Source organism: Colwellia psychrerythraea (assembly GCF_000764225.1).
GTDB lineage: Bacteria > Pseudomonadota > Gammaproteobacteria > Enterobacterales > Alteromonadaceae > Colwellia > Colwellia psychrerythraea_D.
In genome coordinates, this window is sequence record NZ_JQED01000031.1 from 57672 (window position 1) to 108376 (window position 50705).

Annotated in this window: 42 protein-coding genes, 1 tRNA gene and 2 pseudogenes (1 of these 45 only partly in view); 11 read left to right on the top strand and 34 right to left on the bottom strand. The window is 37.8% G+C overall.

Annotated features, from left to right (window positions below):
* The 3 genes from ND2E_RS09075 to ND2E_RS09065 all read left to right on the top strand — a co-directional run.
* Positions 1 to 573 carry the end of a GMC family oxidoreductase gene (locus ND2E_RS09075; protein ID WP_033094241.1) on the top strand. The gene continues 1047 nt to the left of window position 1, outside the view, so the window shows 573 of its 1620 coding nt (coding positions 1048-1620); its start codon lies beyond the left edge, outside the window; its stop codon occupies positions 571 to 573.
* 14 nt (positions 574 to 587) lie between these two features.
* Positions 588 to 857 carry a DUF1145 domain-containing protein gene (locus ND2E_RS09070; RefSeq protein ID WP_033094242.1) on the top strand — a complete coding sequence of 90 codons (270 nt, stop codon included), beginning with the start codon at positions 588 to 590 and terminating at the stop codon, positions 855 to 857.
* A 244-nt stretch (positions 858 to 1101) separates the two neighbouring features.
* The gene (locus tag ND2E_RS09065) at positions 1102 to 2229 is read left to right on the top strand and encodes a TDT family transporter (protein WP_033094243.1); all 1128 of its coding nucleotides are present in this window, start codon (positions 1102 to 1104) and stop codon (positions 2227 to 2229) included.
* A gap of 105 nt (positions 2230 to 2334) precedes the next feature.
* Here the strand turns inward: ND2E_RS09065 and ND2E_RS09060 are convergent, their stop codons facing one another.
* Positions 2335 to 3138: a phytanoyl-CoA dioxygenase family protein gene (locus ND2E_RS09060; protein WP_033094244.1), complete on the bottom strand. Its 804-nt coding sequence runs from the start codon at positions 3136 to 3138 to the stop codon at positions 2335 to 2337.
* Between the two features lie 283 nt (positions 3139 to 3421).
* Positions 3422 to 3664: a hypothetical protein gene (locus ND2E_RS09055; RefSeq protein ID WP_033094245.1), complete on the bottom strand. Its 243-nt coding sequence runs from the start codon at positions 3662 to 3664 to the stop codon at positions 3422 to 3424.
* A 335-nt stretch (positions 3665 to 3999) separates the two neighbouring features.
* Between ND2E_RS09055 and ND2E_RS09050 the strand changes: the two genes are divergently transcribed.
* Positions 4000 to 4383 carry a c-type cytochrome gene (locus ND2E_RS09050; protein ID WP_033094246.1) on the top strand — a complete coding sequence of 128 codons (384 nt, stop codon included), beginning with the start codon at positions 4000 to 4002 and terminating at the stop codon, positions 4381 to 4383.
* An 855-nt stretch (positions 4384 to 5238) separates the two neighbouring features.
* Here the strand turns inward: ND2E_RS09050 and ND2E_RS09045 are convergent.
* Positions 5239 to 5733 (bottom strand): C40 family peptidase, encoded by a 495-nt coding sequence (locus ND2E_RS09045; protein ID WP_033094247.1) that lies wholly within the window; start codon positions 5731 to 5733, stop codon positions 5239 to 5241.
* Between the two features lie 118 nt (positions 5734 to 5851).
* Between ND2E_RS09045 and ND2E_RS22425 the strand changes: the two genes are divergently transcribed.
* A complete protein-coding gene (locus ND2E_RS22425) occupies positions 5852 to 6208 on the top strand; it encodes a helix-turn-helix domain-containing protein (protein ID WP_052056607.1) in 357 nt (118 codons plus the stop codon).
* A gap of 20 nt (positions 6209 to 6228) precedes the next feature.
* Here ND2E_RS22425 and thyX read toward each other — a convergent pair whose 3' ends face one another.
* From thyX to rlmE, 21 genes and pseudogenes are all read right to left on the bottom strand, one after another.
* Positions 6229 to 6993, bottom strand: coding sequence for an FAD-dependent thymidylate synthase (thyX, locus tag ND2E_RS09040; RefSeq protein WP_033094248.1), 765 nt, complete (start codon positions 6991 to 6993; stop codon positions 6229 to 6231).
* Between the two features lie 4 nt (positions 6994 to 6997).
* Positions 6998 to 7819, bottom strand: coding sequence for a dCTP deaminase domain-containing protein (locus tag ND2E_RS09035; protein ID WP_033094249.1), 822 nt, complete (start codon positions 7817 to 7819; stop codon positions 6998 to 7000).
* A gap of 35 nt (positions 7820 to 7854) precedes the next feature.
* Positions 7855 to 10977: a DEAD/DEAH box helicase gene (locus tag ND2E_RS09030; RefSeq protein ID WP_033094250.1), complete on the bottom strand. Its 3123-nt coding sequence runs from the start codon at positions 10975 to 10977 to the stop codon at positions 7855 to 7857.
* The gene (locus tag ND2E_RS09025) at positions 10967 to 11800 is read right to left on the bottom strand and encodes a Hachiman antiphage defense system protein HamA (protein WP_033094251.1); all 834 of its coding nucleotides are present in this window, start codon (positions 11798 to 11800) and stop codon (positions 10967 to 10969) included. The genes ND2E_RS09030 and ND2E_RS09025 overlap by 11 nt, the downstream gene beginning before the upstream one ends.
* Before the next feature lie 129 nt (positions 11801 to 11929).
* Entirely contained in the window at positions 11930 to 12763 is an 834-nt protein-coding gene (locus ND2E_RS09020; RefSeq protein WP_033094252.1) for a hypothetical protein, read from the bottom strand.
* Between the two features lie 3 nt (positions 12764 to 12766).
* The gene (locus ND2E_RS09015; RefSeq protein ID WP_033094253.1) at positions 12767 to 13315 is read right to left on the bottom strand and encodes a hypothetical protein; all 549 of its coding nucleotides are present in this window, start codon (positions 13313 to 13315) and stop codon (positions 12767 to 12769) included.
* Positions 13316 to 13361: 46 nt separating this feature from the next.
* Positions 13362 to 17204, bottom strand: coding sequence for a type I restriction endonuclease subunit R, EcoR124 family (locus ND2E_RS09010; RefSeq protein ID WP_033094254.1), 3843 nt, complete (start codon positions 17202 to 17204; stop codon positions 13362 to 13364).
* A gap of 19 nt (positions 17205 to 17223) precedes the next feature.
* The gene (locus ND2E_RS09005; RefSeq protein WP_033094255.1) at positions 17224 to 18369 is read right to left on the bottom strand and encodes a restriction endonuclease subunit S; all 1146 of its coding nucleotides are present in this window, start codon (positions 18367 to 18369) and stop codon (positions 17224 to 17226) included.
* Position 18370: 1 nt separating this feature from the next.
* Entirely contained in the window at positions 18371 to 20989 is a 2619-nt protein-coding gene (locus ND2E_RS09000) for a type I restriction-modification system subunit M (RefSeq protein WP_033094256.1), read from the bottom strand.
* A 77-nt stretch (positions 20990 to 21066) separates the two neighbouring features.
* Entirely contained in the window at positions 21067 to 21960 is an 894-nt protein-coding gene (locus ND2E_RS08995) for a restriction endonuclease (protein WP_033094257.1), read from the bottom strand.
* A complete protein-coding gene (gene mads1 / locus ND2E_RS08990; protein WP_033094258.1) occupies positions 21960 to 22142 on the bottom strand; it encodes a methylation-associated defense system helix-turn-helix domain-containing protein MAD1 in 183 nt (60 codons plus the stop codon). Before mads1 ends, ND2E_RS08995 begins: the two co-directional genes overlap by 1 nt.
* Positions 22143 to 22250: 108 nt before the next feature.
* Entirely contained in the window at positions 22251 to 22811 is a 561-nt protein-coding gene (locus tag ND2E_RS08985; RefSeq protein WP_033094259.1) for a tyrosine-type recombinase/integrase, read from the bottom strand.
* A 306-nt stretch (positions 22812 to 23117) separates the two neighbouring features.
* Positions 23118 to 23198 (bottom strand): annotated as a pseudogene (locus ND2E_RS23610) (hypothetical protein); the annotation flags it as partial.
* Between the two features lie 261 nt (positions 23199 to 23459).
* On the bottom strand, positions 23460 to 23714 hold the full coding sequence (locus tag ND2E_RS08980; protein ID WP_033094260.1) for a JAB domain-containing protein: 255 nt from the start codon (positions 23712 to 23714) through the stop codon (positions 23460 to 23462).
* 305 nt (positions 23715 to 24019) lie between these two features.
* A tRNA-Leu gene (locus ND2E_RS08975) sits at positions 24020 to 24104 on the bottom strand.
* A 53-nt stretch (positions 24105 to 24157) separates the two neighbouring features.
* Positions 24158 to 24562: a preprotein translocase subunit SecG gene (secG, locus tag ND2E_RS08970; RefSeq protein ID WP_033094261.1), complete on the bottom strand. Its 405-nt coding sequence runs from the start codon at positions 24560 to 24562 to the stop codon at positions 24158 to 24160.
* A gap of 2 nt (positions 24563 to 24564) precedes the next feature.
* Positions 24565 to 25335, bottom strand: a complete 771-nt coding sequence (tpiA, locus tag ND2E_RS08965; RefSeq protein WP_033094262.1) for a triose-phosphate isomerase — start codon at positions 25333 to 25335, stop codon at positions 24565 to 24567.
* A 253-nt stretch (positions 25336 to 25588) separates the two neighbouring features.
* Positions 25589 to 26926, bottom strand: a complete 1338-nt coding sequence (glmM, locus tag ND2E_RS08960) for a phosphoglucosamine mutase (RefSeq protein WP_033094263.1) — start codon at positions 26924 to 26926, stop codon at positions 25589 to 25591.
* 126 nt (positions 26927 to 27052) lie between these two features.
* Entirely contained in the window at positions 27053 to 27910 is an 858-nt protein-coding gene (folP, locus tag ND2E_RS08955; RefSeq protein ID WP_033094264.1) for a dihydropteroate synthase, read from the bottom strand.
* 103 nt (positions 27911 to 28013) lie between these two features.
* Entirely contained in the window at positions 28014 to 29996 is a 1983-nt protein-coding gene (gene ftsH, locus ND2E_RS08950) for an ATP-dependent zinc metalloprotease FtsH (RefSeq protein ID WP_150113753.1), read from the bottom strand.
* A 166-nt stretch (positions 29997 to 30162) separates the two neighbouring features.
* Positions 30163 to 30792 carry a 23S rRNA (uridine(2552)-2'-O)-methyltransferase RlmE gene (gene rlmE, locus ND2E_RS08945; protein WP_033094266.1) on the bottom strand — a complete coding sequence of 210 codons (630 nt, stop codon included), beginning with the start codon at positions 30790 to 30792 and terminating at the stop codon, positions 30163 to 30165.
* Positions 30793 to 31009: 217 nt separating this feature from the next.
* On the opposite strand from rlmE, the gene yhbY reads away from it, so the two are divergent.
* Positions 31010 to 31306, top strand: coding sequence for a ribosome assembly RNA-binding protein YhbY (gene yhbY / locus ND2E_RS08940; RefSeq protein ID WP_033094267.1), 297 nt, complete (start codon positions 31010 to 31012; stop codon positions 31304 to 31306).
* A 70-nt stretch (positions 31307 to 31376) separates the two neighbouring features.
* Here the strand turns inward: yhbY and ND2E_RS08935 are convergent, their stop codons facing one another.
* The 9 genes from ND2E_RS08935 to putP form a co-directional block, all read right to left on the bottom strand.
* Positions 31377 to 31589 carry a hypothetical protein gene (locus ND2E_RS08935; RefSeq protein ID WP_033094268.1) on the bottom strand — a complete coding sequence of 71 codons (213 nt, stop codon included), beginning with the start codon at positions 31587 to 31589 and terminating at the stop codon, positions 31377 to 31379.
* A 22-nt stretch (positions 31590 to 31611) separates the two neighbouring features.
* Positions 31612 to 32457 (bottom strand): SPFH domain-containing protein, encoded by an 846-nt coding sequence (locus ND2E_RS08930; protein WP_033094269.1) that lies wholly within the window; start codon positions 32455 to 32457, stop codon positions 31612 to 31614.
* A 264-nt stretch (positions 32458 to 32721) separates the two neighbouring features.
* Complete coding sequence (gene greA, locus ND2E_RS08925; RefSeq protein ID WP_033094270.1) at positions 32722 to 33198, bottom strand: transcription elongation factor GreA; 477 nt, start codon at positions 33196 to 33198, stop codon at positions 32722 to 32724.
* A gap of 121 nt (positions 33199 to 33319) precedes the next feature.
* Positions 33320 to 36535 carry a carbamoyl-phosphate synthase large subunit gene (carB, locus tag ND2E_RS08920; protein ID WP_033094271.1) on the bottom strand — a complete coding sequence of 1072 codons (3216 nt, stop codon included), beginning with the start codon at positions 36533 to 36535 and terminating at the stop codon, positions 33320 to 33322.
* Between the two features lie 30 nt (positions 36536 to 36565).
* Positions 36566 to 37717, bottom strand: coding sequence for a glutamine-hydrolyzing carbamoyl-phosphate synthase small subunit (gene carA, locus ND2E_RS08915; protein WP_033094272.1), 1152 nt, complete (start codon positions 37715 to 37717; stop codon positions 36566 to 36568).
* Positions 37718 to 38008: 291 nt separating this feature from the next.
* Positions 38009 to 38815: a 4-hydroxy-tetrahydrodipicolinate reductase gene (dapB, locus tag ND2E_RS08910; protein ID WP_033094273.1), complete on the bottom strand. Its 807-nt coding sequence runs from the start codon at positions 38813 to 38815 to the stop codon at positions 38009 to 38011.
* Between the two features lie 90 nt (positions 38816 to 38905).
* On the bottom strand, positions 38906 to 39325 hold the full coding sequence (locus ND2E_RS08905) for a hypothetical protein (protein ID WP_033094274.1): 420 nt from the start codon (positions 39323 to 39325) through the stop codon (positions 38906 to 38908).
* 126 nt (positions 39326 to 39451) lie between these two features.
* On the bottom strand, positions 39452 to 40069 hold the full coding sequence (locus ND2E_RS08900) for an FKBP-type peptidyl-prolyl cis-trans isomerase (RefSeq protein WP_150113754.1): 618 nt from the start codon (positions 40067 to 40069) through the stop codon (positions 39452 to 39454).
* A 243-nt stretch (positions 40070 to 40312) separates the two neighbouring features.
* Entirely contained in the window at positions 40313 to 41800 is a 1488-nt protein-coding gene (gene putP / locus ND2E_RS08895) for a sodium/proline symporter PutP (protein WP_033094290.1), read from the bottom strand.
* Positions 41801 to 42049: 249 nt separating this feature from the next.
* Between putP and ND2E_RS08890 the strand changes: the two genes are divergently transcribed.
* Both ND2E_RS08890 and ND2E_RS08885 read left to right on the top strand, forming a co-directional pair.
* Complete coding sequence (locus ND2E_RS08890; RefSeq protein WP_033094276.1) at positions 42050 to 43270, top strand: EAL and HDOD domain-containing protein; 1221 nt, start codon at positions 42050 to 42052, stop codon at positions 43268 to 43270.
* A 154-nt stretch (positions 43271 to 43424) separates the two neighbouring features.
* Entirely contained in the window at positions 43425 to 44756 is a 1332-nt protein-coding gene (locus ND2E_RS08885; protein WP_033094277.1) for a Na+/H+ antiporter NhaC family protein, read from the top strand.
* Positions 44757 to 44827: 71 nt separating this feature from the next.
* On the opposite strand, the pseudogene ND2E_RS22185 reads toward ND2E_RS08885, so the two are convergent.
* Positions 44828 to 45706: pseudogene (locus tag ND2E_RS22185) on the bottom strand (helix-hairpin-helix domain-containing protein); the annotation flags it as partial.
* Between the two features lie 113 nt (positions 45707 to 45819).
* On the opposite strand from ND2E_RS22185, the gene ND2E_RS08875 reads away from it, so the two are divergent.
* From ND2E_RS08875 to ND2E_RS08865, 3 genes are read left to right on the top strand one after another with little or no spacing between them, the layout of a single operon-like run.
* On the top strand, positions 45820 to 47982 hold the full coding sequence (locus ND2E_RS08875) for a hypothetical protein (protein ID WP_052056609.1): 2163 nt from the start codon (positions 45820 to 45822) through the stop codon (positions 47980 to 47982).
* Between the two features lies 1 nt (position 47983).
* Positions 47984 to 49972: a site-specific integrase gene (locus ND2E_RS08870; RefSeq protein WP_033094278.1), complete on the top strand. Its 1989-nt coding sequence runs from the start codon at positions 47984 to 47986 to the stop codon at positions 49970 to 49972.
* 2 nt (positions 49973 to 49974) lie between these two features.
* Positions 49975 to 50499, top strand: coding sequence for a hypothetical protein (locus ND2E_RS08865; RefSeq protein ID WP_033094279.1), 525 nt, complete (start codon positions 49975 to 49977; stop codon positions 50497 to 50499).
* Positions 50500 to 50705: the final 206 nt, after the last annotated feature.

Here is a 50705-nt window from a genome sequence, read left to right on the forward strand (position 1 = left end):
ATTAAGTCTACTGACAATGAAAACAGACCTGATATCCAGTTACATATGTTGCCGTTGTTATATGACGATAATGGCAGAGATTTACGACTGTTAACACAACATGGCTTTTCCTGTCATGTCTGCGTACTACGCCCTGAAAGTACCGGCACAGTATCGCTAAAATCAGCGAACTATCAAGATGCACCCGAAATAGATTTTAACTTGTTTTCTGATAAAGATGGCAAAGACAAAGCAGTCTTAATTAATGGCATGCGCCAGCTACGCAAAATATTAACTGCGCCAGCCTTAGCACAACATTATGACAACGAACTTCATCCGGGTAATGCTTTTGAAACTGATGAGCAAATCTTTGCTAAAGCGCAAGAGCGTATAGGCACAGTTTTTCATCCCGTAGGCACGTGCAAAATGGGCAGTGATGCCATGGCTGTCGTTGATAATCAGCTTAAAGTGCACGGCATTGATAAATTACGAGTAGTAGACGCGTCAATTATGCCAACACTTATCAGTGGCAATACCAACGCACCAACCATGGCTATTGCCGAAAAAGTAGCAGACATGATGCTGACACATTAATTAAGGACAAAAACATGTTTAATTTGATAATACACAGTACTAAAGCATTACTTGCAGGTTTATGGATACTGGCGATACTAGGTTTGATATCGATATCACCATTACCCACAGAATATCAATTTTACCTTCTAGTCTTAGCTGGCATTGTACTTTTGGTGCACTTACTTGAGTTTGTTGCGATGAAAGGCAAAGTAAAAAATAAAAGTAATATTGAGATTAGTTTTGTACAAACCATGCTTTGGGGCTTTGGCCATTGGCTGCCTTTATTAAAAAATAAGTACTAAGAAATAAGAGCTAAGAAATAAGTACTAAAAAATAAATATTCGAACTATTTGAATGATAAGACCACATTTTGGAAACTGAATGTGGTTTTTTTATGGCGTTGATATTACTATTCATGAAAACATAATACTTGTAATCTGTTACGATAATAATGAAAGAAATCAAGATGTTTACAAGTAAGACCTTAGTCATCAGTTCAACACGTTTATCCATCGATAAATGCTTTGAACAAGCAAGGAGAGTAACGTGACGGCGATTGTAGAAAGTAAAGAGCCTGAATTAAATACAGAAATAGGCCCAAACTGGTTTGCATCCGTCATGGGCACCGGCATTATTGCCAACGCAGCCGTAGGTTTGCCTATTGTGGGTCGACACCTAGGCCAAGTTGGACTGGTTATCTGGGTTATTGCCTCTGTCATGTTAATGATAATGTTGCTGCTCAAGACACTGCAAACCATTACTAAGCCTCACATTATCAAACGCCAATTTAATGATCCTGTTATGGCGCAATTTTTTGGTGCGCCGCCTATGGCACTATTAACCATTGCCGGTGGCACTTTATTATTTGGCCAGCACTTTTTTACACAAGAAATACAAATGGTTATTGCTTGGTCTCTATGGATAACAGGCACCCTTGTAGGAATAATGACAGCCGTGATTATTCCTTATCGACTTTTTACCCATCATGAAGTACGTGGAGATGCCGCTTTTGGCGGCTGGCTTATGCCTGTTGTTCCGCCTATGGTATCAGCAGCAATTGGCGCGATGTTTATTCCTCACCTTCAAGAGTCTTTATTACAACAAACCATGCTTTATGCATGTTATGCCATGTTCGGTACGAGTTTGATGGCAGCAATGATTATTCTCACTTTAATCTGGGGCCGTTTAGTACACTCAGGTACATCAGGAGGCGCACGTGTCCCCACCTTGTGGTTAGTGTTAGGGCCACTAGGACAATCAATCACCGCAGCCGGTGCACTAGGCGCAGTGGCCTTAGCTGTTGTAGAGCAACCGATAGCTGGCAGCCTCAATACTATGGCTATTTTGTATGGCGTGCCCGTGTGGGGGTTTGCCTTTTATTGGTCAATTTTAGCGAGTTTTCTAACCTTACGAGCACTACGTAGAAAAATGCCCTTTGCCCTCACCTGGTGGGCATTTACCTTCCCTGTTGGCACCTGTGTAACCGGCACAAGCCAACTCGCCCAGCATACTGAGTTGCCCGCCTTTGAATGGGCCGCGGTTATCTTATTTGCAGGATTATTGTGTGCTTGGGTTATAGCTGCGTGGGGAACAATTAAAGGGCTTAAAAGCGGGCATATAATGAAAAATCCTGTAAGCGCACCTGTTGTCATCGCGAAGAAAGGGCCAAAATAATAAGCAGTATTACTAAAGCCTTAAAAGATTAGCCTGAAACTTGCGTGAAACAAGAGCACTTTAGCACTCTAGCACTCTACAGAGGTGTAAAGTGCTCGGGTTGTCTCAATACTCATTAACTAGCGAATTAACTTTCTTTTTTAAATCAATGGTATTGATAAACAACCTTGGATCAACAATTTCATCTAGCATAGAGGTCTCAGGTAAACAGTCATCATCAACGTAATCGACATAGTCACCCTCTGAGTCAAAAATTAACATATCCAACGCTAAACGATCTAATCCGTAAAGACCACGGTGGATCATATCAGCCGAAAACACTAATAAATCACCTGCCGCTAACTGTATTTTTTTCCCTGTAGAAAGGCTTTCACTACTGACTCTGCCCTTCTCTTCTTGTCGGACAGCAAATTCCTCATCATTATCCCAGCGTTTGTGCGTGCCTGGCACTAGCTCCATGCCAAGTTCATCAAATAAAGGAATTCTAAAATGTACGACTTGAGTTTCCTCAATGACTCGTTTTTGATCTTCAATATCATAATCATACTGACAATCTCTGTGCCAAAAATCTTTTTGAAGAGGATTCACCGGATTAAAAAACAACTGAGTATTCATAAAAGCGGGATCAGCTGCCATGACAGAATCGACGATAGCCATTATTTTTTTTGAACTGATAAAGTTAAACAACGTCAACCGTTCGTCATACGTTAAGTATTGACTCCCAGTGATTAAAGAAGAGTTAAACGCTTCCTCTTGGTAGAAGGCTTCGTTATCTTTTTTCCATGCATCATGGAATTTTAAGATGACTTCTCTAAGCGCTGAAATCTCAGTCTCGGTAAAATAATCTCTAATAACAAAGTAACCTTGTTCATGATAACTGCTATATAACTGACTTCTATCTTCAACCATTTACGCCTACTGCCTCCACGAAAACATTTGTATAAGAGCAACACATACTGAACCGCGAATTTTAATGGTAAAAGTATCCAATGACCATCAGTCTTTCAAAAAAAGTATTAAAGGAGAATATAAACGAAGGGATAGATTACGGGGATGATAACTAAAGGTTATGACAATATCTTTAGTTAGTTTCAAGCTGACAAGTTATTTAGGGATCATCACATGATTTTTTGAATGGTCAAAAAATCATGTGATGTAACTCACTAGATTTATTATCTAGGGGTTATTATCACTAATTAGTGACGTCATCCCGTATTTTTCGAGCGAATTCATCAGCATGTTCTTTACTGTATTGACGCTCAGCCTCGGTATTACATATTTTTTTACTAATACGCGTACCTGTTACCTTAACGTTTTTACATTCATAACCAGATGCTTTTTGTGCCGCGGTAAGTTGACTATCATCACCCTGTTTATCAGTGCTACTACAAGCAAATAGAAGAGTTGATAATGCAACTAATAGAATATTTTTCATTTAAAGATCCCTTTAAGTTAAAGATTTTTATGGTTATTTCACAACCAGACCGGCAAACATTAATCATTATCACTTAGATTGTCAACTTTCTCTTTTAACTTCTTCACTGCAAGTGAACCTACTGGCTAATAGGGAAAGATAGTTAGATATAACACCAAATTAATCTGCCTTTAACTTGCCAGCTGCAAACTTGCCTCCTCCGCAAGATAACGACTTAATAACGAGGCAAACTCATACTTTATAAGTACGCTTATTTCATCCTTTTGGTCTACATCTGCAATGAAAGATTAATAATACAATATCAGTGAATCTTTCAGTTATAAAAAGGGAATAAAATGAAAAGTAAAATATTAGGTATGTCAATTTTAGCAGCGACTATCTCTTTTACTTCTTTAGCGGAAGCTAGCAATGAAGTGATGATGCAAGCAGCAGGGCAAGAGATTTTTAAAAAGTGTAGTGCCTGTCACTCAACCGATACCAGCAAGAACACCTTTGGTCCGAGTTTAGTTGGTGTTATAAACCGTAAAGCAGCCTCACTGCCACGTTTTGCCTATTCTGACGCGTTGAAGAAATCTGGATTAACGTGGACAGAAGCCAATCTTCGTCGATGGATTGCAGGTAATGATATTTTAGTGCCAGGTACGCGTATGCGCCATGTTCAAATTACCGACTTAGCAGAGCAGAACTATTTATTGGCATATCTCAAGTCTTTAAAGTAATGGGTAGTGTTTTTATCACGATGAAAAAAGAGCTTTGAAGTTTACTTTACAGGCTCTTTTTTAATAATAGATGTTTCATTTTCAAATCCAGTTCCTGACGAACGAATCAAGATAAATCAAATTAATAAGCCTATTCAATGTAGTTATAGCTTCTTTTTCCATAATCCATGGCGTTTTAGCCTTAGTTAAGTGAAAATTTTGAATAAAGTTAAAATTCCTCAGAATATAAATGGCATTATATATTATAGATACCATGCTATTCCCCCTCTGACAGCGTTGCCCCCAATGAGTCGCTATAAGGTTGCTTTAAACGCAAAAAGGCCGACACATTAAGTATCGGCCTTTTATAATAATTTAATCTAGTGGTGCGGATAGAGAGACTCGAAATACAAAGTTAACAAGTTGTAAAGTATGCAATTTTAAAAATCACTGATTCTATCTTGCATCTATCTAACTCAACGCTTGCCGTTGAATTGTTAGCCAAAATTACAGATTAAGAACAAACCATTATTTTATTTAATTGATATTAACGATTACGTCAAAGACTTGAGCTAGTACGTAAAACATGCTTAAAGAAGCTATTAAAATTTTCCAACAAATTTCACAATAAATTTTATCACTAAAGCCTCAACTGGCACGATTATGAGCTTCAGCACATATATAACTGATTAATATGAATTTAATACAATTAAAACCAAGCATGATGCACTCCGTGATGCACACACCTTTAACGATTGGATTTTCAACGACTTACGGGTAAACACAAGAATAATCAACACCTTGTATCATAACCACCTAGAATTATGAAACTTTGGTATTTTCAGCAAAACCTCACCAAACTCGTTACTCATTTTATTACGAAGACAACTGGTTTTGTTTCTCTAAATAAAGCCCTACCCCTCCAAATACTAACGCTGCGATTATTAGGGTTGTTGCATTACGATTCGCAGCTTTACATGCAACTACGGCCGTTCCAACCAGTGATACGGTTAACGATGTTTTTAATTGTTCGCTTGTTGGGAGACCAGTAAGAACCTCATTCACCAAATGCTCACAATTGTTAAATACGCTATATTTCAAATCAGTAAATAATCTATTCTGAATTCTCTCTACAATCTCTTCTGTAGCACTAAAGCATCCTTTTATCACGAGGCGCTCTCCATCTGAAAACTCTTCAATAGTACTTAGATGAGTATTCCTTTCTGGATTCGTATGCAAAACCAATTGTTCACCCTGCTCGAAATTAAGCATTAATCCTGCATGAGCTACTAAACCAGACACTTTCTTTCTATACACTTTTGTCACTGATACTAATACACGCTCAGCAAACATATTCTCATTCAACAACATTTCTGTTATCCTTATATCATACAAAAATTTACATATATTCTAAATACGAATATACAACTTAAAACGGATGCTATCCTTATATTGGATAGTTGTCAATTATTGATTTTGAGAATTTGTTATGAATCAACAAATAACGTACAACGCATTAGTTGGATTTGAACTAGAAAGCATTAGAAAAGAATTAGGAATGGAGCAATCAGAGATCTCGGAAATCACAGGTATATCTCAACCTGTTTTATCTAGATTAGAGAAAGGAAAGGCAATGATCACTATCGATCAATTGTTTGTCGTTTGTGCGGCATTAGGTGTTAAACCTGAAGATATAATATCGAAAGCTTCACAGGGTGTAGAAGCATTTAGTACAGAGGACGCTGTTAACGTTACAACGACAAAGGAAGCCAATACATCTGGCGCTGTATTAACTGGTGCTGCTATTGGAGCTTTATTGACGTTGTTTTTAACAAAAGGGAAATAAATAACAGTAAAAATGCGTTTTTATGATCCTTTAGCGACTGCTTCCTCCCCGTCTGATAGAGTTACATTTTTAAAGTCAAAAAATACTGCTGGTGCTTCCTTAGTTAGTAAATCAAATAGAGTTACACAGAAACTCCTCATTTCCATATCACCTTGAGTACTTCCACGTAATTTAAGAAAGTGCCTAAGTGCTCTAGCATTCGCAGTCATAACTAATGATGTTGCGGTTCCACTTGGCAATATTTGCCTAGCTATACTATTTATAAGGCGGTTCTTTTCTTTTTTACTTTCAAATTCACCGGAATCTAGTTCATCATCAAGAGTTTCAACTATTTCAGTATAACTATCACGAATCAACCTTTGGACTTTATCCCAGGCTTGTGATGTTTTGGGAAGATTATCAAAATCTATAGGCGAATGAACTTCAAAATCACTATGATCTACATATTGCTGTGATAACTGGCTATATGAAAAGCCAATTCTGTGTCTAACTAGTTGATGTGTAAACGATCTCGTTACATTTGATATTTCAAAAGTCCAATTAACATGTTCCAGTACGCTTTCATGTCCTTGTTCTATCAAGTTCTTTATATACTCTTGGTTTGTTCTTGGTGATTGCTTGTTACCAAAGGACATATAGCAAATACGTCCGGAGAACTCAATTAGCTCTTCTGGATTGGTTGAATCCTTAGTTCTTTTCCAAGTTGTATTTTCATCGTCTAAAAAACGTTCTATTGCTAGCCAATCAATATTAGGTCTTGCGATAATAGAAATGCGAGGTTTCATTTTATTATTTCTTTACCTTATCTTTTAATTTGTTTTTTTCTTGAGTTAATTTATCAACTTTCTCTGTAAGCTCTTTTACTTTTTCTTCTAACTCTATAGATGAAAGTTTTTGTTCAATTTTCTTATCAAAAGCATCTAATTTTGAATTAAAGCTACTGTAATTAAAACCTGCTGCAATCAAAGCTACTGCTATAGTAGTAAGCATACTCCACCGAGGAATCTGTTTATTAACAGCGATTTTTGCAGCATTACTTGCCCTTTCACCTACATTAAGAAAATCAGTATTCAAACTAGATAAAAGTTCTGCATTAACCCCTTGTAGACCATTGGTTGTAGATATACTAGGATTACGATCTCGAAAACATTTCTTAGGAGCTTCATTTAGCTTGAAGAAAAGCATAGTATGAATTACATCTCTTGCCTTTAAAGAGTATGCATTCTTTCCCATATTTACCAACGTAAAACGAATAGTACCGTCGTAACCAGGATCAATATGACCCAAGTTAGTAATTAAAACGGCAACATTTGATACACTGGTAGGAGGAAAGCCAAATGAACCAACATCTTCAGGTAAATGTAAAATTTCAGCAGTTTCAACTATAGCTGTTTCGCCTGGGGCTAATGTATGATTTTTTGTTAACGGGTTTTCAACTCCACCTAGCTCTTCAGGGGATTTTCCTGGGACATAAATTTTTCCTATGGAAACGTCAAATGAAGATGGTTGAATTGGCGATTTACTTCCATCTTCATCTGAAGTCATATCTGAAACATTCTCTATCGCATTGGTAGCAATGAGAGCTTTAATATCTTCGTCTCTTAAAAACATTTTAATTCTCTATTAAATTCATTTATTAACACTAACTAATTAACTTGTATACTTGAAAAATACGTTGGCATTTCAGACATAATACTAGATACTAATTCGCTGTTTTTATCTAATATGTTACCTTCAAAATTACTAATATCGGCACCTGATTCATGGAAAGATTTTGATATTAACTTACATATTTCTCGGTCTACATAACCCTTTGAGTGCAACCAGAGTTCAAAGTTAGCTGATAAACCAAGCTTTAAACTATTTTGCAAATGTTTAAGGTCTTCTTCTAATTCTTCGTTATCATATTTACCATTACACAAGTCAGCTAATGCACCTACTATTAACATAGCATCGTAGCCTAGCGTGTTATCAGTATATTTAACTATCTGATCCATTGTAACTTTGCGAGATTGCGTACCCGCTTGGTACCTTACTTTATTCGTACCCATAAAATTAAATATTTCGCTATAACTTGCCCCTGATATCCATAAACACGACGATTCTAAAACCACCTCTAAAGGACTTAATTTTTCAAAAAGTTCATTTCTACACACATCTAACAGCAGTGGCCAAATGTATTTAAATAATTCAAATATATCTTCTTGAGCACACAAAGATTCATAGTTTTCTTCCAACCATTCCTCAATGAAGATTAAATCTTCTATACCCAATAGTGCTTTGCCATAAAAAGAGAGTTTCCCTGGCTCAATATTTATTACCGATTGATAAATTAATTCAAAAGCCTCAATGAGTAAGAGCTTTTCTTTTTCAGAGCACAAATGATGAGCCAACGTTCCTTGGGCCAAATCTAAAAATACAGTTTCATTATTATCGTTTGATGCATCTTTCAGAAAAGACATCATATAGCTCTCAAGGGCATTAATTGTCTTTTGTTTACTATTCAAGTCAAATAATAAATCTTTTAAATCTTGCCCCGTCACCCCATTTTTTCTAGCTGCTTTTAAGCACAGCTTTCTATACTTAGTAGGATTTTTTATAAATTTAATTGCTTTCAACTGTTGATTACCAACTATAATTGGTTCAATCAGTAGCTTTAAACTACTTACGCAGTCCTCTGAATTGGAAGGGTCTAATAGAGCTCTTACTTCTTGCCACCTTTTTTCACCAGCCCATGTAAGTCGTTCATCGTATAGCTTTGTATTGGCAAAAATAACGCTACCTTCGGTGTGATAGCCAGATCTTCCAGCACGACCTATAAGGTTATGAAAATCCCTAGTTGATATTTTATTTATACCTTGGGCTGTATTTGAAATAATTAAATATTTAATTGGAAGGTTTACACCTTGAGCTAATGTTGAGGTACAAACAACAAGTGAAGCTTTATTGTTCTCCATTGACCATTCAGCTGAAACTCTGAGTCCATTTGGAATATTGGACCCATGAGGTAAAATACCTAAATCAATGGCTTTAGGGAAAATACTATTGTCTTCAAAATGCATTCGACTCAAGTTTGCAATCTTTGATAACTCTTGTTCATCACTTTTAACTATAGGAGGTGGCATATCTAGCCCCCTTGAATAGTAATCTACTAACGTTTTACAGATAGATGTGATTATAGCTTTTGTTCCACAAAATATAGCTGTAGGTGATTGTTGAGCCAACTTTATCCCTAGATAAGCTGATACCGCGGAATTATCGCCTCTTTTAGGAAATATTCGTTCAACTGTTTCCAATGTTCCTTGAGTCCCTAAATTTACCTGATTTATTATTCGAGGAACGAAGAACTCTCTTTCTCCAACGAATTCTTTGTCTATATACTGCAGTTGTCCCGATGAACTGGCAAATGCTGTTGACCTAATTGTTGGCAAACAGTGAGTACCTTTAACTTCTGTTCCATTTTCTCCATACAACCAGTCACCTATAGTTTCAGCGTTAGACATAACAGCCGAGATAAGTATTAGCTGAGAATCATCTGGAATATTAACCTTTAAGGATGCTAGTAATAATTCATATGTAACACCTCTAGAGCCCGAATCAAACTGGTGACCTTCATCGAAAATTAATAAACCTATATTAGAGGCTAATTCTGGTTCATGACGCAGTAAGTAAACGAGTTTCTCAGGTGTGGATACAATAACTGAATCGCTAACATTGTCATCATCCTCTATATTCAGCAGGTCGTTAATCATTGCTAAATCATTAGGGTTTAATTGTGGGACATCTTGTAGTTCATTGATTTTGATATTTTCATTTGAAAATGACTTTTTAAATGAGTCAGCTATTTCCCTACACAATGCTCTGAATGGAGCAACAACAACAGCTAAGTTACTTCTTTTTGATAAAAAAGAACTGCGTATAATTAATTCTGTTGATTTTGTTTTACCTGCACTGGTTGGCATCTGAACAACAGCTGATTTTCCTTCAAAAATCCCTTTCTCGCCCAACAAACGTTGAGCAGGCCAAAATTCTTTAATGAAACTGTCTTTTGCTAGTGCAGCCTTCCAAAGGTCAACTGTTAAGCCAGTATATTTTGGAAGACAAATTAACGATGAATATTCTAACTTTCTCTTAGCTATAGCAGCCAAAATATCAACAAGTAGCAGTTCACGATCATTCCCCCCCTCGTATACAGCTTTCCTTAATTTTCTTATTGCATCATCAAGTTGGGCAAATGGGACTTCTTGTTTGAAGCACTTAGTGATACTCGATGTAAAATATTCTAACTCTCCTTCAAAGTCACAATTACCTGCAACATACCAGATTTGCTCTAAATCTCCTTTTAGCAGCCAAATTAATACTCCTTCGATATAGGAAGGTGTGAGTTCATCAATATCGTAATCTACATCTTTTATTAAAACTAAAGAACTACCTGGCATATCAGCTAAGTAATAAGAGGCTGAACCTAACAGGTTTAAATAATTAGATAATGAGCTTTCTAATCTTGAATTGTTCAAAGAATCAAAATATTGGCTTACATCTATCAGTTGACTTTTTAAAGCAAGATATTCTTCATCATTGTCATCTTGCGCTAAATGAGAAGCCTCTATAGCGGATAAATCGCCGAGTATCCCAATAGTTAATAATAGTAACTTTTGAGGCTCAATAGCTAAGTTAATATGATGTTCTTCCTCTACACCAAATTCATACATTTTTGCTTTAGATTTTGTAATAGACAGATATATTTTTGAGCTATGTTCAAGCTTCATCAGCAGCCCTCTGATATAAAAAATGAACTAAATCCATTAAAGCATCACCTTTAATAACCAATAAACTCAAAGCAGAGTTATTAACATGTCCTGTAGTATCAGTTTTATTCAATTCTGCATCAGAGTACATTGTATTAGTTAAAACAGATGCCGCCCCGTATTTTTCTTTGTATGGGCGATCTCCAATATTTTGAAAACGCTGCACTTTAGGTACATCTTGTTGAAGTCCTTTTAATTTTAATCGTTGCTTTATTGCATTAAGAGACTCTGCAATTCTAAAGCGATCTTTATTTGAGTCATTTACTGCTATTTGTAATCGATTTGAAGGTTTATTCCCAGTTAGTGACCCTTTAACTTCATAAATCATTAACTCATCATTCTTAGGTTTACCATCATCCGAAAACTTGAAACCAATAACATCAGAACCATTTTCAGATAAGTTTGGGTTCACTTTAAATTCATAACGAGTCCTTGGAACCCAGTAATTTAAATTAAACTCTAGAAAGTCAGATACAAGTATCTCTGTGAAATCTCCTGATCTAGTAGCAGGACCGGTCTTCTCATGGGGCGCAGTAACCTTTTGAACAGGGAGTTTTGTTTTTAGTAAGTACTCCTTTCTAGACAGTCCAGTACCATCTCTTAAGTCATCAATTTCATTATCATCACAATAATGGTTTCTGAAATGTTTTGCCCAAGCAGACAAAGCAGCTTCATCTGCCATATCTGGATTGAAAGTATAAATAGGAGCTTGTTTACCACAAGCTGTAGTTATTATATCACCTGTATCTTCTAGCCATTTCAGGTGTTGATTTGTCCATGGCATACTACACCTCCCTTAATAATGTTCTTCAATATAGTCATATGCTTTTATGAAAAATTCTTTGTCTTTACTAAAATAGAAATTGAACTAATGTATTTATCAATTCTTTTGAAAGCTCATACTGTATCTAAACTAGTCCATCGCTTGAACTGAATTAGCTAAGCGTTTCTCGTGACCTAATGGCGTTGTATAAAACCGCTGCTCTATGCCATATAGCAGGTACTTAAGTTCATCATCAGTCGTTACCTCAAACTTACTATTATCCTTATCAAACTTAAGCTTTTGCTCACAATAACTGTGGATATAAGAACACATTTGGTCTCTATCTTCAGCTGGCATAGCTGCAAGCGTATCCATGGCTAATGCAACTCTTTTACGATTTGGTTTTGATACTTTTTCGATACTAAAATCACCTGAAAGCTCGATAAAATCTTCTTCAAGAAAGGTTTCTACTTCTTCATTAGTAGCTTCTTTGTAAAGTACATCGATACCTTTAAAAATACTAGATATCGTTGCTAAGCTCTTAAAGACTAACTTATCGGTGTTTTTAAAATAAACAGCATCCGGAAATGCATTTACAACAAGTCGCTTGTCACTATTTTCTAACGTAGCAGCTTCACCAAATGCAATCATCTTCTTACTAACAAACAGAGAGGGAGTGATTTTCTGAAAATAAAAGTCATCTCCCTGGATGGCATATAGTTGAGCTATATCTTTAAACTTTGTTTTAAGTAAATCATCGTAGTCTTTAGAATCGAAATCTTTTTTTAGTATTTCAAGACAATAGTGTTGTTCACTAAATTGTTCTATTTTAAACCAGGAATCTTCATCCAAATTATGATCTGGAACGTACTCGACACAAGCATCATCCGTGATAATTAACTCATCAAACAATTTTTGATCAGATAACAATTTAAATATTGTCTTTTTGCTATGTCCTTTTACTTTGGTCAGTACTTGATCCATGAACTATCCTCGCTCTATAAATGTATAATTATTGATTCTATAAGCTTTATTTATCACTATTTCACTTGGTGTTTTATAGCGCTCTCGGCTTATCAGAAAGATTGTTGCTCCGCTTTTCGTTTTGATGTTATAAAACTCAAAACCAAATAACAGAAACAGTGGGTTGAAGTAGAGTGCTTGCGAGAGGAAAGTAAAAACAAACAAGACACCATATATAAAAATCAGAGTTTCCCAGTTGCCTATACTTAATGCTACAAAGAAGTAACCTAAGTAGCTTGGAAGAAAGCTATTATTAGCATGTTCTATAGCAACGACCTCACCTGTCTTAAATCCATCCTTGCCAAGAAATTTACTTAAAAATATACTTAGCCCTGTTAAAATAATGGGAGTGAGAAGATAAAGGGCATAAGAAACTGCATTCGGCAGTTCAACTAAATAAGTGCACTTATCAAAGAAAAATCCAACCGTATAACCTTTTTGTACAACAAAAATTATCAGCAACAAAGACGTTGCTGTTATAGTTAACAATAATCGGTATGCAAAGTTTGTCATACAGCCACGCCTTATATGCTTGTAGGTTAAGTGAAACAGTGAAAGCTTAATGCTCTGTTTGTTTCCATTTTTCCAATAATTTTTCGTTAACCCTAAAATCAACCACATTTGGGGACTGATCTATTTGTTGTTTTTCTGCAACTATATCTTCGACAAGCTTTTGCTTTTCTTTGTTTTTTTCTTTTCTTTTAGCAATTAACTTTTTGGGGATAGTAATAAACGCTGCGCTTAACGCTTTTTTACTCAAATCATAACCACCTGCTATAACAACGGTTTCGATAACTGGTTTATAACTTTCGTCACCAACAAATTGCACTAAATAGGCAATAAATTCATTATATATACTGCCTTCGCTAGTCTCTTTTAAAGCCCAAACAATGCCACTTTGGCCATCTTGGTATAAAGGGATGTCTAATTCTTTGGTTATTTGTTCAAGTTCAATTAAAGCAATGATAGTAGTATCCAATACGCTATTTGAAACAATGCCTAGTTCTCTCAGTTCGGCATAATAGCCACTGCTCATTAATGAAGCTGGGTTATCTTCATATGGTAAGTTAGTTTTTAAAATAACCGCTCCAATTTCTTCAGCATTTTCAAGCTTTGAAATTTGAGATGCCCGGTATAACTTCTGATCACCAAGCACTATAGGAGACGGAGTTGTCGCCTGAGTTTCATCAACCAACTCTGCTGATGTATCACTCGATAATTCATCAGACTGTTCAAGAATGAATTGTTGTAGGAATTTATCTATACGGACGTTTAGCTTAAATAAAGATATTGTGGTGCCGTCTTTCTCTTCAAAATAAACTTTAGCTTTTGCTTTATCTACACTATTTTTAAGCGCATTGAATCGCCCAAAGTCAGCTATGTTTTTCTCGTTAATATCGCTTTTAATTAACTCTATAAGCAACTCTTTATCAAGCCCAAGTACTTCCACAACAGCGTTAATTCGAGCATTTTCCGCATTGTCTTGGTAATCATTAATATAGTCTCTAAAGCTTTTTTCTTCAGATAACTGCGCATCACCACGCTGTAAATCATGTAAAAACAATTTAGCGTATTTTTGCTCGCTTTGAGTAAGTGATGAAAATGATTTATGCAACTCGTTAAGTGTAAGTTCAGTAGAGGCTTTATCGTAACCTTGGTCTAATTCTTTTAAATATTTATCAAAGCGACTATTCATGTAGTCGGCATCAATTTTACCCGTATAAAACTCGGTCAAATAGCCACTAATATCAAAGGCAACTTCAGCTCCACCAGTGCTAACATTTTCTGCTTTACTTGCTAACTCTTTGTAACGTTGTACAAGGCTAATGTATGTTTGCTCATTTAGTGCAAGCGTTACCTCGCGTTCATTATTTTCACCACATGGATATGTCAGCTTATCCCAGCGCAAACCTTGCACCTTTGCCGACTCTAAGTGTTGGTTAAATGTTTTGAATAATTTGGCAAATTTAGCACAAGCTGCTGTGTCTTCAGGTAATTGTTCGAAGTTTTCAATACCAGTACTTTCAAACAGCTCAGCAATGTCAGCCGATAAATCATTCATGGCTTCAAGATTGCTTTCTATACGGTCTACAAATAAACCAATAGGTCGGTCACCAGAATAGAGTTTTACCGCATCATTTATGTGCTGTTCCATAGTGTGTGGGTAGCGGTAATAACGAATAATACCATGTGGTTTATCGGGACCAAATAAGCGGTTGGTACGTGAAAATGCTTGGATAATATTTTGGTATTCCATTACCTTGTCCAAATACAAGGTATTGAGCCACTTGGAGTCAAAACCGGTTAGCATTTGGTTGACTACTATCAGTAAATCCAATTGCTGAGCAGGCTCAGTATGAATACGTTCGTAAGGCTTTTTATGCGCAAGACGTGCGGCTAAATCCTTTTTAAAGGCTGCATGGCGAGCAAAGTCAAACGTCTTCCCGTAACGTTCATTATAGTCAGCCATTATTTCGTCTAGGCCATCTCCTTTAAACGTTGGGCTGCGGTCGTTTCCACCATCATTATCAATATTAGGGTCAAATAAAGCTGATACTTTCAGCTCGGGCTTCGCTACCTTTAGCCTACGGTAGTAATCAATAGCCTCACTAATACTGTTAGTTGCTAAAATCGCGTGAAACTTACTACCTTGGCTAAGCACATCCCATTCATTCAAAATATCCGTTACCACTTTTTCTTGGTGGGCATCAGTTAAATATTGGCTTTTAGGCACATCGTCTTCAATGCCTTTGTGGTACTTTCCCATGGCATCTTTGTGGCCTGCCATAGGCACGTCGTTCATAAAGTGGTTAAACTTTTTCTTTTTCGCAGGTTCAGCCATCGCTTCGGCTACAGAATCGGCTTTAGCTTGGGCTAAGGCAACCTCTTTTCTTAAATCGCTGTCTTTAAAGGTAGGTACTTTATAAGGGTCAAAACCTAATACATTACCGTCCCGAATTCCATCAGCAATGCTATAACGATGCAGCTCGTCACCAAAAACATCTGCGGTAGTGTTTTTATTGACTTGGTTTTCATCATGTATGGGTGTGCCAGTAAAGCCAAAAAATAAAGCGTTAGGAAATGTCTTTTTAATCCTAATTAACATACCTTCGTTATCTTCTTTACCCGCACTCATGGTAGAGCGATGCGCTTCATCAATAATGAATACAATGCGTTTTGAACGCATTATTTCAAGATCTGCCGAGTTAATAACTGTGCCCTCATCATCAACGGCGTCAGAAATGTTACTTACTTTTTGAATCGAGCTAACAATTAAGGTGTCAGATGGTTTAGAGCTTTTTAGTTTAGTCACTAATACATCGGTATTTTCAGTAGCTTGCACCTCTTCACCATCACCAGCAAAGTTGCGATACTCTTCTAGCGACTGGGTACCTAGCTCAATTCTGTCCATTAAAAACAGAACTTTATCAGCGTCTTTAGACTGTGCAATGAGTTGGGCTGATTTAAAGCTGGTCATGGTTTTTCCTGAACCCGTGGTATGCCATACAAAACCGCCTAATCGGTCACTATTAGAGCCTATTTGCTTCCATTTTGTTTTAGCCACTTTATCGGAGATAGCTTTGGCGGCTGCTATTTGGTAACTGCGCATTACCTTTAGCACACCATCAGTATCATCGGCCACGGTATAAAAGCCTATTAATTCATGTGCCATAGGAATCGACAACAGATCAGATGTAACATCTTTCCAGTTGTTTTTGGGCTCGTTCATAAAATCAGCCCAGTTAAATTGATAATCAGGGTTAAACTTACCGTCTAGTCCCGGGTTAGCAAAGTATTTGGCTTCGTTTGGTTCCATCGCCACAAACACTTGAATAAGTGAAAACAGACCGCTAAAAATGCCTTCTTTGCTGTATTTTTCAATTTGATTTACCGCTTGGCTTACCGGCACACCGCTACGCTTAAGCTCAACATGAATCACCGGCATACCGTTAATCAATAACAATACATCGCCACGCCTGTCGTTACGAAGTGGACTACCACGTTCAAACTTAGGTTGCTGCACTATTTGATAGCGGCTTTGGCCTGCTGCTATTTCTTGGCGGTCATATATTTTTAAGCTGACTTCTTTACCTAAGTGGTCAGGATCGGCAGGGTTATCACGTTTAATAGCGACCGTTTTACCATTAATTAAACCATTGAGCTTGAGCGGCGTTTTCAGCTCTTTTATTTGCTCAATAATTTTCTGCATTTCGCTCATCGTCAGCGGTACATCATTTAAACGGTCACGTTGGCGATTATTTTCAAATAAAATGCTCGCCCAGTTTTGCAGTAAATCAGCCTCGGTCTTATTTTTTAGAACAGGATACTCACCCCAGCCCTTTTGCCTAAGAATTTCAATAAAAGCCTGTTCAAATTGTGCTTCGGTTTTAAACGTGATCATGTTTTTTTACTGCTCCCTGCTAAACAAACATTTTTTTCAAGCAGGCCTGCTTGACGTTATTCAGTTTGGTGATTTGTTGTTGGTGGCGACTAATAATATTGTCGAGTTTGTAGAAATAATCCCCGACTTTTTCTTGTTCCGCTTTTGTTGGAACCTTTATTGGCATACCTTCAAACATCGGAAGCCTTAAAGATTTTACTGTAGAACCAACAGCCTGATCGGAAAAATGTTTTCTAAAAAGGTGAATGTAATAAAACAGATATTTACCATCGCAATCATCAAACTCCATAATTGCATATGTACGCTGATGTAAATCAAATTTTCCAACAAAATACTTTGGTATGAAGTCAGATCCTTCACCAGCCACAATCACCGCTTCACAATCAAAGAGAAAAATATTGCTAGTTCTGATATCTTCTGACCGATCAAAAAAAGTATACTCTCCATCACGCCCAGAATCTTCTCTATTGGAACTACCCGTCTTTATTTTTGCAACGTTCCCTAAATTCTTTTCCACCCACTCTCCACTAAAGCCTTTAAAACGAATTTCCGGAATCGTTTCGCCTTGTTTAGGGAACATTTTTTCCAGCATCGCTTTTTTAATGTTGCTGAGCTTGTCATGCTTTTGTTGATGTTGGTTAATTAGGCTGTCGAGCTTTTGGAAGGTGTTGCCTATTTGAGTTTGTTCTTCTTTGGAAGGCTTCTGAATTTTTGTCCCTAGGATAGTTCGGTTATATAGGTGCTTAATTGTGCTTCCTTCTATCCCTTCCCATTCCACGATAGAATAAAATTGTTTTAAAAATGAATTTACAATAGCGCCATCATGCTTAAGCCATACAACATTTGAGTCTTGAAAATATTCGTCTTCACCCGTATATTCGACAACTCTACCTATGCTACCTATCACTGAAAATAATAGGTCTCCTTTTTCAGGAAACGGATATCGTTTTTTATAATTATCAAAAAGTTCTTGAGAGATAAACAGTTTTGGCTCCCTGCCAAAAGTACCAATCTTATAAAAAGGTACATCGCCGATTAATGAAGTTTCATGAATAAAAATACGCTTATTTGTTGCAACTGAACCAAGTTCTCCTAATGTGAAAAGCTTCCATTCGTCATCGAAACCTTTAAATCGTATTTCAGGAATTTTCTTTTCTACATTCATATTATTCGCCCTTCAACAAGTTGGTCAGTTCTACCAAGCCTTGCTGATCAAACTCATTACCCGTCAGTTCGTCCATCATTTCGGCTAACTCTTGTTCGGTGCTTTTAATTTCACTCGCTACTTGTGAATAAGTTGTCGCATACTTATCGGCAAGGGCTTGCACTTGAAGGGTAAGTTGGCGAATAAGATTGCTTGGTATAGCGTCTAGTTCTCGACTAAGTGGCTCTATCCACTTTAGGTGTAGCAGCTCATTCACTTGTTCATCGGTTAAACTTTCGATGGTGTTTTTTGTTTTTAGGTGCAAGGCCATTGCTGCTTCTTTAACTGCTTTTTTTAGGGCTTTTTCTTCGTTAATTAGCTTATTAGCTGCAATTATCTTTGCTTCGTAGCTTTCCTGTTCAAACTTAACTTTGCTGTCTTTTTGCTCTTTTAGGAATGCTTTAGCTGCTTTACCAACTTCAGCATTCACAAAACCGTCTTTGCTTTCTTTGACAGTATCTTGCCCTTTATCTTCTTCGCTTAGAGAATCTAAAGTTTCTTCCAATGCACTGGCTATTTCGCTTAAACGGGTTTCTTGTGTGGCTAAAGCTTGTAATTCTTCGTTCAGGAGAGTCTTTAGTACTAAGTCAAAAGGTAGTATGTGGCCTTTCCAAGGAGTGTTAGGGTCTTGTACTTCCGTATCTTTACCTGCCTTCTTCTTTATCACCATGTTGGCATCCACTTGTTTAGTGGCGGCAAAGCTTTCGGTTTGCATCATTTCCAAGTCAGCGCTAATGATTTGCCATTGGTTATTTTGATATTGGTAAGCTTGGTATTTATCAACAAGGGCAATAGGTACTAGGCGGCTGAACAATTCTTCACTAAGGTCTGCTTCGATTTGGTTACGGTTAACTGTTTGCCACCCTTGAATAAGGGTAGTATTTAAATAGTCATCATAGCCGCCCTTTTCATTAACCGTAGAAAACGCTTGATTATAAGTGGTAATAAACTCCAGCACCTGCGGGTGTTGACTAATAGTCGTGTTTACCGATTCTTTGGTAACACTAAGCTCACTGTAAGCGGCAGACTTAGGCTTAAATAAAGCAGCGTGTAGTTGGGGTAATGCTTGCCAATAGTTTTGTAGACTATCGATTTCACTGTTAGGGATACCGCCCAACATGGTGGCGTGTAAATCCCAACTTTCTGCTTCAGCAGAAGAATCAACATAACGCGGTATATTTAAGTTATATCCGTTGTCACAAATGGTTTTCTTGCTTACTACTTTTGAGAATTTGTCATTACTTTCACGATTAATTACAACATCGGTAATGCGCTTGATATCAGACGCTTGTAACTTGTTATTTTTACCTTCTTTAACAAAGTGTTTAGAGGCATCAACAATCAGTACATCGGTGTTTTGTCGCTCCTGTTTAAGCACAATAATAACGGTTGGAATACCCGTGCCAAAAAAGATGTTAGCTGGTAAACCGATAATCGCATCAATGTGGTTTTGCTCAATTAACTGTTCTCGAATTTTGCCTTCTTCACCGCCACGGAATAATACGCCGTGTGGTAATACAATAGTCATAATACCATCAGGTTTAAGGTGGTATAGGTCGTGTAATAAAAAGGCAAAATCAGCTTTGGTTTTAGGCGCTAAACCAAAACGTGAGTAACGAGGATCACTGTCTTTAAAGCTTGGATCCCAGCTTTGTGAATAAGGCGGGTTTGAAACTACCGCGTCTACATACAAAGGTTCGTAAGTTGCTAGTGGGTCGCTTTCATCAAAATATGGCCAATCATCTTCTAAGGTGTCACCATTTCGGGTGGTGATGTTGTTAGGTTTAATACCACGCATGATTAGGTTCATACGAGTTAAGTTGTAGGTAGGTTCTTTTAGTTCTTGCGCAAAGTATTGTATGTCGTCTTTACTTTTTGCGTATTTAGCAACAGAGCAACCTATGTTTATCAGGAGAGAGCCTGAGCCAGAAGTTGGATCGTAAATTTTAATTTTGTCTTTATGTTTTAACTCATGCGCGGTGATTTCGGACATAAGTAGTGACACTTCGTGTGGCGTGTAAAACTCACCGGCTTTTTTACCTGCGTTTGAGGCAAACTTTTCAATTAAGTATTCGTAGATATAACCCAACACATCGTAGCCAAGCTTACTATCCATAGGAATGCTTTTAATTAGGTGTAATAGGTCACTTATGGCTTTAGTACGTTTACCTGCACTTTCACCTAACTTACTCAGACCTGTTTCAAGAGTGGTAAAAATACCTTCAAACAATTTTTTGTGATTAGGGTGGATAAGCCTAGCAAAAGCAGATAGAGCATCGCGCACGTTTGATTCATCAAAGTCGGCTTTTGGATCAACCCAAGTAGAAAATAAATTATCGTAAGAGATAAAATAGCCTAGCTCTTTTTTCACGTATTCTAGGGTTTCTGGATCGTCTTCACTTAAGGCTTTAATATCATCTTCAGTCATGCCTTGTTCTTTTACAAAACTTACTAGTTGATCACTGACATACTTATAAAAAATAAAGCCTAAAATAAAATCTTTGTAGTCGTTCGCTTCAATTTTAGAACGCATCTGGTTGGCTGATTCCCAGATTTTTGCTGCTAGTTGTTGCTTATTCATAGTTAAAACTGTTCCTAATTCTTAAGTCGAGCGTAAACACATTTAGTTGTTTGTTTACGCTTCAAAAAATTCTTCATCTATTTCTTTAGGTGTAATACCTGTTCGTCTCTGCTGCCAATGTTATATCGCAGCATGAGTTTAGCTAATTCTTTACCGTTGATAAGTACAATGCGCATGCCTAAATCTTTGGCGGTTTGTGTTGCTGAAGAAGTAAAATCAGATGTAGTGATAAAAATTCCTTTCTGTGCTTTTTTCAAATTTAAAGCACCAAAAAAATCACGAATATCACCAGAGCCAACATTATTCCCTTGAGCATAACGTTTAGCTTGTATATATATCTGATCTACACCAAGCGGGTCTTGATCTATAACACCATCAATCCCATTGTCACCAGATTTCCCTAAAGCATGAGCAGCCCCTTCTCCAGTGCCGCCATACCCCATGGCTACGAGGAGCTCTATTAGGAGATCTTCAAAGAAGGCAGGTGTGACTTTGCGAGTGCGTTCTAGAATATCTTGAGCTAACGAGTTGTTAATGGTTTTATATGCCGCACGTAGAGCTTCATCAGGAGTAATTTCCTCGGTATCTATAGATGCTGTTTCTATAGTTTCAGAGCCTTCGCTTTTTTGCTCGGTGAATGCAATAAACTCATCAAACTGCTTTAAATACTTTTTATCAATAGCAGCTTCTTTATCTTTAAGCGCGGTGATGCCCCGATCTGTAATTATGAAATGAGCTCGTCTTGTTACTTCTAATAAACCAGCTTTAGAAAGGTAGGTACGTGCCCAACCGACACGGTTATCTAATATACTTTGTTTACCACTAGGCAGTGTTTCTTCACGCTCGTTTTCACTAAGGTTAAACTTATCAGCAAGCTCATTGATGACATCACGAAGTTTTACTTCTTGTCCTTTGGCTGCATAAGCGATCTCTAAAAAGGGGCGCATAAACTCTTGATAATTGGGTATCACTAACTTTCCTTATTATTCTTTTTATCTTCTATCCATTTTTCCAAATCAACTCGTTTAAAACGCCAGCTGCCGCCTACTTTAAAACCTGGTAGCTTTCCTTCACTTGCCAAACGATAAGCCGTTTTTTCATTAAGCTTTAAATACTCTGCAAGTTCTTGAATGGTCAGTATTTCATCTGTCATAGTTAAGCCTTTCAATTGAGTAAAACGATAATATGAGAAAATTGAGGAATTAACAAGTTATGGTCAAATTTTAGAAAAAAAGAATGGAGGAGTAGCCCCCTCTATTCTTTAAATCTCAAGCTCAACAAAGTCTTTATCAATGTTGTCTTGGGTTATACCTATATACCTAAGTGTCACCCCTTCTGAACCATGCCGAAGCATCTTCATTACCCTGCCGATATCTTTAGTCTGCTTATAAAGATGATAGCCTCTGGTCTTACGCATCGAATGTGTTCCTAAATTAAGGTTTAATTCCTCCCCTACCAAAGCAAACGCTTTAGTTACAGAACGTCTTGATAGTGGTTTTGGTAATGCGTTAATGGCCTGCTGGTTTCGGTATGATTGAAACAAGTAAATATGCATTGGGTGCTCTTGTTGAATTCTCCTTATGTGCTTAATCACTTTACTATTTAATTTGATGTTGGCTTGCTTTCCTGTTTTCGATTCTTTAATCACTAATCGGTCTTCTTGAATGTCACTAAATTTTATTGACAGTAAGTCAGATATTCGTAATGCTAGGTTCAAACCAATGTTCCAAATATCAGACATTTGCTTACTGCATCTTATTTCTAATAAATGACTGATTAACTTGATAGAATCAAGCTCTTTAATCGCTTCAACTTCAGCCATATTCAGCTTCCTCTTTTGTTGTATAGCGTGTAATTGAGCCCCTCACAGGGCTGTTTGGTGTGGAGTCCTTGATACACAAGGGATAGCAAGTTCCCGTTTTCCCTAATTGAGAACCTGAGTCCTTATGTAATATGGTGGGTTTAATCAAAGCTAATACTTACCTGATAAAAATCCAACAAGTAATAGTCAATAAAGTTATCAATAAATAAACTCAGCAATTCTTTAGCCAACCACAAAAAAACTGAATACTTACTAAGAAATAAAAGAGATATAAATTTCTTTGACCAGTTCAGAAAAGGAGGAGCCTTAAAAAGAAAAATCAGTGATATAAGCGACTTTCCATAATTCATTTTTATTTTTATTTTTATTTTCTAATTGTATTTCAACTGGCTGATAGCCTACTTTTTAAGCTGAGTAATCAGGGCCCCTATAGTTAAGCGTTATTGCGCTTGTTGCATTAGCTGGTGTCATTGTCTCAGCTAATTCAGTATTAATAAGTTAATATTGTTTTTCTGGCACGGCAAAGGCTTGATCTTTGTTAAGGTTCAATTTCATGATGGTTACTTCTTTAAGGTTTGAAGGCACTGTAGCTGAGGTATTTAAAAAGTTTATTAGTTAGTTTTAAATGGTCAGCTTTAACAGTCCATGTTATGCAAATAATGTTGCACTATCGCCAACAACAATATGATCAAGAACTTGAACATTAATAAGTGCTAACGCTTCCTTTAAGAACTTCGTTATCGTAATGTCTGCTTGCGAAGCTTTCGCTTCATCAGATGGATGGTTATGTACAAAAAAAACAGCAGCACCATCTGATAATAGTTGTTCTTTGTCAATGAATTGCGCAGTAAATGAATAACCTGAACTCTGGATAAGCAGCACTTGCTCAACATTCCTCTTCATCCCATTCTCAGCGTTAAAACGTCGATAAATAGCCAGCTATTCATAAACGTTTTGCCTTGATAATTGAATAAAATGAAACATTGATAAAGCTCATAACTACTTTAATTTTATTACTTTTTATACGTAACAACCTAAGTTGTTGATTTTATTTAAACATCAAGCACTCATTATCCAGAGTTCAGGTTAAATAATTTAATCCCAAGTTAAACAATCAGTTGGATTAGTTAATAACGGTGAGAAAGAGATATACAAACGCAAAAAGGCCGATACATGACGTATCGGCCTTTTATAATAATTAAATCTAGTGGTGCGGATGGGGGGACTTGAACCCCCACGACCTAAGTCACCAGCCCCTCAAGCTGGCGCGTCTACCAATTCCGCCACATCCGCGCAATACTAGATTTTTAAACTTTTACTGTTAACTAATTGAGGATTAGTTAACTTTAGTCTGGAACGTTGCTGTCATCTTCTTTCTTAGCAGGTTCGTCTGATGCAGGTACATCGCTGTTTTGTACAGCTGGTAATGTAGTTGCTTCAGCGCTCTCGCCAGGAATAGCATCAACTGCTTGTTCAGCAGGAACTTCTAGGTTGTTCCATTCATCAACTGCTTTAGTACGGTTAGCAGTTAAGTTACCTAAAATTAAGCTGATAACGAAAAAACCTACGGCTAAATATGTTGTTGCTGATGTTAGGAAGTTACCTGAGCCACCTGAGCCAAACACAGTAGCAGAAGAGCCAGCACCAAAAGATGCGCCCATATCTGCGCCTTTACCTTGCTGAATTAGCACTAAACCAATTAGGGCTAAAGCAATTAGTACGTAGACTATAATTAATACTTGATACAACATTTCTATTTTCCTTTCGCTGCAGAACAAATAATTTTAAATTGGTCTGCTTTTAAACTAGCACCACCGATAAGACCACCGTCTATATCAGCTTGTGCGAATAGTTCTTCACAGTTAGCTGCATTTACGCTGCCACCGTAGAGTAATGGTACTTTATCCGCTACTTGCTCATTTTGTTGAGCTAAAAATTGTCGAATAAACTGATGTGTTTCTTGTGCCATCGCACTTGATGCTGTTTTACCTGTTCCTATGGCCCATACTGGCTCATAAGCAATAACAACATTGTCAAATTTCTCTATGCCAACTTCATCAATAACTGGCTGAATCTGTGATGATAACACAGTTTCTGTTTGTTCAGTTGCACGTTCTTCTTCGCTTTCACCAATACATAAAATCGGTGTTAAGCCTGCATTTAATGCAGCATGCACTTTTTTAGCAACTTGCGTAGAGGTTTCATTATAAATACTTCTACGTTCAGAGTGACCAATTATTACATAATTAATAGCTAAGTTTTGTAACATAGCTGTGGATACTTCACCTGTGAAAGCACCACTGTCATATTCACTCACATTTTGAGAGCCAACATGAATTGCTTCATTTAAGTTAGCTGATTTTATTTTCTGATTAAGTTCAGATAAATAAGGAAAGCTAGGACAAATAACAACATCAACATGTGATGATAACTCAATATTTGCCAATCCTGAAACCATAGTATCAACTAGGGCTGAGTCACCGTTCATTTTCCAATTTGCGGCTACAATTGCTTGTCTAGTCATTCCGACCTCTTACCTAGGTTATTATCTTCTGACTTCCGTTAACCTTTAAATGGAGTCATTGCTAAAATGAAGCCGCGAGATAGTAACTAACCTACGCAAAAGATACAAGTATTTAACACATATCTTTTACTAGTTGCAGTTTTTTTATACTTATCGCGGCATGTTAGCACAATATAATCGCTCTACTCTCTTAAGGTTATTACAATAACAGCCTAAGAGAGTTTTCATTAATAGCGCTGATTAATCACTTTAACTACTTAACCAGTTTTACTAAATCGGCAATTTTGTTAGCCAATAACGTCACTTCATCAAGATCTGGACCTTCCACCATGACACGGATAAGTGGTTCAGTGCCTGATTTACGCAGTAATACTCTGCCACGACCTGTTAGTGTTTCATTCACTTCATCAACCGCAGCCAGTACATCAGCATCATTTAATGGATTATTTTCTCCAGCAAAGCGAACATTAACAAGTAATTGCGGAAGCATTGTTAAGCCTTGACGTAACTCAAACAACGATTTTTCTTGTTTAGTTACCGCAGTAAGCACATTAAGCGCAGCAATTATACCATCACCGGTAGAGGTATGATTAAGGTTAATAACATGGCCTGAATTTTCAGCACCTAACTGCCAACCTTTCTCTTTTAGCAGCTCCATCACGTGGCGGTCACCAACATTACTACGGGCAAATTCAATGTCTAATTCTTTTAAAGCTAACTCTAAGCCCATATTACTCATGAGAGTACCAACAACGCCGCCCTCTTTTCGACCAGATTTTAAATCATTACACGCGATGATATAGATAATTTCATCACCATCAATAACATAACCCGTGTGATCGACCATCATGATACGATCGCCATCACCATCAAGGGCAATACCGAGATCAGCATTATGTTCAACAACCGCTTCACTGATTGCTGTCATAGAGGTTGCGCCACAGTCTTTATTGATATTAGTTCCGTTAGGCCCGGTACCTATTTCAATAACTGTTGCACCTAATTCACGAAACACATTAGGCGCAATGTGATAAGTAGCGCCATGGGCACAATCAACCACGATAGTTAAGTTTTTTAATGACATTTTGCTAGGGAAGTTACTTTTACAAAACTCAATGTAACGCCCTGCTGCATCATTAACGCGACTCGCTTTACCAAGCTTTGCTGATTCTACACACCCCATTGGATTGTCTAATTCAGCTTCAATCGCTAATTCAACCGCATCAGGGAGTTTTTCCCCGCTGTTAGAGAAAAACTTAATGCCATTATCATAAAAAGGATTATGCGAGGCGCTAATGACAATGCCAGCTTCGGCTCTGAATGTTTTAGTCAGATAAGCAATACCTGGTGTTGGCATAGGACCAAGTAAACCTACATCGATTCCTGCGGCTGAGAAACCTGCTTCAAGTGCTGATTCAAGCATGTAGCCTGAGATACGCGTATCTTTACCAATAAGCACCTTCTTAGTGCCTTGTCCGGCGAGTACTTTACCCGCCGCATAACCCAGCTTCATGACGAACTCTGGTGTGATTGGGTATTGACCAACTAAACCACGGATACCATCGGTACCAAAATATTTACGATTTGACATGTTTTTCCTTATATACTTTCTTGTATAGCTTTATTCATTGCAGCGACTGCTATCAGATTTTCAGTAGATATTCGTTAAATTATCTAACGTTAGCTAATCTTGTCTTTTCTCTGCTACAACTGACCATCATTGGTACTTAGCTGTTATGGATAATACTTTGAGGGCATCGACCGTTTCTTTAACGTCATGCACTCGAATTATACTCGCGTTTTGCTGTGCGGCTATTATAGCGGTAGTTAGGCTACCTGCAAGGCGTTCGTCAACATTACGGGCTAATAAGTTACCTATCATTGATTTCCTCGACGTTCCGGATAGTAGTGGTAAACCTAAATCACTAAACTGGTGAAGTTGTGCAAGTAACTGATAGTTTTGCTCTAACGTTTTACCAAAGCCAAAACCTGGGTCTAAAATAAGACGCTCTCGGTTAATACCTGCTTGTTCACATATTTGTATACGGTCAATAAAAAACTGTTTTATATCAGCAATAACATCGTCATATTGAGGGTTGTCCTGCATTGAGCGCGGTAAGCCCTGCATATGCATTAGACATATTGGCACATCGCTCTTTGCTAATACGGCTAAACAGCCTTCATTTTGTAAAGCTCGAACATCATTAATAATATCAGCGCCATGTGCAATGGCCTGTGACATGACTTCTGCTTTACTGGTATCGATTGATACCTTGATATCAAATTTCGATTTAATGGCTTTAAGCAATGGGATAACGCGCGCTAATTCATCTTCTTCACTTACCTCAACAGCACCAGGACGGGTCGATTCACCACCGATATCGATAATATCAACTCCGTCGTTTATCATTTGTTCTACTTGAGCAAGTGCTTTATCAAAGGTGGCAAACTTTCCACCGTCAGAAAATGAATCAGGGGTAACATTAAGGATACCCATCACTTGCGCTTGAGGTTTATTTTGCTGCTCAGTTTGTTGATTGTTTGCGTTATTAGCTGAAAAATTATTTGTTGTCATTTTGATCTTTTCTTGCTGTGTTCAGTAAATAAGAAAGCGCTACATATGAAAAAGCCTCGGTATTTATAGTAAATAACGAGGCTTTAATAATTATATAAACATCTTAGCTTGCGGGTGTATCACCACTTGGCTTAGTTGTGTCAGGTTTAATTTGATTAACTTCTTCAGTTTCACTGGCCGTTTCAGCATCTTTAGTCGTTGCTTCAACAACCGTTTCTTTATCACCTTTACTGTCATCAGAATTAGAGCTTGAACCACCCTTATCTTCCCAACCTGCAGGAGGACGAACAGTTTTTCTAGCCATTAAGTCATCGATTTGTAAAGCATCAATGGTTTCATACTTCATCAAACAATCTTTCATGGCATGTAGTACATCCATGTTTTCTTTGATTAAGTCTTCAGCTCGTTGATAGTTACGGTTAATAACTGATTTAATTTCTTCATCAATGCTTTTCGCTGTTTCATCAGACATATGTAACGATTTAGCAGAGGTTCGACCTAAGAAAACTTCACCTTCTTCTTCAGCGAACAACATAGGCCCCATTTTATCTGATAGACCCCATTGCGTTACCATTTTACGAGCAATGTTAGTTGCTCTTTCAATATCATTTGAAGCACCAGTAGAAACTTTATCACTACCGTAAATAACTTCTTCAGCAACACGACCACCGTATAGCGAAGAAATGTTACTTTCTAGATGTTGCTTAGAATGGCTAAATCTATCTTGCTCAGGTAAGTACATAGTTACACCAAGAGCACGGCCACGAGGAATAATACTCACTTTGTAAACTGGATCATGATCTGGTACTAAACGACCAATAATTGCATGACCTGCTTCATGGTACGCAGTCATTTCTTTTTCTGACTCACTCATTACCATGGTCTTACGTTCTGAGCCCATCATGATCTTATCTTTCGCGGCGTCAAATTCTTTCATACCAACAACACGAATTGATGCACGTGCAGCGCATAATGCCGCTTCGTTCACTAAGTTAGCTAAATCAGCACCAGAGAAACCTGGCGTACCACGAGCTATAACTTCTGCTTTAACATCATCACCTAATGGTACTTTGCGCATATGTACTTTAAGGATCTGCTCACGACCACGAATATCAGGTAAACCAACAGTTACTTGACGGTCAAAACGACCAGGACGAAGTAATGCAGGGTCTAATACGTCAGGACGGTTAGTTGCAGCAATAACAATAACGCCTTCATTACCTTCAAAACCATCCATTTCAACTAACATTTGGTTAAGTGTTTGCTCACGTTCATCATGACCACCACCCATACCCGCGCCACGTTGGCGACCTACCGCATCGATTTCATCGATGAAGATAATACAAGGTGCCGCTTTTTTAGCTTGTTCAAACATGTCACGTACACGCGATGCACCAACACCAACAAACATTTCAACAAAGTCAGAGCCTGAAATGGTAAAGAAAGGAACTTTCGCTTCACCAGCAATTGCTTTCGCTAATAACGTTTTACCTGTACCTGGTTGGCCAACAAGTAAAATACCTGATGGAATACGTCCACCTAATTTTTGAAAACGGCTAGGTTCACGTAAATAATCAACTAATTCAGCAACATCTTCTTTCGCTTCATCACAACCAGCAACGTCGGCAAATGTTGTTTTAATTTGTTCTTCACTTAATTGACGAGCTTTAGATTTACCAAAAGACATGGCGCCTTTACCGCCACCGCCTTGCATTTGACGCATGAAGAAAATCCAGACACCAATAAGTAAAATCATCGGGAACCAAGAAACAAAGATAGTTGTTAAGAAACTTGTTTCTTCAGGCAACTTACCTTCAGCGCGCACGCCCTGCTTAACAAGATCATTAATTAAATCACGATCATAGCCGCCAGGTATAACGGTTTTGTATGCTTCGCCACTACGCTTTTCACCCGTGATCACGCCATTTCTGTCAACACTCGCATCACGAATTTGACCTTGGCGTACATCCTTAATAAAGCGGGTGTAATCCATTTGTTGATTTTCAGTGGTATTTGGAGAAAAACTCTGAAATACACTCATCAAAACAACTGCAATAACTAACCATAAAATAAGATTTTTCGCCATATCGCTCAACTTAATGACCTCTTGTGATATTTAAAATATATATTAAAACAAATCTATACTAGTCTATTGTGCCTAATTTACTACAATTCAAGGCTTGGAGCTATTTAACTTTAGTCGCTAGTAACAACTAGTTACAACTTGTCTATTATGACCTTTGTCATTAGCGTTAACCTTTATAACCTGTAGCAACCAAGTAAACTTCTCTTGAGCGCGCTCTTGAAGATTCTGGCTTGCGTGTTTTTACCGTTTTAAAAACTGCGCGTGTTGCTTTCATATAGTCTTCAAAACCCGCACCTTGGAACACTTTTACAATAAAGGAGCCATTAGATTTTAGCACTTCACTACACATATCTAAAGCAAGTTCGACGAGATACATGCTACGGGCAGAATCTGCACTTTCATTACCTGTCATGTTGGCAGCCATGTCTGACATCACCACATCAATATTTTTACCATTAATACGTGTTAATAATGCATCAAGTACTGCTTCTTCTCTAAAGTCACCTTCAAGGAAATCAACACCAACAATAGAGTCCATTGGTAAAATATCACAAGCCACAACTTGGCCTTTATCACCAACGGCTTTCACCGCATATTCTGACCAACCACCAGGAGCTGCGCCTAAATCGACAACTTTCATGCCTGGTTTAATTAATTTATCTTTTAGGTTAATTTCTTCCAGTTTAAATACTGCACGAGATCGAAGACCTAAACGTTGCGCTTTTTTTACGTATTCATCTTCAAAGTGTTCGTCTAACCAGCGTTGACTACTTGCTTTGTGTTTTTTATTTGCCATGCTTTCGCTTACTCACAAAAAGAACATTAATTATTAAAGGATTATACCATTGTGATCTGTTAATTATTCATAATCGAAAACAAAAATATCTAAAATTGACAACTTAATAACGGTGATTTCTAGATGATTATAAAATTAGTGCGATTGGTATTAGTATTAATTAGTAGATAAGGGTAAAATAGCGGCAATTCAAGGTAACTAATAACGAAATTTAGTAATGAGCTTAAACAAAAAACAAATTCAACACCTTAAAGGTGTCGCACATCCTCTTAAACCAGTCGTTTTGCTTGGTAATAATGGCTTAACAGAAGCAGTTGTGGCCGAGATTGATTATGCATTAAATCATCATGAATTAATCAAAGTTAAAATCCCAACGGATGATAGAGAAACTAAAGCATTAATCGTTGATGCTATATGTCGTGAAACGAATGCCACTAAGGTACAAGTGATCGGTAAAACGTTAGTGATTTATCGTGAAAGTGCAGAAAAGAAAATTAGAATTCCTAAAATCTAATTCTCAGTCGCTTTGATAAACTATGTTTACCCAGCTAAAAAATGACAGCAATTGCTGTCATTTTTTTTAATTACTTTTCGTCAGGTGCTTGATCCGTTTCAACTCCTTCAATCAGTGTTACCACTTTTTGCGTCAATTTCACGCGCCCAGATTCAACCAGAGCTTTTCTTAGCACATATTCAATTTGCGCATTAACACTACGCAGTTCATCATCTGACCAACGCTGCATTGCTGCCAAAACTTCAGGGTTTATTCTAAGCGGGAAGCTTTTTTTAGCTGCCATGAATTTTCCTATTAAGTTAGCATTAATACAAACTGCCAGTATTAACGACAGGTTGTGTGCTTTTATCGCTACATAAAACGACTAATAAGTTACTTACCATAGTGGCTTTACGCTCTTCATCTAGTTCCACAATATCTTTATCAGATAGTTGTTTTAGGGCCATTTCTACCATACCAACAGCACCGTCAACAATTAGGCGACGGGCAGCAATAATGGCAGAAGCTTGTTGCCTTTGCAGCATAGCATTAGCAATTTCTGGCGCATAGGCTAAATGACTGATACGTGCTTCATGTACTTTTACACCGGCTTTTTCTAATCGCTGCTGTATCTCTAGTATTAAGGCTTCTGACACTTCTTTAGGGTGGCTTCGAAGCGCAATTTGATCTCCTTCGTGTTGATCATACGGGTAACTGATCGCCATATTTCTTAGTGCCGATTCACTTTGTATTGTCACAAAACTTAGGTAATCATCTACTTCAAATACGGCCTCAGCAGTATCGTCTATCGACCAAACCACCACAGTAGCAATTTCAATCGGGTTGCCATGCTTATCATTGACTTTCATTTGACTCGATTCAAAGTTACGGATTCTTAATGAAATTGTTTTACGGATAAAGAGTGGAATAGTCCAACGAAGACCTGCAGCTTTTACTGTGCCAACATAGCTACCAAAGAAGGTCATTACCTTAGCTTGATTTGGTTGCACCATGAAAAAGCCAGGGATCGCAGCAACAGTCAATATAAAGACCAGTACCGTTATCAATTCTATATTGCCCATCGCAGCTTGACTCGTGATAAAAATTGCCGCGACGACTAGCGCAATAAAAACACCGTAACCATTAATCGAAAAACCTTTTTTCTCGTTCATGTAAACTCCTTATAGAACCCAAAAGTGATATCACTTTGATATCAAAATAATTACACCATAATAGAATATTTGCAAGTGCAGATAACACTTTTACAAGAGCAACCAATTTGAAATGACTTAATTAACTGAGGCAAAGAGCAGAAAAAGTTAAGCAGATATCACAAAAAAGGCCACAAACATGGTGTTTGTGGCCTTTTAAATAAACAATTGTTGCCCAGTAGACTGCAACAATTACTTACACAAATTTATTATTACAAGGTGTTGTTAGATGTGCTCTACAGCAACAATTTCATACTCAACAATGCCACCAGGGATAGTAATTTCAATCTCACTATCAACCTCTTTACCTATTAAACCGCGAGCGATAGGTGAGTTTAATGAAATACGACCTGTTTTAAAGTCTGCTTCGTCATCACCAACAATTTGGTAAGTCACTTCAACTTCAGTGTCTATATTAAGTAAGGTAACGGTAGTACCGAAAATAACTTTGCCATGATTCGGTATGGTTGTTACATCAATAACTTGTGCATTACATAATCGGCCTTCAATATCTTGTATACGACCTTCACAAAAGCCCTGCTCTTCTTTTGCTGCATGGTACTCTGCATTTTCTTTCAAATCACCGTGCTCACGAGCATCAGCAATATCTTTTACGATACGAGGACGTTTTTCTGTTTTTAAGAATTTAAGTTCTTCTTGTAACAGTTCAGCACCACGAAGGGTCATTGGATATTTAGTCATTATTATCATCTCATTCTAACAATAAAGGTGGTTAATCTCGCTTATGAACAGCAGATAACCACCTTTAAATACTTTAAATAAGCTCAAGGTCACTTAGGACTTTAAGCCTTATGCATTTTATTTACAACGAATTATGTAACTCTTGAACAGAACGTACTGTACTCATTTCATCAGCAGCATGCGCCATACAAGTAGCAAATGCAGCATTTAATGTTGTTGTATAAGCTACTTTATAACGTAATGCTCCACCACGTAATACTTTAGAATCTTCTATGGCTTTTCGGCCCTCTGTCGTATTAATGATGTAACTGTATTCGCTATTTTTAATTCTATCAAGTATATGTGGACGACCTTCGTGTACTTTATTTACACGTCGAACCGGAACACCCGCTTCACGTAAAATAACTTCAGTACCGTGAGTCGCATCAATATCATAACCTAATTCAACCATGATTTTAGCTAATTCTAGTACACGTACTTTATCACTGTTACGCACTGAAATTAACGCACGACCTGTTTTAGGAACAGATACACCAGCACCAAGGTTTGCCTTAGCATAAGCCTCTTCAAACGTATCACCTACGCCCATGACTTCACCCGTTGAACGCATTTCAGGGCCAACTAGCGGGTCACTGCCGTGGAACTTGTTAAATGGTATAACAACTTCTTTAACTGAGAAGTAGTTTGGAATCACTTCTTTAACAATGCCTTGTTCTTTTAATGACTTACCAGCCATTACGCGTGCACCAACTTTAGCTAATGGTACTGACGTTGCTTTTGAAACAAAAGGAATGGTACGGGCAGCACGTGGGTTTACTTCAATTAAGTAAACTTCACCATCTTTAACCGCCATTTGCGTGTTCATCAAGCCAATTACACCTAACTCAAACGCTAAGTCTGATACTTGCTTACGCATAACATCTTGGATTTCTTGGCTTAAGCTATAGGCTGGTAGTGAACAAGCACTATCACCTGAATGAACACCGGCCTGTTCAATGTGTTGCATAATACCGCCAACAACGACATCTGTACCATCACAAACAACATCAATATCAACTTCAATCGCATCATCAAGGAAGTGATCAAGTAATACTGGAGAGTCGTTCGATACGCTTACAGCTTCAGTCATATAACGACGTAAATCATCTAGGTCATAAACAATTTCCATTGCGCGGCCACCCAGAACATAAGATGGGCGAACAACTAATGGGAAACCAATACTTTCAGCTTTTGCCATTGCTTCATCTAGTGACGTTACGGTGGCATTTTCTGGCTGTAGTAGCGATAAACGATCAACCGCTTGTTGGAAACGCTCTCTATCTTCTGCGCGGTCAATTGCATCTGGAGAAGTACCGATAATAGGTACACCCGCAGCTTCTAAAGCACGTGCTAATTTAAGTGGTGTTTGACCACCGTACTGCACGATAACGCCTTTCGGCTTTTCAACACGAACAATTTCTAAAACGTCTTCAAAAGTAATTGATTCGAAGTAAAGTCTATCTGAGGTATCGTAATCTGTCGAAACGGTTTCAGGGTTACAGTTAACCATGATAGTTTCGAAGCCATCTTCACGAAGTGCTAAAGCAGCGTGAACACAACAGTAATCGAACTCAATCCCTTGACCGATGCGGTTAGGGCCACCACCTAAGATCATGATTTTATCATTATCTGTTGGATTAGCTTCACATTCTTCATCATAGGTTGAGTACATGTAAGCAGTATCAGAACTGAACTCTGCAGCACAGGTATCAACACGCTTATACACTGGGAAAATCTCAGCGTTATGGCGTTTTTTACGTACTTCAGCTTCGCTTACACCAATGAGTTCAGCTAAACGTGAATCAGCAAAACCTTTACGTTTAAGTTTACGTAAATATTCAGGGTTTAATACTTTTAAACCACCTTCGCTAACTTTAGCTTCATCTAAAATGATGTCTTCAATTTGTACTAGGAACCAACGGTCAATTTTAGTTAGTCTAAAGATATCTTCAACACTTAAACCTAAACGGAAAGCATCAGCAACATACCAAATACGATCTGCGCCAGCTTCTTGCAGCTCATGCATTATTTTAGTTTTAGCACCCGGCTGAGTTACATCAACAATAGAGTCAAAACCGTTTACGCCAACTTCTAGACCACGTAATGCTTTTTGCATTGATTCTTGTTGGTTACGGCCAATAGCCATCACTTCACCAACTGACTTCATTTGCGTGGTTAATCTATCTTCTGCACCGGCAAACTTTTCAAAGTTAAAACGTGGGATCTTAGTCACTACGTAATCGATTGTCGGTTCGAATGATGCTGGTGTTTTACCGCCAGTGATATCATTGGTTAATTCATCAAGGGTGTAACCAACAGCTAGTTTTGCCGCGATTTTAGCAATAGGGAAACCTGTTGCTTTTGAGGCTAATGCTGACGAACGAGATACACGTGGGTTCATCTCGATAATAACCATACGACCTGTGTCAGGACAAATACCAAACTGTACGTTTGAACCACCCGTTTCAACACCAATTTCACGAAGAACAGCTAATGATGCATTACGCATGATTTGATATTCTTTATCCGTTAATGTTTGCGCTGGTGCAACTGTGATTGAGTCACCAGTATGAATTCCCATTGGGTCAAAGTTTTCAATCGAACAAATAATGATACAGTTATCATTTTTGTCGCGAACCACTTCCATTTCATATTCTTTCCAACCAATTAATGATTCATCAATCAATAATTCTGTTGTTGGCGATAAATCTAAACCACGGATACAAATTTCATCGAACTCTTCAGTGTTATATGCGATACCGCCACCAGTTCCGCCCATTGTAAATGATGGTCTGATGATACAAGGAAAGCCTAGATGTTTGCTTGCTTCGTGTGCTTCTTCGATTGAGTGCACAATTTCCGCACGTGGTGTTTCTAAACCAATCGCTTTCATTGCTTTGTCAAAACGACTACGGTCTTCAGCTTTGTCAATTGCGTCTGCTGTTGCACCAATCATTTCAACATTGAATTCTGCTAATACGCCTTTGGCTTCAAGCTCTAACGCACAGTTTAATGCTGTTTGACCACCCATAGTAGGTAGAACAGCACAAGGACGTTCTTTTTCAATAATATTACGTACAACTTCCCAATGAATTGGTTCGATGTATGTCGCATCGGCCATATCTGGGTCAGTCATAATTGTTGCAGGGTTAGAGTTAACTAAGATAACTCGGTAACCCTCTTCACGAAGTGCTTTACACGCTTGCGCGCCTGAATAATCGAACTCACAGGCTTGACCAATAACAATTGGGCCTGCACCTAAGATCAAGATACTTTTTAAATCAGTACGTTTTGCCATTTTCTTTTCTCTCTTCTCTTGTCTGTCGGTTTAAGCGTTGTTTGATTTGTAGATGTTGATCAAGTCAATAAAGTGATCAAATAATGGCGCCGCATCGTGTGGACCAGGGCTTGCTTCAGGGTGACCTTGGAAGCTAAATGCTGGTTTATCTGTACGATGGATACCTTGTAAAGAATCATCAAATAAAGACTTATGGGTAACTTTTAAGTTGCTTGGTAGGTTAGCTTCATCAACAGCAAAACCATGGTTTTGTGAAGTAATCATAACAACATCACGACCAAAGTCTTTTACCGGATGGTTAGCACCATGATGGCCAAATTTCATTTTTATTGTACTTGCGCCACTTGCTAGACCCAATAATTGATGACCCAGACAAATACCAAACACAGGTATCTCTGTTTCTAGGAAAGTTTGAATTGCTGAGATAGCGTAATCACATGGCTCTGGATCACCTGGTCCATTTGATAAGAAAATACCATCTGGGTTCATTGCAAGTACTTCACTTGCTGGTGTTTGTGCAGGTACCACAGTTAATTTACAACCACGGTCAACTAACATACGTAAAATGTTACTTTTCGCACCAAAGTCATAAGCTACCACATGAAATTCAAGGTTTTCAGGTTTTGTAAAGCCCTTACCAAGTTCCCAGCTACCGTCTGTCCATTGGTATTGCTCTTTCGTTGAAACAACTTTCGCTAAGTCCATACCTTTAAGGCCTGGAAATGCTTGAGCTTGAGTCAGCGCACTTGCTTGTTGGCTTTCATCATTAACATCATCTAATGTTAAGATACAGCCGTTTTGAGCACCTTTTTCACGTAAAATGCGCGTTAATTTACGTGTATCAATATCAGCAATACCTAAGATATTGTTATCAATTAGGTAGTCACTTAAATTCTGTTCATTACGAAAGTTACTAGCAAGTAAAGGCAAATCACGAATAACTAGACCTTTAGCAACAATGCTATTTGACTCTTTATCTTCGTTATTAGTACCAGTATTACCGATGTGCGGGTAAGTTAGGGTAATAATTTGCTCTGCATATGATGGATCGGTAAGAATTTCCTGATAACCTGTCATCGAAGTGTTAAATACCACCTCCCCAACAGCCGACCCTTGTGCACCAATTGCGGTGCCTTTAAAAACAGTGCCGTCTTCAAGCACTAAAATAGCAGATGTAGCCAATGTAACCTCCAAAGAAGAAATAAACGTAAACGCGCATGTAACAGCAAGTGCTCCATGCATTTGCTTTTTACTGTACTTCCCGTACAAGAATAGATGTTAAAAACTGCTTTTCAGCTAAATTTTTGACAAAATCCACTTATTTTACGCTTGTACTTTACTTTCGTCTAGTAATAATATGTAAAAATGTAGTCTTTTCTAGCTTTTCCTAGTATTTTCTAGTCAAAGGGCTGAAAAGACTACTTATCTATAGTGAAATTTCGTTAATATCTTGGTATTAACTAGAAATTAACATTAATCTTTTAACCCGAGTACGTCTTGCATATCATAAAAACCTGCATCAGCATCGTTTAACCAAAATGCTGCACGCATCGCACCTAGAGCAAATGTCATTCGAGAGCTTGCTTTATGGGTAATTTCAAGTCTTTCGCCTAAGTCGGCAAAAAAAGCCGTGTGCTCGCCAACAATATCGCCTGCTCTAACCGTTGCAAAACCAATGGTTTCTCTATCACGTTCCTCTGTTATGCCTTCACGTCCATAAACAGCAACTTTATTAAGATCACGCCCTAACGTATCAGCAATAACTTGTCCCATTTTGACAGCCGTACCAGAGGGGGCATCTTTTTTAAAGCGGTGATGTGCTTCAAATATTTCTATATCCGTTTCATTGCCAATCGCTTTTGCTGTCACTTGCAATAACTTAAACATTAAATTAACACCTACACTGGTATTAGGCGCTAGAATAACAGGCATAGTTTTGCCAGCTTCTTTAATAACTTCAACTTGCTCATCAGAGAAACCAGTTGTGCCAATAACTAAGGCCTTTTTGTTTTCATTACACCAAGCAAGGTTTTCTAGCGTGGTTTCTATCGAAGTAAAATCAATAAAAACATCTGCAGCAGTCATTTGAGATAAGGCCGTTGACGTTTTAATGCCAATTGCGCCAATGCCGGCTAACTCCCCTAGATCAAAATCGACAAAAGATGAGCCAGTACGCACACTACCACCCACTAATTCAATACTTGCATGTTCATGAGCTGCCTGAATTAAATTGCGCCCCATTCGACCACTGCAACCTAAAATAGCTACTTTTACTTTCATATTGTTCTCTACTATTCTTTTGAAAAGAGCGGAAACCGCCGATAATTTTAGTTAACTTTTTGTTACTCGCAAATTTATATTCAATAGATGTTACCAATCAAGTGGCTCTGCTAGTGTTAACGAGCTATCTAGTTCATGAGAAATAACATTAATAATTTTCAATGTACCTTCATCATTTATTACATGGTAAATCGCGGTAAAATCTGCAAAAACCTGACCTTGCCCATCGATAAAATCCCAATCTATGCACACTAAATATAACTGTTTACTTATCTGCTCAAAAGATGACTTCTTCGCAATAATATCACTTGTATTTGCTTCTTTAAGTTGAGTTAAAATAGTACCGAACTCTTGAAGACAATCAGATGAGTTTGTAAGTAAAACTATTTTATCAGGTGTATTTAGTGTGCATGGTAAGTGATAACATCGGCTTACCTCATTAAGATCGTAATGAATAAATGCATGTTGATAGCGTTTAAAAAGTGCTTGTAACTCGGTACCAATCTGCATAAACACCTACTCCCCCATTTTCCATAACGTAATAACTGCTAGCTTACTTTCAGTCATCACATTAATTCAATTTGTTTTAGCTTAAAAAAAAGCCCTCAATTGAGGGCTTTCATTATAATACGATATTTATTTGATGCTTAATAATTCAACATCGAATACTAACGTAGCATAAGGAGGTATAGCGCCTTGAGAACCACGCTCACCGTATGCTAAATCGTAAGGAATAGTTAATTTCCACTTACTACCTTCAGTCATCAACTGAAGTGCTTCAGTCCAGCCAGCAATAACGCCATTTACTGGGAATTCAGCTGGTTGTCCACGCTCTACAGAGCTATCAAAAACATCACCGTTTGCAAATGTACCGTGATAATGAACACTTACAGTGCTTTCGGCTGAAGGTTTTTCGCCTTCACCTGTCGTAATGACTTCGTACTGTAAACCTGACTCAGTTACAGTTACTTCATCACGTTTAGCATTATCGGCTAAGAATTTTTCACCTTCCGCTGAAGCTTCTTTAGCAGCAGCTTGCTCTTGCTCTTGTAACTTTTTAGAAACAATAGAAAAAGCTTCGTTTAAGTCTTCATCTGAAACTTGGCTAGCAGCAGCAGCAAGCGCATCAGCAATACCAGCTTGTACAGCAGTGATATCAAACTCTTTAAAAGGATTATTGCGAAGTTGGTCACCTAATTGACGACCTACGCCATAGCTAACACGTTGTTCAATAGTATCAAAACTCATTGGTATATAAACTCCAGACTATACTGTCATTTTTAATGATTAATTTTATGTAAACTTTACTGTTAAAGGAAACTAAATTAATCGAAGGTTTAAAATTATCGCGATTCTAGCATAAAAACTTTAACGCGAACAACTTCAAATTGTTGCTTAACGTAAGTAAATACCGACGAAAAAAAACTGTAAAAATAAAAAACTCGTTACTGATGGTAACGAGTTTTTTAAAGGGGTGCTTAGAACGGATTGAATACCTTATTTATGATGTTCTAACATCTCATCAAATGTAGTACCGATACTCGTTTCAATTTGAGGTGATAGTTTGCTGACGATGAAAATCGCTATTGAACAAACGATAAAGCCTGGCACTATTTCATACATCAATGCACTTAATGATTGTCCATCGATGGTGATAGGGGCATAAATCCAGATAAGTACAGTGACTGCACCACTAATGATACCGGCTAAAGCACCATTTCGAGTCATCTCTTTCCAATACAAAGAAGCAATAATGACAGGTCCAAAAGCAGCACCAAACCCAGCCCAAGCATTACTCACTAAACTTAATATACTGCTATTACGATCGTATGCTAAGTAAATGGCAACCAAGGCAACAAGGAGCACTGAAATTCGCCCAATCAGTACTAATTGTTTTTCACTCGCATCGCGGTGCAAGAAAGCTTGGTAGAAATCACCCGTAAGTGAACTTGAAGTCACCAATAATTGAGAAGATATTGTACTCATGATGGCTGCGAGAATTGCTGCCAGTAAAAACCCAGCAACTAGTGGGCTAAATAATAACTGTGAAAGTACGATAAAAATGGTTTCGGCATCATCCAGCTTTATCCCTGTTTTGGTCACATAAGCTATACCAGCAAAACCAGTTGCCATTGCGCCAACAATAGCGACAATCATCCAACTCATACCTATTCTGCGAGCTGTTGGCATATCTTTTACACTTCTTATGGCCATAAATCGAACAATGATATGTGGTTGACCAAAATAACCTAAGCCCCAAGCCATGGCTGAAATAATGCCAATAACACTGACACCACTAAATAGATTTAACAGGTCTGGGTTTATCGTATTAATAGTACTTTGCATTTCAGACAAACCACCAACTTCGCTTATGGTGACAACAGGCACCAAGACCAAGGCAATAAACATGATACAGCCTTGAACAAAATCAGTTAAACTCACCGCTAAAAAACCACCAAACATGGTGTAAGCAACCACTACTCCAGCAGTAACATATAATCCTATTTCATAATTTAAGCCAAATGAGCTTTCAAATAACTTACCACCGGCAACAATACCACTTGAGGTATACAGCGTGAAAAAGACAACAATAACAACTGACGAAACAATTCTAAGCACGCGGGTTTTATCATTAAACCTATTTTCAAAAAAATCTGGTAGCGTTATCGAATCATTGGCTAATTCGGTATAGGTTCTAAGGCGCGGTGCTACCACTAAATAGTTGAGAAAGGCACCGATAACTAAGCCAATAGCTATCCAAATACTACTCATGCCCGTGATGTACATAGCGCCAGGTAGCCCCATTAACATCCAACCGCTCATGTCAGACGCACCTGCAGATAATGCAGCAACACTCGGTGATAGACTACGACCGCCCAACATATACCCAGTAACATCACTGGTTGATTTACGGTAGGAATACAAACCAATTAACAACATGGTTAAAAAATAAAGAGTTAATGAGATTAAGGTTCCAATAGCCAAAGTAATTACCTGCTTATTATTATGATAGTGAATGGGTAAGATCGCTAAACTAGCAAAATTGGTCAAAAAAAGAAACCTTAGTAGAGTATGTTATAGCAGAATTAACAATGGTAATGATAACAATACGCAACAACTGTAAGTATATTGAATAAACTACCTAGTTATTCAAAAAACTAATGCAATCAAAGCCGCTATACCATATATTCAATAGTAATTAATATTTCTAAGTTAAGCTAGATAACTACCTATATGAATTTTTACGCTGCACGACAACCTATTTTAGATAAAAATAAAAAACTATTTGCTTACGAATTACTTTTCCGAGATAGCATAGATAATGTTTTCCCTGATATTGATGGCGATGAAGCGACTAGCAAAATGATAGAAGCCAGTCAGTTTAATATGGGTATCAGCGAATTTACCGGTAACAAACCCGCCTTTATCAATTTCACCCTGCAAACCTTAAAGCAAGGGTATCCTGAAATGCTTGAACCTGATGAAGTGGTTGTCGAAATTCTCGAAACCATAAAACCTGGTAAGCAGCTTTTGGCGTTTTGTAAAGATTTACATGAAAAAGGTTATACACTAGCTTTAGACGATTACGAACACCAAAGTGTGTGGGCGCACTTTTATCCTTATATAAAAATCATTAAAATTGATATTCAATTAAGCGGGCTTGATGAGATTCGTGAAGTCCTTAGAGCGACTAAAGATTACCCTCATATCAAAATGTTGGCTGAGAAAGTTGAAACATATGAAGAGTATGATCAAATGTTCCAACTCGGCTTTGATTACTTTCAGGGATACTTTTTTGCACAACCTGAAATGATCAAAACAAAGAATTTATCCCCTTCGCAGATAGCTATGGCGGAATTACTGTACGAGACCTCTAAAACTGAACTTGATTTAAACAGTATCACCCATGTTTTTGAGCGTGATGTATCACTGTCTTATAAATTGTTACGTTATGCTAACTCCGCTATCTTCAAGCGTCGTAATGAAATATCTACCATCAAACAAGCTCTTGTTATCTTAGGCTCTGGTGAGTTAAAACGTTTTATAGGCTTGATGTTTGCGATTACTGCAAATCCAAATAAGCCGTCCGAATTAATTAACTTAGCAATGACTCGAGCAAAGTTTTGTGAGTTAGTATCAGAAGATATTCGCTCACAACTCGATACCTCTATTGCTTTTTTAACTGGGTTATTATCGATGATAGATGCCATTTTGGATGAAGATATGGCTTCAGTGCTAGAGAAATTGCCTTTATCAGAAGATATCAAACAACCACTTCTAACAAAAAAAGGGGTTATGGCTGCTTTGATTAAGTTAGTTGAATTTATCGAACAAGCCCAATGGGATAAAACCACTTTAGTGATGGAAAAGTTAAAATTAGATAAAGACAAAGTGGTAGAGCATTATAATCAAGCTGTTACATGGGCTGATGAGCAAACGCAAGCGGCTATTTAGCGCTAATTTATAGTTATCACGACAAAGCAAGCCAACTACTTAGGGAGTTGGCTTTTCTGTACCTACCTCACTTTTAGCCATCTAAACATCTACATTGACAGTTGAGAATTTACTTTTATAATGCAGCAACGATATTGTTTTATATAGCTGTGATATGACTGATAAAAATGCCCCTCAAGAAAACTTAATTGCCCTGCTACCATTTGCCGTTTTTTTAGGGCTATTTCTAGGTACAGGCATTATTTTAACATTGCAAGGTATTGATTTTGCTTTCTATAAACTCCCTGCCAGTATCGCTATTATCCCCGCTATAATAGTTTCTATTAGCTTAGGTAAGTATTTATCTAAGAGTACTATTGAGAAGCAAATAGCGCAATTCATCAAGGGAGCGGGTAATAGCAACATTACAACAATGTGCATTATATATTTACTAGCTGGTGCGTTTTCCGTGGTTGCCAAGGCAACGGGCAGCGTTGATGCCAGCGTACAACTGGGTTTGGCTGTATTTCCAGATTACCTCTTACTCCCAGGGTTATTTTTAGTCGCTGCTTTTTTATCTACTGCTATGGGTACATCTATGGGTACCATTGCCGCTATAGCACCAGTTGCCCTAGGGTTCATTGAATCTGCTAATTTAGATGCAGCACTGGTTGCTGGATGCATAATTTCCGGTGCTATTTTTGGTGATAATTTATCAATTATATCTGATACCACTATCGCTTCCACTCGCAGTCAGGGAGCACACATGAAAGATAAGTTTCGTGTTAACTTTAAGTTTGCCGTGCCCGCAGCGCTTATTTGTTTGGTAATTTTCACTGTTTTAGGTGGTGAAGTTAGCCACGAATTAAACAACGACTCTGCTGTTGCAGGTTTGATTCCTTACGTGACTATTCTTGTGTTAGCCTTGATGGGAGTGAATGTTTTTGTCGTCTTAACGTTGGGGATAGTGCTGGCAGCAGCCATTGGTATGATTAGCAACGGTTATCAGTTTTCTGCCTGGCTAACTGATATCACTGCAGGCTTTGCCAGTATGCAAGACATCTTTCTGTTATCCCTCTTTATTGGTGGATTAAGTGAATTAGTTCGCCAACAAGGCGGTTTGTCGGCATTAACACGTGTGATAGAAACATTCGCCAGAAAACTAACACCGAATAATAAGAGGCGCGCTGCTGGCTTAGGTATTGCGAGTCTGGCCTTTATTTGTAACTTCTTTACCGCAAACAATACCGTTTCAATTATAGTCACCGGTGATACCGCCAAGAACCTTGCTACTGACGGTGAGCTATCTCCTGCGGAGTCAGCCAGCTTACTCGATGTTTTTGCCTGTATTAACCAAGGTATGTTGCCATACGGTGCTCAAGTACTCTTACTTGGCGCCTCTTTGCATATTTCTCCATTGTCAGTGGCAAGTCACTCTTTTTATCCCATGATTTTGTTTTTTGCCGCAGGCTTCTCATTCTGGCGATTAACTAGAGTAAATAAATAAAATATAAAAGCCACACAAAAAAAGGACGCAATTAAGCGTCCTTTTTTTGTGTGAGCATTCAAGATTATTAACTAAACAGTGATGCCATGTTCAGCAAGTAACTCTACTAAGCCATCCTCACTAAGCACTGAAATACCTAAATCCTGCGCTTTAGTCAATTTAGAGCCAGCTTTGTCTCCCGCAACAACAAAATGTGTTTTCTTGGAGACACTGCCAGCGACTTTTGCACCTAGGGATTGCAAAGCTGTTTTCGCTTCCGTTCTTCCCATTTGTGTTAACGTACCCGTCAGGACAAAAATTTGCTCTGCCAGCGGTAGGTCATCAATAGACTTTATTTCAATAGCAGGCCAATTCATTACCTCAGTTAATCCTGATACAACGGCTAAGTTGTGCTCTTCCTTAAAGAAATTAACAATATTTTTAGCAACAACCTCCCCGACATCTGAGACCTCTTGCAGTGCTTCCAATGTCGCACTCTCAATGGCTGCTAGGGTATAAAAATGGTTGGCTAAATTTGCTGCCGTTGCCTCACCTACCTCTCGAATACCTAATCCATAAATAAATTTAGCTAAGGTAGTACTTTTGGCTACCTCAAGTGAGGCAATTAGGTTTGTCGCCGACTTTTTCCCCATTCGCTCCATAGTACTGACTTGTATTTCAGTTAACTTAAATAGATCTGCAGGCGTACTGATCAACTTTTCATCGACAAGCTGCTCCACCAATTTGTCACCTAAGCCATCAACATCATGTGCTTTGCGTGAAGCAAAGTGTTTGATCGCTTCTTTTCGTTGCGCTGCGCAAAAAAGTCCCGCGGTACACCTGAGCACGGCTTCACCTTCAGGTTTAGCTACAGCAGAGCCACAAACAGGGCAACTAACAGGGAAAGTAACATCTAAAGCATTATCTGGTCGTTTATCAAGTACTACGCTTACTATTTGAGGAATAACCTCCAAATGTCACTTTCCTACTCATTTCATATCAATATAAATATTTAGAATTAATACTAATTTTAAACATTTCAACTACACTTTGTCTAATTGAAAGCTTCAAATAGGAATTTTAATTGTTAATTGAAGAAAAACTTCAGTCATTGTCGGCTTCTATACAGCCAGAATATTTCAGCGTTATAGAAGAGCATCTAAACAGCCGAAAATACGATAGAAAGTGCCTAACCTTGCATGTGCTAGATACATATTGGGGGCTACTAGAACTCCCTATAAAAAATAATGACAGCACAGACTTAACAAAGGCATTTGTATATATACGCTCACATCTGTGCCAAAACCACACAAGAATGGTTGCTACGATAAAGCTATCTGCGCTTCATAGCCTAACAAAACGATTAGCCACCAAAGGAGTGATCACCTGCGTCTTCACATTCCCTTGTTACCCCAACTCCGACTCAACACATAAAGCATTCAAGGATCAAATAATACCTTCTGAAAGCCTTAGTAAAATTAAGAAGAAAAAAGTCGGTGCAGATGAAGAATTTAACGAAATGCTATCCAAAACCTGCACCCCAGAGATAGCTCAGAGATTAAAAGAGCACGTCTACAATTTTAAACATGTAAAAAAACACAGAAAACCACTAAATGAATACTTGAATTTTGTATTTGGTGAAGACCCTATATGGTACGAACATCCGAAAATGATTGAAGGTACACTACTCAAGTTTAGGAATAATCTTCTAAATAAAATCTGTAGAAATAGCGCTTACGGAAATTTTCAAAATGTAAAAAACTCCATGGCGGTTCTACGTGCCCATAACCTAATACCCAAGGAAACGGACTTTCCAGACAACTTAAGAAGATGCGTTAAAACCCAAAAAGTTAGGATAGACAACCCTCTTCTATGTACCACTGACATTTATGATGAACGAGATAAAGATCTGTTCAGGAACACATCTGATTTCATAAAAGGGCTAGCCTCTGATATTGACAATAATTTAAAACTATTACTTTATGAAGCAAGAAGAATAGTTTTTGAGGGTTACCGAAAGTATAAAGATCGATACAGGTTAATCTCTAAAAGTGAAAAAGATGAGTTCCTTAAGCACCCCGAACTTAGAGTAATAAAAACAGTCTGCAGACAAAGCGGTAAAAGTTGGGTAAAAGAATGTAACCCATTTGCATCATATGGTCGCTCAGGTCCAATAAGGATGAATAACCTTGTGGCTTACTTCGATCACTTTTACGAGTGCTTTACAAGTGGTGTAGTAAAACATAACTTGGAGGGTATTCGTTTCACTAAAGAAGTTCGACAATACCTTGGGTTGACAACAGTTGTAGCATCCGCGATGCAATTAATTATTGTTGAAGAGCTAGGGATTAACCCATATTCTTTATATAAAGTGAAAGTGTATTCAGATGGGCACGGGCATGAATTTATTCAAGTAACTGACGAAGGTTCAGTAAGAATTAGGGCTTTAAAACCCAGAGCTAGACATACTAAAACAAGAAAAACTGCTGGTTCTTCGGTCGATCTAATAGATATATCAGAACAGAATATTGATGCAGCTACTTGCCTAAAAATGGTTCTTGAAATGACCAAGCGAGCAAGAGAGTTCACAAACCAAAAAGAGCTCTGGTTATGCTCAACCCCAAATGGCATTGGAAATCCTCTTCCAGCAAGTTTTCAAAATGCATTCAAAAAAATCAGAAAAAAGGCAGCTAAAACAAGTGAACCATTAAAAAACGCTACATTAAAAAAAGTTCGCGCTTCAAAAGGAGTTTGGATTTATTTGGACTCCGATGGTGATTCACTAAAGACTGCCAATTATTTTGGAAACACCGTAAAAACAACTCTTGAGAGGTATGTACCTTATTACCTCTCTGAAATAGTGTATAGAGTAAAAATCAGATCCTTTCAGAATATTCTCTTGTTCATGACTGTAGCTCATGATGAATCACCAGCAAATTCACTTGGGTTAACTATTACAGAGTTTAGAAGCCAGATTGTAAAAGCTTTCGACACTCCAGATATGGGAGGTACTCTTTATGAGAGCCTTAAATCGCAAGCCCCAGAGCATGACACCTTCGAGGTTAAGTATTTTTGCGTATCACTTAAAAACATAATCTTAGCATTGAAATACTCAAAAGAAGGTGAAAATCAAAGTCTCAAAGATAACTGTATAGCTGCGATTTCTAAAATTTCAGAAGGCCCAGTCATCATGAAACAACTTCTTAGAAAGGCTGAAAAGAAGCTTAACAACTTAGAGGAAGGCTGAAATGGAAAATACTGGATTATCCCCCTATAAAGAAAAACATGCCCCTAACGTATCAACAACCATAAGTGGGGTGGACTGTTATCCTAAACCAAGCTGGATGGTTAATAAAAGTATACTTGATACTACTTGGGAAATGAGAAAAACAGGGCATTCATTAGAAGATAATCAGAATCATACTCAATGCCTTTCTTTTACTAAAGAAGTCTCTCACAACGAACTACTTACAGATAAAAATAATCAAACTTTACTTGAGGACATAAGAAACAGCCTACTCTACTTAAATACTAAAGGAAAGATAACAAGAGCTGAGAGAACTTCTGATATTTTGATAGCTGCGTGTCACTTGATACTTCATGCAAATGAACTACAAAGCTTAAAAAACAATAAGGCAATAAAAAGCTTAACGGAAATTAGCTTTGAACATGTTAACGATTATTTACTATCGTATAAAGTAGAAAGGCAAGATTTTGATAAGTGCTTGAACACAATATTGAAGCGTTGGAATTCTAAAGGTCAAATCGATTGGGGCTTTTTAAAAAAATCAATAAAGCTAACAACTAGGCGATTCGAAAGCCTAAAAGACAAATTAACAAAATATTTAGAAACACATCACGATGGGTTCAGCTCAAAAGTTGGTTATATCAAACAATGCCCTAATGCTTGCATTATTGAGTTCGACTTAGATCATGACTTAGCACCAAAAGTGAAAACAATATCAAATGAGGTATCAAAACTTCATGCCCTTTATACCGCGCGACCTAGCCAAAAACACAAATTCAGGCATGATGTTCAGAAGCTTTTTTCAAGTGGCTATACCATTTTCGATGATATGGTTGAACCCAAAAAGACGCCTCTTATGCCCGTTCAAGATGCTCTTCATACACTGTCATCGGCACTTCACTTTGTACGCACTTATGGACTATCGTTCAGGACGTATCTTTCTTCACTATGCAAGGCAGAGAAAGTTCTAATAAATTCTAATGGCGTAAAGAATATACTTGATAATTTACGGGAATACCAACGTATGGTTTTTGAAAGCACCCCTATACCTGATCCACTAAGCGACTTAAATATTACTTCATGGCGTTATGAAAGCGAGCTTGATCTATATAAGAACGATTTTAGCGATGGCATCACTTTCGGAATAGCTGTCAGGCTATACATCGCCTCAATTTGGATACTTATCGCTAGTTTTTCTACCGCCAGAACAACATCACTTCTCACGCTGAGGCGTTCCTGTTTTGTACAATCACCAATTGATGGTTTATTTGACCTAGTTTTACGCATACCAAAAAGCTCAGAAAGGTGGGAGCTTGAAGAGGTACATAGACCAATCCCTGACTTAATATATGATTACGGCTTGGAATTCGCAGCATTTGTAAGCGAAATTGAGGAAAGACGTGGATTGGTTGGTGATGATAAGGGGTCTTACCTTTTCACTCGTACTCTCAATGCACGTTCAAGCACAGCATCTTTTTATCTTAACGAAACTCAAGAACACCAAAAAGCATTTGGCAGAGATGCCTTAGATGATTGCTTAGATACATTTTTCGACTGGATTGAATCTCCATTGACTAATGGTAAAAGATGGTACGCAAGAACACACCAATTCAGGCGGTTCTTTGCAGTTCTATATTTCAATTTTACTGATGGAGAAGGACTGGATGAACTCTCTTGGTTTATGGGACATGCCAATTTAGAGCAGACTTTTCATTATGCTGAAATAGCTCCAACCGATGAATGGATTGAAGAAGCCGAATGTACTATTGCTAAAACCGGAGCCGCTTTAAATAAACATATTAATGCAGATGACGCTATTCGCGCCATTATTGATAAAGCAAGAAAGACATCGAAAGTATCTACTGTAATTGAACCTCTGGTACAAAAGTTAATTTCTGAGCATAAAGAAAAGACAAAACAGGAAGTTCACTTTTGCAGAATAGAAGGAAAAGATGTTTTCTTTTATTTCACTGAAAATAAAGGAAGTTAACAATGTCAAAATATAAACTAGGCGAAACATCAAAAGAGGTAACAAACAAAAAAAACGCGATTACCAAGTCAATAATGAATAAAGCGGAGCTAATCAATTCCATTAATTCAGTAGAGGATATTTTCCCATCACTGAATATTAAAAGGGACTTCATAGCAGAAGCGTCTGTTCACAAATGGAGTGATAATGATTTATCAGTTATATCGTGCTCTTGGAATACAGCTCACGCAGAACATAATACCAAACCTCTTAAGGCACTTAAAAAGGCTATCGAGAATGCAAACAAAAGACTTACAAATACCGAAAGTTATGGCAAAAGCTCACAAAACATATCAACTGATAAGGCAACAAATAAACTTAGTAAAGAGAACGAAGAACTTAAAAAATCATTAGCAGAGGTATACCGTGCTTACATGCAATTAGTTGAACGCTACCGTGAGGATCAGGTGATAGATAATGCCATTAGAAAATTGATCCTAGAGCAAGCTCGCATACTTGGAAAACAACGTGTTGAAGAAGTTAAGTAATGTCAACAGTCGTTATTGCTGACCAGCCAGATCTTGGCAGCATATTAACTAGCAGCAGAAGAACTGAAAGATCGAAATGTTGCATATTCTCATGCATCGCGATCACCTAATACCATCTAAGCCGATCACCTAATACCATCCATCGCGATCACTCAATACCATCGATGCCGATCACTTTTCGGTCAAAATGGTATTGAGTGATCGGC

What these genes read in the sequence shown, in the direction of transcription:
- ND2E_RS09070 (WP_033094242.1), top strand. Translation starts at nt 588, where the DNA reads ATGTTTAATTTGATAATACACAGTACTAAAGCATTACTTGCAGGTTTA.
- ND2E_RS09060 (WP_033094244.1), bottom strand. Translation starts at nt 3,138, where the DNA reads ATGGTTGAAGATAGAAGTCAGTTATATAGCAGTTATCATGAACAAGGT.
- ND2E_RS09055 (WP_033094245.1), bottom strand. Translation starts at nt 3,664, where the DNA reads ATGAAAAATATTCTATTAGTTGCATTATCAACTCTTCTATTTGCTTGT.
- ND2E_RS09050 (WP_033094246.1), top strand. Translation starts at nt 4,000, where the DNA reads ATGAAAAGTAAAATATTAGGTATGTCAATTTTAGCAGCGACTATCTCT.
- ND2E_RS09045 (WP_033094247.1), bottom strand. Translation starts at nt 5,733, where the DNA reads ATGTTGTTGAATGAGAATATGTTTGCTGAGCGTGTATTAGTATCAGTG.
- ND2E_RS22425 (WP_052056607.1), top strand. Translation starts at nt 5,852, where the DNA reads ATGAATCAACAAATAACGTACAACGCATTAGTTGGATTTGAACTAGAA.
- thyX (WP_033094248.1), bottom strand. Translation starts at nt 6,993, where the DNA reads ATGAAACCTCGCATTTCTATTATCGCAAGACCTAATATTGATTGGCTA.
- ND2E_RS09035 (WP_033094249.1), bottom strand. Translation starts at nt 7,819, where the DNA reads ATGTTTTTAAGAGACGAAGATATTAAAGCTCTCATTGCTACCAATGCG.
- ND2E_RS09030 (WP_033094250.1), bottom strand. Translation starts at nt 10,977, where the DNA reads ATGAAGCTTGAACATAGCTCAAAAATATATCTGTCTATTACAAAATCT.
- ND2E_RS09025 (WP_033094251.1), bottom strand. Translation starts at nt 11,800, where the DNA reads ATGCCATGGACAAATCAACACCTGAAATGGCTAGAAGATACAGGTGAT.
- ND2E_RS09020 (WP_033094252.1), bottom strand. Translation starts at nt 12,763, where the DNA reads ATGGATCAAGTACTGACCAAAGTAAAAGGACATAGCAAAAAGACAATA.
- ND2E_RS09015 (WP_033094253.1), bottom strand. Translation starts at nt 13,315, where the DNA reads ATGACAAACTTTGCATACCGATTATTGTTAACTATAACAGCAACGTCT.
- ND2E_RS09010 (WP_033094254.1), bottom strand. Translation starts at nt 17,204, where the DNA reads ATGATCACGTTTAAAACCGAAGCACAATTTGAACAGGCTTTTATTGAA.
- ND2E_RS09005 (WP_033094255.1), bottom strand. Translation starts at nt 18,369, where the DNA reads ATGAATGTAGAAAAGAAAATTCCTGAAATACGATTTAAAGGTTTCGAT.
- ND2E_RS09000 (WP_033094256.1), bottom strand. Translation starts at nt 20,989, where the DNA reads ATGAATAAGCAACAACTAGCAGCAAAAATCTGGGAATCAGCCAACCAG.
- mads1 (WP_033094258.1), bottom strand. Translation starts at nt 22,142, where the DNA reads ATGACAGATGAAATACTGACCATTCAAGAACTTGCAGAGTATTTAAAG.
- ND2E_RS08985 (WP_033094259.1), bottom strand. Translation starts at nt 22,811, where the DNA reads ATGGCTGAAGTTGAAGCGATTAAAGAGCTTGATTCTATCAAGTTAATC.
- ND2E_RS08980 (WP_033094260.1), bottom strand. Translation starts at nt 23,714, where the DNA reads ATGAAGAGGAATGTTGAGCAAGTGCTGCTTATCCAGAGTTCAGGTTAT.
- secG (WP_033094261.1), bottom strand. Translation starts at nt 24,562, where the DNA reads ATGTTGTATCAAGTATTAATTATAGTCTACGTACTAATTGCTTTAGCC.
- tpiA (WP_033094262.1), bottom strand. Translation starts at nt 25,335, where the DNA reads ATGACTAGACAAGCAATTGTAGCCGCAAATTGGAAAATGAACGGTGAC.
- glmM (WP_033094263.1), bottom strand. Translation starts at nt 26,926, where the DNA reads ATGTCAAATCGTAAATATTTTGGTACCGATGGTATCCGTGGTTTAGTT.
- folP (WP_033094264.1), bottom strand. Translation starts at nt 27,910, where the DNA reads ATGACAACAAATAATTTTTCAGCTAATAACGCAAACAATCAACAAACT.
- ftsH (WP_150113753.1), bottom strand. Translation starts at nt 29,996, where the DNA reads ATGGCGAAAAATCTTATTTTATGGTTAGTTATTGCAGTTGTTTTGATG.
- rlmE (WP_033094266.1), bottom strand. Translation starts at nt 30,792, where the DNA reads ATGGCAAATAAAAAACACAAAGCAAGTAGTCAACGCTGGTTAGACGAA.
- yhbY (WP_033094267.1), top strand. Translation starts at nt 31,010, where the DNA reads ATGAGCTTAAACAAAAAACAAATTCAACACCTTAAAGGTGTCGCACAT.
- ND2E_RS08935 (WP_033094268.1), bottom strand. Translation starts at nt 31,589, where the DNA reads ATGGCAGCTAAAAAAAGCTTCCCGCTTAGAATAAACCCTGAAGTTTTG.
- ND2E_RS08930 (WP_033094269.1), bottom strand. Translation starts at nt 32,457, where the DNA reads ATGAACGAGAAAAAAGGTTTTTCGATTAATGGTTACGGTGTTTTTATT.
- greA (WP_033094270.1), bottom strand. Translation starts at nt 33,198, where the DNA reads ATGACTAAATATCCAATGACCCTTCGTGGTGCTGAACTGTTACAAGAA.
- carB (WP_033094271.1), bottom strand. Translation starts at nt 36,535, where the DNA reads ATGGCAAAACGTACTGATTTAAAAAGTATCTTGATCTTAGGTGCAGGC.
- dapB (WP_033094273.1), bottom strand. Translation starts at nt 38,815, where the DNA reads ATGAAAGTAAAAGTAGCTATTTTAGGTTGCAGTGGTCGAATGGGGCGC.
- ND2E_RS08905 (WP_033094274.1), bottom strand. Translation starts at nt 39,325, where the DNA reads ATGCAGATTGGTACCGAGTTACAAGCACTTTTTAAACGCTATCAACAT.
- ND2E_RS08890 (WP_033094276.1), top strand. Translation starts at nt 42,050, where the DNA reads ATGAATTTTTACGCTGCACGACAACCTATTTTAGATAAAAATAAAAAA.
- ND2E_RS08885 (WP_033094277.1), top strand. Translation starts at nt 43,425, where the DNA reads ATGACTGATAAAAATGCCCCTCAAGAAAACTTAATTGCCCTGCTACCA.
- ND2E_RS08870 (WP_033094278.1), top strand. Translation starts at nt 47,984, where the DNA reads ATGGAAAATACTGGATTATCCCCCTATAAAGAAAAACATGCCCCTAAC.
- ND2E_RS08865 (WP_033094279.1), top strand. Translation starts at nt 49,975, where the DNA reads ATGTCAAAATATAAACTAGGCGAAACATCAAAAGAGGTAACAAACAAA.